Origin of the sequence: Flavobacterium terrigena (assembly GCF_900108955.1) — a bacterium.
In the GTDB taxonomy this organism is placed as follows: Bacteria; Bacteroidota; Bacteroidia; order Flavobacteriales; family Flavobacteriaceae; genus Flavobacterium; species Flavobacterium terrigena.
On record NZ_FNYA01000002.1, the window covers coordinates 576,714 to 634,384 of the forward strand.

Consider the following 57,671-nt stretch of genomic DNA (forward strand, 5'->3'; position numbering starts at 1 on the left):
TTTACGTCAAGTTTACGAACAAATGTCAGAACCTCGTTGGGTTATTGCGGTTGGAGCTTGCGCTTCTTCAGGTGGTATTTTTGATACGTATTCTGTTTTACAAGGAATTGACAAAGTAATTCCTGTAGACGTTTATGTACCAGGTTGCCCACCACGTCCGGAACAAATTGTTGATGGCGTGATGCAATTACAAGAGTTAGTAAAAAGTGAATCTCAAAGAAGAAGACATTCTCCAGAATATAAGGAATTGTTAGCTTCATATAACATAGAATAATAATGGCTTTAGAATCATTAGACATACAAAACAAATTGCAAGAAACTTTTGGTGAGCATGTAAAGTATTTCAGAACTGAATACGACATGTTTGTATTAGAAGCGAATGCAGATGTAGTGTATAACGTAATAAAGTTTTTAAAAGAAGAGCCTTCTTTGAACTTTAATTTTCTTACTGACCTTTGTGGTGTACATTATCCAGATAGCGAAGTAAACGAACAATTTTGTGTGGTGTATCATTTACACAATTGGTACGAAAACAAAAGAATTAGAGTAAAAACATTTTTAAACGGAACAACTCCAGAAATAAAATCTGTAACTTCATTATATAATTGTGCAGATTGGATGGAAAGAGAAACTTTCGATTTCTACGGAATCATTTTCAAAGGGCATCCAAATTTAGTTCGTATTTTAAATATGGACGAAATGGTATCTTTCCCAATGAGAAAAGAATTCCCATTGGAAGATTCAGGAAGAACAGACAAAGACGACCGTTTCTTTGGCAGAACCGTTAATAATTCAGCAATTTAACATGGGAAACGTAGTACTACCTGCAGATCACAGATATTATAAATATATCGAAGAACGTCACAATGAAGACGGAAGTGAATTAGCAATTTTAAACTTAGGACCAACTCACCCTGCCACTCACGGAATTTTTCAAAACATCTTATTAATGGATGGAGAAAGAATTTTAGATGCAGAACCTACAATTGGTTACATTCATAGAGCATTTGAGAAAATCGCGGAAAATCGCCCATTTTATCAAATTACACCGCTTACAGACCGAATGAATTATTGTTCATCGCCAATCAATAACATGGCTTGGTGGATGACTTTAGAAAAATTATTAGATATCGAAGTTCCAAAACGCGCACAATATTTACGTGTTATCGTAATGGAATTAGCTCGTATTACCGACCATTTAATTTGTAACTCTATTTTAGGAGTAGATACTGGTGCATATACAGGTTTCCTTTATGTATTTCAATTCCGTGAAAAGGTTTATGAAATTTACGAAGAAATTTGTGGTGCTCGTTTAACAACAAATATGGGAAGAATTGGTGGTTTCGAAAGAGATTGGACACCAAAAGCATTTGAATTACTAGATGTATTTTTAAAAGATTTCCCAGTTGCTTGGAAAGAATTTGAAGATTTATTTACAAGAAATAGAATTTTTATAGACAGAACAGTTAACGTAGGACCAATTACAGCTGAACAAGCTATGTCTTACGGATTTACAGGCCCGAACTTAAGAGCGGCTGGTGTAGATTATGACGTTCGTGTGGCACAACCATACTCTTCTTACGAAGATTTCGAATTTAATATTCCTGTTGGAAAATCAGGTGATACTTACGACAGATTCTGTGTAAGAAACGCTGAAGTTTGGGAAAGTTTAAGCATTATCCGTCAGGCTTTAGATAAAATGCCAGAAGGAAATGTATATCACGCAGATGTTCCAGATTATTACCTTCCTCCAAAAGAAGATGTATACCATAATATGGAAGCCTTAATTTATCACTTTAAAATTGTAATGGGTGAAGTTCCTGTTCCAGTTGCTGAAGTTTATCATCCTGTTGAAGGTGGTAATGGTGAATTAGGATTCTATTTAATTACAGACGGAAGTAGAACTCCATATAGATTACATTTCAGAAGACCAAGTTTTATATATTATCAAGCATATCCTGAAATGATTAAAGGTTCAATGTTGTCAGATGCCATTGTAATCTTATCAAGTTTAAATGTAATTGCTGGCGAATTAGACGCTTAATAAAATTATAAATGATGAGTTTTAAAATCTTAAAATTCAAAATTTAAAATAAGACAAATGGAAATATCAAATATCAAACAAGAGATAAACATAACTGAAGCGTTAATGACTCGTATTAACGAATTAATCAGTCATTATCCTACAGATAAAAAGAAATCGGCATTAATACCCGTTTTACATGAAGTACAAGATGCTCATGACAATTGGTTAAGTGTAGAACTTCAACAAAAAGTAGCAGAAATTTTAGAAATTCTTCCAATCGAAGTGTATGAAGTAGTAACTTTCTATACAATGTTTAACACAAAACCTGTGGCTAAATATATGTTCGAATTTTGCAGAACATCTTGTTGTGTCACTCGTGGTGTAGAAGATTTAATGGATTACGCTTGTTCTAAATTGGGCGTGAAAGAAGGAGAAATTACTTCAGACGGCATGTTTCAAGTGGTTGGTGTAGAATGTTTAGGTGCTTGTGGATATGCTCCAATGTTACAATTAGGTGATTTTTATCACGAAAAACTTTCTAAGGAATCTTTCGATAATTTAATCGAAGATTGCAAAGCAGAAAAAATAACTTTACACGATAAATAATATCATGGGAAAGAAAATATTATTAGACAAAATAAATATTCCAGGAATAAAAACCTATGAGGTTTACCGTGAAAATGGCGGATATAAATCAGTGGAAAAAGCATTAACTATGCAACCAGACGATATTACTGAAGAAGTAAAAGCTTCAGGACTTCGTGGTCGTGGTGGTGCCGGTTTCCCAGTAGGAATGAAATGGAGTTTTATCGATAAGAAATCTGGAAAACCGCGTCATTTAGTTTGTAATGCAGACGAATCTGAACCGGGTACTTTCAAAGACCGATATTTAATGGAATTTATTCCTCACCTTTTAATTGAAGGAATGATTACTTCAAGTTTCGCACTTGGCGCTAATCTTTCTTACATATATATTAGAGGTGAATATATGTGGGTTTACAAAATTTTAGAAAAAGCCATTAAAGAAGCTTATGCTGCTGGTTGGTTAGGAAAAAATATTAAAGGTTCTGGTTTCGATTTAGATTTATACGTTCATGTTGGTGCAGGAGCTTATATCTGTGGAGAAGAAACTGCTTTAATTGAATCTTTAGAAGGTAAAAGAGGAAATCCTCGTATCAAACCACCGTTTCCTGCAATTTCAGGATTATGGGCTAACCCAACTGTGGTAAATAATGTAGAATCAATTGCTGCTGTGCCTTGGATTGTAATGAATTCTGGTGCCGAATATGCAAAAATTGGTTTAGAAAGATCTACAGGCACCAAATTAATTTCTGCTTCTGGACATATTAAAAATCCAGGTGTGTACGAAATTGAAATGGGAATTACAGTAGAAGAATTTATGACTTCTGACGAATACTGTGGCGGTATGATTGACGACAGACCTTTAAAGGCTTTAGTTCCTGGAGGTTCATCTGTGCCAATTTTACCAGCACATTTAATATACAAAACTGCTGCTGGAACTGATAGATTGATGACTTACGAATCATTATCAGATGGAGGTTTCGCAACAGGTTCGATGTTAGGTTCTGGAGGTTTCATCGTTTATAATGATACATCTTGTATTGTTAGAAACACTTGGAATTTCTCACGTTTCTACCACCATGAAAGTTGCGGACAATGTACTCCATGTCGTGAAGGAACTGGTTGGTTAGAAAAAATCTTATGGAGAATTGAAAACGGTCAAGGTCGTGAAGAAGATATCGACTTATTATGGAACATTCAATCTAAAATTGAAGGAAACACTATTTGCCCGTTAGGTGATGCTGCTTCTTGGCCAGTAGCTGCTGCTATTCGTCACTTCAGAGAAGAATTTGAATACCACGTAAGATTCCCAGAAAAAATTAAAGATAGAAACCATTTTGTTGCTGAACCTTTTTCGAAAGTGCAACACTTAGTAAGCAAACAAACTGTTTAAATAGAAATATTACATAAAAAGATTCCCTAAAGAATCAAACTAAATAAAAAAATGAAAGTAACCATAGACGGACAAAGCGTTGAAGTAGAACCAGGAACAACAATCCTGCAAGCTGCGCGTATGATTGGAGGAGATTTAGTGCCACCAGCCATGTGTTATTATTCTAAATTAAAAGGAAGCGGTGGAAAATGTCGTTGCTGTTTAGTCGAAGTGGCTAAAGGTAGCGAAGCCGATCCAAGACCAATGCCAAAATTAATGGCTTCATGCGTTACAGGATGTATGGATGGTATGGAAGTGAATAGTAAAAATTCTGATAGAGTAACTGAAGCAAGAAAATCAGTAACAGAATTTTTATTAATCAACCACCCTTTAGATTGTCCAGTTTGTGATCAAGCCGGAGAATGTGATTTACAAAATTTAAGTTTCGAACACGGAAAATCAGAAACACGTTTCATTGAAGAAAAAAGAACTTTCGAACCAGAAAATATTGGAGACAAAATTCAATTACATATGAACCGTTGTATTTTATGTCAACGTTGTACTACTTTAGCTGACCAATTAACAGATAAAAGAGTTCACGGAGTTTTAAACCGTGGAGATCATGCGCAAATTTCAACTTGTGTTTCTGCAGCAATTGACAATGAATTTTCTGGAAATATGATTGATGTTTGTCCAGTTGGAGCTTTAACAGACAAAACTTTCCGTTTCAAAAGTAGAGTTTGGTTTAACAAACCTTTCAATGCTCATAGAGAATGTACAACTTGTTGTGGAAAAACTACTGTTTGGATGTTTGGAAACGAAATTCAAAGAGTTACTGGTAGAAAAGATCAATATGGTGAAGTAGAAGAATTCATTTGCAATACCTGTCGTTTCGATAAAAAAGAAGTGTCAGATTGGACAATTGAAGGTCCGAAAAAATTCGATAAAGATTCGGTTATCAACCAAAATAATTACACTCGTACTTTAGAGAAAGTAATTATCGATACAGAGAAAAACATACTTTTAGGTCGTGATGAAGATCGTGTGAAAATTAGTATGTCAGGTGTTCCATTAAAAAATTCTGAAAAATAATGGATAGTGCATTTATCATAGAAAAAAGCGTTGTAATTGTTGCTGTTTTTGCATTAACAATGTTTATGGCCATGTATTCTACTTGGGCTGAACGTAAAGTTGCCGCATTTTTACAAGACCGTGTTGGACCAAACCGTGCAGGTTGGGGTGGATTATTACAACCACTTGCCGATGGAGCCAAATTATTTACAAAAGAAGAATTTTTCCCAAATACACCAAATAGATTTCTATTTATTTTAGGTCCAGCCATTGCCATGAGTACCGCATTAATTACGAGTGCTGTTATTCCGTGGGGAGATAAAATTCACGTTTTCGGAAGAGATGTAGTCCTTCAAGCAACAGATATTGATGTATCAATTTTGTATGTTTTTGGCGTATTATCAATTGGAGTTTACGGAATTATGATTGGTGCTTGGGCATCAAACAACAAATATTCATTAATGTCTGCCGTTCGTGCTTCTTCTCAAATGATTTCTTATGAAGTTGCGATGGGATTAGCAATCATTTCAATCTTAATGATGTCGGGTTCTTTATCTTTAAAAGATATTACAGAAATGCAAACAACTGGTGGTTGGAATGTTTTATATCAACCATTAGCTTTTATAATTTTCTTAATTTGTTCGTTTGCAGAAACAAATAGAACACCCTTCGATTTAGCAGAATGTGAATCAGAATTAATTGGTGGATATCATACTGAATACTCCTCTATGAAAATGGGATTCTATTTATTTGCTGAATATGCGAATATGTTTATATCTGCAACAATCATTTCAGTTATTTTCTTTGGTGGTTACCACTTCCCTTTTATGGCAGAATGTAAAGAAGCAATTGGAATGAATTTAACAGCATTAATTGGTTTCTTAGCTTTATTTGCAAAAATATGTTTCTTCATCTTTTTCTACATGTGGGTAAGATGGACGATTCCACGTTTCAGATATGATCAATTGATGCATTTAGGTTGGAAAATATTAATTCCGTTAGCTGTTATCAATATTATAGTAACAGGAATTGTAATGGTTTTATTTAATTAATAAGAAAATGTCAGTACAACAAATATCATTATCAGGAAGAAAAATTGAAGTTTCCAACAAGGAAATGACATTTTTAGAACGAATTTACGTTTGGACAATTCTGAAAGGTTTATGGACCACTTTAAAACATTTGTTTAGAAGAAAAGTGACCATTAAATACCCTGAAGAAGTACGTGCAATGAGTCCAATAGCTCGTTTACAACATATGTTAATGCGCGACGACCAAGGAAGAGAAAGATGTACCGCTTGCGGATTATGTGCTTTATCTTGCCCAGCCGAAGCTATTACTATGAAAGCTGGCGAAAGAAAACCAGAAGAAAAACACTTATATAGAGAAGAAAAATACGCAGAGATTTATGAAATAAATATGTTGCGTTGTATTTTCTGTGGTTTATGTGAAGAAGCTTGTCCAAAAGAAGCGATTTACTTAACGACTTCTAAAAAAATTGTGAAATCGGGTTATGAAAGAGATGAATTTATCTACGGGAAAGACAAATTGGTTATGCCTTTAGACATGGCAATTAAAAACACCCAATCTAATACAGCAAATTAATTATGTTAGAAATAGTTTTTTATATATTATCAGCCATCACATTAGGAACTGCTTTTTTAACTGTTATTAGCAAAAACGCAATTCATAGTGCTATTTATTTAGTGATTTGCTTTTTCTCATTAGCAGGTCATTACTTAATGTTCAACGCGCAATTTTTAGCTATCGTTCATATTATTGTTTATGCTGGAGCCATTATGGTATTGTTATTATTTACCTTAATGTTAATGAATTTAGACAAGGAAGACGAGACTTCAAAACCACTATTAGCCAAATTTTCTGCAGTTTTTTCAGCTGGAATTTTAGGTTTAGTATTAATTGCCGCTTTACGTAAAGCACAACCAGAAAACATCGAATATGTAAATTCTGGAGTTGATTATCAATCTATCAAAGTATTAGGGAAAGTTTTATTAAACGAATACCAAGTTCCTTTCGAATTTGCGTCGATATTACTTTTAGTTTCTATGATTGGTGCAGTTTTAATTTCTAAAAAAGAAGAAAAAATATAATTATGAATATTTTAGAACACGTTGGTATTGAAAACTACCTTACGCTTTCAGCTTTGCTGTTTTGTATTGGTGCGTTTGGTCTTTTATACAGAAGAAATGCCATAATCATGTTTATGTCTATTGAAATTATGCTAAATGCCGTAAACTTACTTTTAGTTGCTTTTTCTTCTTATCATGAAGATCCATCAGGGCAAGTTTTTGTTTTTTTTACAATGGCAGTTGCCGCTGCAGAAGTTGCAGTAGGTTTAGCCATATTAGTTTCGGTATTTAGAAATATTGGAAATATTGACATCGATAATTTAAAAAATCTAAAAGGATAATTCTGAAATGAATACTACTATATTACTCTTATTATTTGCGCCACTTGTTGGTTTTTTAACTACGCTTTTCTTCGGGAAAACATTAGGAAAAACAGTTTCTGGTGCAATTGGAACAACTACTGTTGTTTTATCATTTTTATGTACACTTTGTTTATTTTCTCAAGTTAACGCTGACGGAAAAGCGATTACTTTTCATTTAGCTGATTGGTTTTCAATTGGAAGTATTAAAGTAAACTTCTCATTCTTATTCGATCAATTATCAGTTTTATGGTTATTGTTCGTAACAGGAATTGGATCTTTAATTCACTTATACTCTATCAGCTATATGCATGAAGACGAAAATATGCACAAATTTTTCTCTTATTTAAATTTGTTCGTATTCTTCATGATTACTTTAGTTGCTGGAAGTAACCTATTAATTATGTTCATTGGTTGGGAAGGCGTTGGATTATGTTCTTACTTATTAATCGGATTTTGGTATAAAAACCAAGACTATAATGATGCAGCGAAAAAAGCTTTCATTATGAACCGTATTGGAGATTTAGGTTTCTTAATTGGAATTTTCATCTTAGGTCATTTATTTGGTACTTTAGATTTCTTAGAAATAAAAGCGTTATTAGGAAAAGATGTGATCTCTCCTAGCCTATTATCAATCGCAGCTTTATGTTTATTCATTGGAGCTTGTGGTAAATCGGCACAATTACCTTTAGCAACTTGGCTACCAGACGCAATGGCTGGACCAACACCTGTTTCTGCATTAATTCACGCAGCAACGATGGTAACAGCTGGTATTTTTATGGTAACAAGAATGAATTTCTTATTCGACTTAACACCAGAAATTCAAAACGTAATTGCTATTGTTGGTGCTATCACTGCAATTGTAGCGGCATCAATTGGTTTAGTTCAAAACGATATTAAAAAAGTATTAGCTTATTCTACAGTTTCGCAATTAGGATTAATGTTTTTAGCATTAGGTTTAGGTGCGTATGAAGTAGCGGTTTTCCACGTAATTACTCACGCTTTCTTTAAAGCATGTTTATTCTTAGGTTCAGGTTCTGTAATTCATGCGTTACATGGAGAACAAGACATGAGAAATATGGGTGGTTTAAGAAAAGTGATGCCAATTACTTTCTGGACGATGATGATTTCTACATTAGCGATTTCAGGAATTTTCCCATTCTCTGGATTCTGGTCTAAAGACGAAATTTTAATGACAGCTTTCCACGGAAATATTCCTTTATGGATTATCGGCTCGATTGCTTCTATTATGACAGCATTTTACATGTTCCGTTTGATGTATTTAACTTTCTTCAACGACTTTAGAGGAACAGAAGAACAAAAACATCATTTACATGAAAGTCCAGCTTTAATCACTATTCCATTAGTAATTTTAGCAACATTAGCTGCAATTGGTGGAGCAATTAGCTTACCAGGAAACAGTTGGTTAAATCATTATTTAGCTCCATTATTTGCTCATAAAGCTCATGGAGAACACCATTTAGACGGTCAAGCCTATATGTTAATGGCAATTGCAACAGTTGGAGCTTTAGTCGGAATTGGTATTGCATATTCAAAGTATCTTAAGAAAAAAGAAATTCCAGTTGCAGATTCAGAAATACAAGGCGTTCACAAAGTTTTATCTAACAAATATTATTTAGATGAAATTTATATGGCAACAATTGTGAAACCAATCTATATGATTTCAAGTTTTGCTAAAAAATATGTGGAGAAATTCATTTCAAAAGCAGTTATTGGTTTAGGTGGTGCAACTTATGCATTATCTATAAAAGGGAAGAAAATTCAAAATGGTAATATTGGTGTGTATTTATTCGCATTCATATTCGGAATGGTTGGGTTTTTAGTTTATGTATTTATAATTCGAGATTTAAAATAATGGACATTAGTATCGTTTTAATTGTATTATTAGTTGGCGCTTTAGTCACCTATTTATCTGGAAACAAGTTCGCTTCTAAAATAGCTTTAGTTTCAAGTATTGCTGCTTTCGGAGCAACAGCATTGGCTTTAAACGCATATCAAGCTGGCGAAAATTTAGATGTAAATTTACCTTGGATTACTCAACTAAACATAAACTTCGCATTACATGTTGATGGTTTATCTTTAGTGATGTTATTATTAACAACAGGATTGTTACCATTAATTATTTTATCTGGATTTATTACAAAATTTGAAAATTCAAAATCGATTTATGCGTTAATGTTGTTCATGGGATTTGCTATGGCAGGAACATTCTTAGCATCTGACGGATTTTTATATTATATCTTCTGGGAAATTGCTTTAATTCCGATTTATTTCATTGCCTTAAATTGGGGTAACGGAGATTTAGAAGAACGTAAAAAAGCGATTTTAAAATTCTTCATTTATACGTTTGCAGGTTCGTTATTTATGCTTTTAGCATTCATTTACTTGTACACGAAAGGTGGAAGTTTTGACATCAACAAATTATATGCTTTACAATTAACAACTACGGAAAAAACATATATTTTCTTCGCGTTCTTTTTAGCGTATGCAATTAAAATTCCATTAATTCCATTCCATACTTGGCAGGCAAACACCTATAGCAAAGCACCAGCAGTTGGTACAATGTTATTATCTGGAATTATGCTAAAAATGGGATTATACAGTGTTTTAAGATGGCAATTACCGTTATCTGATGAAGTGGCTAAAGCTCATATTCCAGTTATCGTGGGATTATCAATTGCTGGAATTATCTATGGTGCGATTGTTACTTTAAAACAAAAAGACATCAAAAAATTCTTAGCGTATTCTTCTTTATCTCACGTTGGATTAATTGCTGCTGGTTTATATTCTTTAACTATTGAAGGATTTCAAGGTGCGGTTTTACAAATGCTTTCACACGGAATTGTAATTGTTGGATTATTTTACATCGTAGAATTAATTTACAGCAGATACAACACGTACGAAATCAAAGAAATGGGTGGAATCAGAATTCAAGACACATATTTCGCATCATTATTTATGATCATTATGTTAGCTTCTGTGGCTTTACCAACTACTTTCAACTTTATTGGTGAATTCAATTTACTATATAGTTTATTCAAAGTAAACATTTGGTATGCTGTAATTGCAGGAACAACTATCATTTTAGGAGCGTTTTATATGTTACGCATGTTCCAAAAAGTTATGTTAGGTTCACAAACAAAAACGTTTCATAAAATATCAAAACAAGAAAGTATTGTTTTAGTAATTGTAGTAGGTTTAACTATTTTCTTCGGATTATTTCCACAACCAATTATCGATTTAATTACGCCAAGTTTACAATCAATTTTAACACAAATTAAATAATAATCATCATAAAATGACTACATTAATTGCTATAATAGGAATCGGAATATTTTGTTTATTAGCAGAAATAATGAATCTAAAAAAGATTATTATTCCTGTGTCAATTGTGTCATTGATGGCATTATTTGGTTTAAACATTACTGGTCAATTACCTGAAATTACAGGATTTGAATCAATGATTGAGGTGAATAAATTCTCAGTTGCTTTTTCAAGTTTATTTATATTATTAACGGCACTTTTAATTTTATTAAGCGCGCCGAGTTACACTAAAAGTTCAAAATTATCCGACTTTATTTCTATAAAAATATTTATGCTTTCTGGAGCTGTTGCTATGGTAAGCTTTAGTAATATGGCGATGTTCTTTTTAGGTATCGAAGTGCTATCTATTGGTTTATACGTTTTAGCAGGAAGCGATAGATTAAACATTAAAAGTAATGAAGCTGGAATGAAATATTTCCTAATGGGTTCATTCGCATCTGGAATTTTATTATTCGGAATTACGATGTTATACGGAGCAACTGGAACTTTTGATGTTGGAACTTTATACGAAGCGTCTATTTCTGCAAGTACAGAATTTTGGTTTTACATTGGTGTTATTTTAGTGACTATTGGAATGTTATTTAAAGTAGCAGCTACTCCAATGCACTTTTGGGCTCCAGATGTTTACGAAGGTGCTCCAACTCAAGTAACGGCTATCATGAGTACGTTAGCAAAGGTTGCTGCAATGGCTTCTTTCTTCAAATTGATTACGATTTTAAACAGTCAAATGTTATATAGTTATACACAAGTAATTGTGGTTGTTGTTATTGCAACGATGTTATTTGGTAACGTAATGGCATTGCGTCAGAAAAAAATCAAACGTGTTATCGCATATTCTGGTATTTCTCACACTGGATTTATGTTAATGACGCTTTTAAATATTAATGCTGCAGAAAACAATTTATTATTTTACGCTACTTCTTATGCAATTGCAGGTTTAGCAGCGTTTTCAGTGATTTTATTTGTAGTTAAAAACGAAGACAACGATTTTATTGATAACTTCAATGGTTTAGGCAAAAAACATCCTTTAATGGCATTCGTAATGACAATAGCATTATTGTCTATGGCAGGTATTCCAATTTTAGCTGGTTTCTTTGCAAAATTCTTCTTATTGAATCAAATTATTTCAGGTGGATTTATTGGTTTAGCGATTGTAGCGATTATCAACTCAATGATTGCCGTATTTTATTACTTCAAAGTTGTGGTGGCGATGTACACAAAAGAACCAACTTACGGTAAAGAATATGCTAACCATTCTGAATATTATATTGTTGGAATTGTAGCAACTGTATTATTAGTACTTATTGGTTTATTTCCAGATGCAATTATGAATTTGTTATAAGAACAAAATAAGATATATTGAAAATCCCAACTTTTAGAAATTAGAAGTTGGGATTTTTTTTTGGTGAATGGTTTTGGGTGAATGGTGAATGGTGACAAACGTTGTGTGTACTAATTTTACCGCAATCTTGTCACCCTGAAAGGGTTTAACGCTAACTATATAAAACCAAAAATCCCAACTTGAAAACAGGTTGGGATTTTTCTTTTAAAGATTGCTTGTTTCGATTTGGAACATGCTTTGTTCGATTTGGAAGACGCTTACTTCGATCGCGCTAAAGCTTTGTTCGATTTGGAACATCCTTTATTCGATTGAGAAGATGCTTACTTCGATCGCGCTAAGGCTTTGCTCGATTTGGAACATCCTTTGTTCGATTGAGAAGATGCTTACTTCGATCGTGCTAAGGCTTTGTTCGATTTGGAACATCCTTTGTCCGATTGAGAAGATGCTTACTTCGATTTAGCCATCAGTTCAACTATTGTTTTTTAAATTTTATTTTTGAAATGGCTTTATATTGTGCTGAATTCGCATCTAAAATAGTATAAAGATAATCTTTCGCTTTATTGGCAAGGTCAACCAAATTATCATCAGAAATATATAAAGTATTATTTCTTGAACTTCGAGCATTATTTAGAGGAATATAAGCATCCAAAACATCTTGCGTTTTTTGAAGCATTGCAGTTTTTTTTGCCAGGTAAGTTTCAATTTTATATTCAGTTTCATTTGGACCGTAATTAGGTGTGTTTTGTAATAATGAAATTAGCACATCCATATTATTAGTACGTTGGTCATAACTCATTTGTGATGTAGAGTGAGATAGTTGTTCCTCTTCTGGATTAGATGATGTTGTTAGTTTAGTTTTTTTAACCCCCTTTAGTTTTCTAACAATAGTCATAAAATCTTCTAACTGTGGTTGCGAAACTCCTTCTGTAGCTTTATAAGCTTTTCTAAGTTTTGTGAGATCTGAATTTAAAGGTTTAAAAATTAGTTCTCTTTCGTCTACAGCGATGGAATAAGGTGCTACTAAATTGTTTACATTTTCTTGTTGTGTAACTGCTGAAGTGTATAAATTTTGCAAATTTGCTAAAGCTAATTTTGGGTTGCTTGGATTGTAAATTGCTCCTAATGCTGCGATGTTCGTGTTTAATACATTAAGATTTGCGATGTTTTTTGCGTGACCTACTTCTGATGTTGATGCCATAGTTTTTTTTTGTTTTTTGTTAAATGTTTATATTTTATAGGTTTTTTACTACTTTTTATAGCAGCGCGCAAAAATATAAGGTTGTGGAGAAGTATTGTACGGATTTACCGTAATTAAAGTTAAAGTTTTGGTTATAGGATGTGCAGCGATGATGTTTTGATGGGCACACAGATTTGAAGGATTTGAAAGGATTGACTTTAATTGGTGATGTGGATTGCTTGAGATGCTTTAACTTCGTTGAATCTTCGATTTCAGCATGACAAAATTGTGGGTAAGTTTGGTTTTAAATTTAATTGAAAACAAACTAAAAAAACACCCCACCCTACGGGCACCCCACTAAAAAAGGGGAATAAAACCAAAATCCCAACCTGTTTTCAAGTTGGGATTTTTTGTTTTATAGCATTAATCTATGATTATTTAATACTTACATTTTGACTAATGTTTCCATTAGTAGTTTCAATTTTCACGATGTAAATTCCTGTTGCATTTGCATTCATTGGAATTTGAATATTGGCTTGAGTTTCATTTCTAACATCCCAAGTATTAATCAATTGTCCAACTAAATTATACAAATACACTTGATTAATTGTGGTGTTTTTATCATCGTTTGTAATTTGTAACACTTGATTTGTATTTTCGTATTTTATATCAATTGTTTCATTGATACTTGCTGCATCAGAATTAGTTTTACTTCCATTGGCAACATTAGAGTTTCTTTTAGTAAAAGTTAAAAAGAATCTATTATTATGAACTCCAACATCTAATTTCACTTTGAAAGCTTGATTTTTAATATTATGATATAAACCAGTACTACTGTCAAAAATGTATATTTTTCTATTGGCATCAAAATTTTCAATGTCATCTAATACAATTTCAACCATACCTATTTGGTTTGTTTTAATACTTATTGGGTACATTTTGTTTTCATTGAAAAAACCAACACCTTGAATAATTAAATTGGTATTTTCACTTCTAAAATACATATCATTTGGCTGGTCATCTAAATGAACCCCATCATAACCAGGATTGTAACCATCAGAAGCAAACTCATTCATAAATCCTAATAATATTTGTCTGTGGAAATTATTAACTGAATTAAACCCTAAACGAATTTTAGCAAATTGATTTAATGTATAAGAATCATTTGCATTTTTTACAGCATTCGGATTTGCAGATGCATTTTGATTACTACTTTTAAAAATTTCAAAAGAAGATGGATCATTTTCTTTTACAAATATTCTTTGAGAATTATTAAATGTAATGTTACCCCCTGAAGCACTTCCGAAAACGAAGAATGCTTGTCCAACTGGAATAAAACGTTGTGCAACTTTAGTATTTCCACCTAAACCAGCAATTCCAGGAGGTGCGATTGGCGGAGTACCACCCACTTTTGTATACGCTGCATAACCACCTTGATAAGCTTGTAAAATATGCGTATTATTTAATACAGATTGTTCCCAGAAATATAATGTTCCGTTAGTTGCACCCGATGGCCCTGCTAAAGAACTTACATTATCATCAATAAATTTATCTGCATCAATTGCTGAAGAATATGGGTTTCCACTTAAATTTAAATTATTTGCAGAAATTGGATTCGTAATCGTTCCGTTATATGGTTTTCCAACGAATGTATAATTTTGTCTTGGAGTTGCTGCTCCGCTACCTTTCATGGTGTATCCTTGAGATGGGCTTAAAGCACTAGTTTCTAATATTTGAGACCAATTTGCATATAATCCTGTAACATTTTGGAATTTCCAAAGCCAATAACGCGCAACGCTAATAGGAACAGTTGGCGCACCATCATATCCAGCAACCCAATTAATAGGAGTTGGACTAGCAGGATTGGTTCCGTCTCTTAATACAGTTGCCAACGTATAATTATTGTTGTTTGTACTTCCATTTATTGGACCAACTGGTGAAGACCAATAGTTGTAGTTATATAAATTAGAAACGCCTTGTTGATCTCTTTCAATCCAACCATCACTAGATGGTTCTAAATCACTTTGTGTAGTTTGTACCAATTGAGAACGTCCAACTAAATCAAGAGCACCATCTAATAATAAATACCAATCGTTTTGTAATTTATTATCGTTAGTCATGTTAATAGTTGCTCCTGTATTTAGAATTAAACCTAAATCTGTAGAATTTGAAGTTTCAGTAATATTATGGCTAACATCTACAATTGACCAATCGTAATCCATAATATCTAATCCTCTAATTTCTTTTGTAGGACTATTTACAGCTGTAGCAAAATCACCATTTCTTTCCGTTAAGAAAGGCATTGGAGCTTGTTGCACATTAATCACTTTATGGTTAAATATTTTTGTACCCACTAAATCAATAGCTGGCGTAGATAGATCATCAATAATATCATCTTTGTATGCATCCATTCTGTAGTATCTTACTAAGTTAGCGAATGGTAATGTTCCCACATCTTTAGGAACTACTTCACCTCTAACTTCAGTGCCATTATTTCTAACTTCTTGGTACACCATTCTTTGTAATTGAGCATCTGTTAATCCGATATTGAATACACGAACCTCATCCATTTTTCCTCTAAAATAATTGGTGTTACTAGTAGGGTTTTTTCCTAAAGTTAATAAAGAAGCATCTGCAGCAATATTACCCGCTAAAGCTTGAGAAGCTACTTGTAATCCGTTTAGATATAATCTTATACTTCCACCTGAATAAATGGCAGCTACATGAAACCATTGATTGGTATTTAATGCCGTATTGAATGTAATTGTAGTTCCATTTACTGTAGCTTGTAATCTTCTAAGACTAGAAACTTTCAATTGGAAATTATTTTGTCCGGCAATGAATCCATCCGCACTATATCCGTTAGCTAAATTTACCCAAGACATTAAAGTTGCTGAAGGTAAACCTCCTAAAATGGCAGTACTTTGTGCGTAATCATTTCTTCCATCAAACTCTAATAATAATTTTCTATTCAAATCTCTTGGAGAACCAAAATAAGCTGTATTGGTATCAAATGCATCTAAAATTCCGTCTTTATCAATATCTGTGTTTCCATCAATAATTCCATCATTATTTCCATCTAAAGAAGCATAAAGTGTATTGGAAATATCAAAAGTAATTCCATTACTCATTACATCTAAATAATTTGGTAATAAATCTAAATCAATGTCTAAAATATAGTCTAAAAATGGTGCGACATTTAAACCTTGATCTAAGTTTCCATAAATATTTAACCCATAATCGTATGCATCTAAGATTCCATCTCCGTAGCCTTCAACAACACCATCACCATTAGTGTCTTTACTTCTAAAAGTTTCAGAATCAATTCCGTCTCCTCTTCCATCACCAGTGATATCTCCATCACCATTAACAAAACCTGGGATCGCATTGATATTTCCTGCACCAGATTCGTCCACATCAAAAACAGCATCATTATCAGAATCTAAATCCATATAGTTTGGAGCACCATCACCATCAAAATCTGGCGCTGATAACAATCCTTCTGCAGCATCATGTAAACCATTACTGTTTAAATCAAGCCAAGCCACATCCATTTTTCCTTTACCATTACTTAAAGCGCCTAAGCCTACTTCAATAATATCTTCTAAACCATCGTTATCAGAATCTAAATCGAAAACATCGGCAACACCATCACGATCTAAATCGCATAAAGCTTGAGTAATTAAAATATCATCTAAAGCTAAGTCGTTTCCTAAACCACCTGTTTCGTTATTGATAAAAATAACATTGAAAGCATCCACATTTAAGTTTAAACTTGCTGTAAACTGCACCCAATCTCCAGCTAAATTCCCAGCAGTTGTTGGTGCAATATTACCTGTACTAATTGCAGTTAAAAGATTATTACTTGTATCTCTGAACTCCACTCTTACATTTGGACGTAATCTGGTTGCAATACCTGGAGCATCTGTTCTATCAATATTTAACACCCAAAAACTATACGTAATTGGAATATTTGGTAAAGCACCAGTTATAGAAGCGGTATAGAAAATTCCAGGAGTATAAGAAGCATTAAAAATAGCCATTCTTCCATTTGGATCACCAGTATGATCACCACCCATGTGCCAATAAGCCGCTGCCCAAGAAGCAATTTGCGGTGTTGAATATACAGCATATTCTCCGTCATTTAAATCCACAGAACTTAAAGTTGGACAAGCAGCAGTATTAGGAGCACCTACTCCATTTTCATAACAGTAAGTAGTAATTGCATTATAAGTTGTATTAATAGTGGTTCTTGGTCCTGCTCCAAAACTTTCATTTAAAAATTTATAATTTACTTTAGGACCGTTGGCATTATTACAGTTTGTCTCTTCTATAACATCACGAATCCCATCATTATCATCATCAATATCCACATTATCATAAACTCCATCTCCATCACTATCAAAAAATGTTTGAATACAAGCACCTATTAAATTATAATTGTATGGATTTTCATTGGAGTCATCATTTGCAATTGAAATTGTAGCAGTTTTTGTACCAATTGCTGTTGGATTAAATGTTACCACAAAAGAAGTGCTTCCGCCTGGCAAAACTATTGCAACTGGCGGAGTAGTAACAGAAAAATCTGCAGCATTTGCTCCAGAAAACGTAATCAGACCTAAATTTAAATTCACATTACCCGTGTTATATACAAAATAAGTTCTAGTTACGCCTATTCCAACAGATGTAGTCCCGAAATCTGTAAAATCTATGATTGATGGCGTAATATCTCCATCAACTATAGAATTTCCACTTCCTTGAACATCCATTTCTGGTTGCGAAACTGCATTACCTCTAATCGCGTATACATACGTTAAAGTTCCCGCATTATTTGTATATCTAACTGTGATTGTTGCATTTTTAATTCCAACTAAGCCCGTTGGAGTAAATCGGATTACTAAATTTGGAGAAAAAACGGTTCCTCCACCATTTAACATATCTCCAGGGTTTGGTCCTGAAACAATAGAAAATTGAGCGGCACCCGTTCCTGTTATTGTCACTGAAGGATTTGAAAAAGTAATTCTTCGCGAACTATTTGAGCCTCCAGTACCTGTATTTGTTAATACAAATGTATTATCTTGTGTGGAACCAATATTTACATTTCCGAAATCTGTAAAATCAGGTAAACTTGGTGTAATGTCTCCATTTGCAATTGTTGTCCCGTTACCAGAGATAACTAAATTTGCATTTTGAGAGAAACTTGCCGTAGCAAATAATAAGAAAACTAAGGTTGGGGTAAGTAATCTTTTAAATAGAGTAATTTTTTTATCCATATCCATGAGGAGTTAAAGGTTAAACTTAAGTCAAGCATTTTGGAGTTGTTTTAATATTAATAAATTGGTTATTTTTTGTTAAATTTAGTTTAAATATATCTAATTATTATGTTAAAAGTATAAATTATATTCTAACAAAAAAAGCTAATTATGTTAAATAATCAACATTTGAGTGTATTTATTATATATTTAACAATTGACGTTGTTTTTGTTATTTTTTTCGCAAATAAAAACTTACGATTAAAATTTATCGATTATTTGTTAGACAAAATCGACATAAAACACTTAACAATTTGATAAAATTAAAAGAAAGAGGTTTTTGTAAGAAATAGATTCTTAACGTAGAAAAGTTTAAAAAAAGAAAAATTTAAAGCGTATAAAAACTACAATTCAACTAAAATACTAACTGCATTTCCGCCAAATCCGACTGCATTTACAAGTATTTTTTTAAGATTTTTAGAATTGGTATTTTTGTAAAATGGAGACGCCACAAAATGTTGTTTTTGTAACATTAAAATCGCAAATTCAATGCTTAACAAACCAGAAGTTGCAAAAGTATGTCCTACTTTCCATTTGTTAGAAGTTAACATCGGTAAATTATTCCCAAAAATGACTTTTATCGCTTCAAATTCGGTGCTATCACCTTGAATTGTACCAGGCGCATGCATAACAATCGCATCAATATCTTCTAAACTATTAGAACCAATAGCCATTTTCATAGATTTTTGAAAACATTTCGCATCTGAAGAAATAGAAGTACTGCTTGATAACACTTCCGTAGCATAACCAATACCAGTAATTTTAGCAATGGCATTTTCAGAAGAAAGTGATAATGACAAACAAGAAGCCGCTTCACCTAAAACCATAGAGTTTAGTGTTTTTTCAAAATCTAAACATCTGTTCGGATACATTTCCTCAGGTTCATTTTCATTAGGTGATTTCGCATACACCTTTAAAGCAGATAATTGACTTAATGTAAATGGTGTTAATGGTGCTTCACTTGCACCCACTAAAAATTGATTGGACATTCCAGATTGTAACCAAGCAATTCCGTTTAGTAAAGCATGTAAACCTGTTGAACATGTTATAGAATGCGAAATTTCTGGACCATCTGTTTGTAAATCGTGAGAAACCCAACTCGAAATGTTTCCTAAAGTTGTAGATGGCGAAGTAAATGTAGAAACAAAACCATCACTGATAAAGTCTGAATGGTGTTTTTCAAATAAAGTTGTAGCACCACGAGATGAACCAAAATTAATTCCAATGTTTTTATCAGAAAAATGACTGTTCTCAAAACATTTTCGGGCAACTAAAATGGCCATAACTACCGACTTATCTAAATGTTTGTATTTGGAGTCGGAAGTCATTATATCTTGTAAAAATTGCTCAGATTCCTCTGAAAATTTAGAAACCCAATAGTGTTTCTGATTTGCATCTACCTTTTGAAATAACGAATTTTCATGTAAATAATTAGTCCAAATTTCAGCCATAGAAGTCCCTAAAGCAGAAATAGAAGCAATTGAATTTATAAAAACTGGTTGTTTTAACATGGAATTTCGTTTAAAGCTTGTTCAATTACCGAATAAACTTGTTTCAAACTTTCTTCGGAAATAATATAAGAAGGTAAAATATAAATGATATTACCAACTGGGCGCAAAATTACACCTTTATCTATAAAATAATTGTAAAACTGATTACGTAAATTACTATAATAGCCTTGTTTTTCTGAAACTTCAACTTCTAAAGCGAAAATAACTCCTAAAACTCTTGTGGTTTTTACTTTTGGATGATTCGAAATATGTTTTTCAAATTGAAGATGCGAAGCATTAATCTTACCTATATTTTCGAAAATTTCCGGATTTTTCAATAACGAAATACTAGCCAAAGCCGCCGCACAACCTGTTGGATTTGCAGTAAATGTATGCCCGTGAAACAACGCATGATTGACATTATCACTCACAAAACCATCAAAAATTTCTTGTGTAAAAGTCGTAATCGCCATTGGAATAGTTCCGCCAGTTAGCGCTTTAGACAAACACATCATATCAGGTTGATTTTTCAAATAATCACAAGCGAATAGTTTACCTGTTTTTCCGAAACCTGTCATCACTTCATCAGCAATGGTAAAAACATCATTTTGTTTACAAATGGAAATGAGTTCGTCTAATTCTGAAGCATCATACATGACCATTCCGGCTGCGCCTAATACCAAAGGTTCAAAAATAAAAGCTGCGACTTTATTTTCAGAAATGGCTTTTTCTAAAGCTAATTTTGATTTTTCTTCGTTACCTTTTGTGGGAACTGGAATTCGGATTACATTAATCAAGGCATCTTGGAAAGCTTCAGTAAATAGTCCAATTCCACTAACTGCCATCGCTCCGAAAGTATCGCCGTGAAAGGCATCTTCAAAAGCAATAATGGTATTTTTTTTTACTTCTTTATTATAATGATATTGAAAAGAAGCTTTAATTGCCACTTCTACCGCAGTAGAACCATTATCAGAATAGAAAAACTTTCTTTGATTGGATGGTAAAATCTCAACTAATTTCTCAGCCAATTCCACCACAACATTATGCGTGAAACCGCCAAATAAAACATGCTCTAAAGTGGTAAGTTGTTTGTAAATCGCATCGGCAATAAACGTGTTACTATGTCCGAATGGATTCACCCACCAAGACGCAATACCATCAATATATTTTTTACCGTTTTCATCCCATAAAAATTCGTCTTTACCTTTTACGATGGCTGGAAAATGCGAATATATTTTATGTTGAGTATAAGGATGCCAGTTGTATAAACTATCTTTTTCTGAAATTGTCATTATAATTACGACTAATAATTAGGTTTAGTCAACACTGCAAAGGTATTAAAGTCTAATGTCTTTTTTTAATTTCTAACAATTTATAACATCAAAAGATTTTCTCGAAACAAATCAGCGTAATATCGAATTATATTTTGATCGAAATAGGGTTCGTTGTCAATTCTTCCAATCATTTTAACGCCAGTTTTTTCCAAAATAATGCTTTCTGAAACTTTATTTTCATTGCCAGAAAAAATAATTCCAGCTACATTTAAATTTCTCGATTTTAAAATCTCAATCGTCATTAAAGTATGATTGATACTTCCTAAATAGTGACGAGAAACTACAACAACTTTATAATCCGGTTGAATTAAATCGATAACACAATCTGAATTATTTAAAGGAACAAAAATTCCTCCAGCACCTTCAACGACTAAATGATTCTTTGTTTTAGGTTCGATGATTTTATGGATATCGATAGTAATTCCATCTATTTCGGCTGCTAAATGTGGACTTGCAGGAGTTTGCAACGCGAAGGCATTTTTATGAAATTTTGAAGTGGTATTCGATACATATTTCTCTACTTTATTCGTATCCGAATTCTCTAAATCGCCTGCTTGAATAGGTTTCCAATAATCGGCTTCTAAGGCTTCTACAATAATTGACGAGGCGATTGTTTTACCAACATCAGTTCCAATTCCTGTTATAAATAGTTTCATATTTTAAAATTCAAATTTACAGCTTTCGCAACGGTATTTATATTTCGTATAGAAAGGAAAAATACTTAGCAAAATTCCGAAAATAAAATTAACTAATGACACGAAATCTTTAATTGTAGTAAGAAATTCTATTTTTTGTGCGCCACAATTCGGGCAAGATAATAATTCGCCATTATCATCAACTGAATAATCTGGAATAGAATCTAAAATTTGTTTCGCTTTCATCACGTCTTCCGACTTCACAAATAACTTTACACCACCAACAGCATTACTCAATAACGGATCAGTGTTAATGGTGTTTTCATTTTGAAGAAAAACTTCTACACCTTCTGATTCTAATTTTCCTTTGAATAAATACGCTTCAGAAGTATATTGATAATTGGCAATTTTGCGAAACTTAGAATTTTCCATAAGTAATTATTTATTAGAATACCAATTTACTCAATTCTATCAACACATCATGCATTTCTTTTTCGGTATTGTACGAATGCAAACAAAAACGCAGTCTTTCTTGTCCTTCTGGAACAGTTGGTGAAAGAATGGCTTTTACTTCAAAACCTTTTTCTTGTAATTGAGATGCGATGTGTTTTACTTTTTCATTACCTGGAATAATAGCAGAATGAATAGCCGATTTACTATATACAAATAAAGGCTTTATGCCAAATAATTGTTTTTGCTGATTGAAAAAATTGATATTATCTTTTAATTTTTGAAGTTCTTCCGCTTGATTTAATGTTTGATACGCTACTAAAATTGTCGCTACCGAATGTGGTGAAAGTCCAGTTGTGTAAATGAAACTTCGAGCGAAATTGACTAAAAACTCTTTTAAATCTGCACTTCCTAAAATAGCTGCGCCGTGACAACCTAATCCTTTTCCGAAAGTGATAATTCTGGCAAAAACTTTATCAGTTAAATTTTGAAACTGCACTAACGCTTCTCCTTTATCTCCAAAAACTCCTAAAGCATGTGCTTCGTCAACTACCAAAAGTGCTTTATATTTTTCTGAAAGTTGCGTTAAAGTTTCCATGTTTGGAGCATCGCCATCCATTGAAAAAACGGATTCGGTAACGATATAAACTTCGACAGGTTCAGTCTGACATCTTTCCAACAACTTCTCTAAGTCTTCGTAATCGTTGTGTTGGAATTTATATGCTTTGGCATGACTCATTTGAATGCCGTCACGAATGGAAGCATGACATAATTCATCATATAAAATAATATCGTTTCGTTGTGGAACAGCACTAAAAAATCCCACATTTGCATCGTAACCCGAATTAAAAATTAAAGCAGCTTCCGATTGATGAAAATTCGCAATATAATCTTCAGTAATAGCATACAAATTATGGTTTCCCGATATTAATCGAGAACCCGTTGCGCCGTTTACTTTAATATTATTATCAACTAAATATTGATGTGTTTCTTTAAAGATTTGTTCGTTTTTAGCAAAACCCAAATAATCATTGGATGAAAAATCGATTCCATTTGAAGCAATAGGTAATTTTCGTAAAGCATTTGCTTCAATACGAAGATTTAATTTTTGTTGAAGTGAATTTGGGATTCTCATAGATCTTGATTTGCAGTCCAAATAGGATTATTATCGTCAATTTTATCTAATAAATCAGTATTAAGTCCTTTTGCTACAGCTTTAGCGTAATTATATACTTTCTCTTTTTTATAAAACGCTACAAGTTCCATTCTTCTATTTCCTTCGTACCACAAAGTAACTTTATAACCAAAATTTGATTTATTAATTGCTATATAATCAAAAAATTCTGCTTCAATAATTTTATTTTTTTCATATAAAAAAATCTTAATCGTGTGATAAATCTTGTTTTCAGAAATATTGACTCTAATAATATTGACTTCAGAAATAATAATTGCAGGATTTAGAAAAATAAAAGCCAAAGATAAAAAACTTGGTGAAGCTTTAAACATTTCATAACTGAAACCAGAATCAAACAGGAGATAAAAATAACTTAAAAGCGCAACTAATGAAATAGTGTAAAATAATGATGAGAAAAAAATTTCAAAGTAATTTAATTTATCGTTGTACAATTCTACTATTTCTGTTTTCGTTTTATTCATTTTGTAAAAATACAAAAATGAGAACCATAAAACAATCTCAATTAAAAAATTAGATTCGTTACAAGCTATTCCAATTATGTGCTTTTTTCAAAAAAAGAAACAAAAAAATCCCGATAAGAAAATTCTTATCGGGATTACTATTTTAATAAAAAACTGAATTAGTCTGCTAAAACAATTACTTTATTGTTATTCATTTCTATAGTACCAGAGTTAATTGCTAACCAATATGTTTGCTCATTTACTTTTGTAAATTTTGCTAAGTTGGCTTTATCAATATTAAAACTTGGCGCAGTAATTTTAACGTTTCCTTTTTGTAAAACAGAAACAATTGCTGCGTGATTGTTTAACATTTGAAACTCGCCATTTATTCCTGGAACAGATACTGATGTAACTTCTCCTGAAAATAAGGTTGCTTCTGGTGATACTATTTCTAAAATCATAATTTTATTAGTTTTCAGTCTCAGTTTTTAGTCTCAGTTTTCTGATAACTGATACTGTTTACTGAACACTTATTATTACGCTTCTGCTAACATTTTTTCTCCAGCTTCAATAGCTTCTTGAATACTTCCTTTAAGGTTGAAAGCTGATTCTGGTAAACGGTCTAATTCACCATCCATAATCATATTAAATCCTTTGATAGTATCTTTAATATCTACTAAAACACCTGGAATTCCTGTAAACTGTTCCGCTACGTGGAAAGGTTGAGATAAGAAACGTTGTACTTTACGAGCACGAGATACGACTAATTTATCTTCTTCAGATAATTCTTCCATACCTAAAATCGCGATAATATCTTGTAATTGTTTGTAACGTTGTAAAATTTCTTTTACTCTTTGTGCACAATCGTAGTGCTCATCACCTAAAACATCTGGAGTTAAGATACGAGAAGTAGAATCTAATGGATCTACCGCTGGATAAATACCTAACTCAGCAATTTTACGAGATAATACTGTTGTAGCATCTAAGTGAGCAAACGTTGTTGCTGGAGCAGGGTCAGTTAAGTCATCCGCAGGTACGTAAACCGCTTGTACAGATGTAATAGATCCTGTTTTTGTAGAAGTAATACGCTCTTGCATTACCCCCATCTCTGTTGCCAAAGTTGGTTGGTAACCTACTGCAGAAGGCATACGTCCTAAAAGTGCAGATACTTCAGAACCCGCTTGTGTAAAACGGAAAATGTTATCTACGAAGAAAAGTACGTCTTTTCCTTGTCCAGTTCCAGCTCCATCACGGAAATATTCCGCAATAGATAATCCTGATAATGCTACACGAGCACGAGCACCAGGAGGCTCATTCATTTGTCCGAAAACGAAAGTAGCTTTAGACTCTCTCATTCCTGGCATATCTACTTTAGATAAATCCCATCCTCCATTTTCCATAGAGTGCATGAATTCATCACCGTATTTAATAATACCTGACTCTAACATCTCACGAAGTAAGTCATTTCCTTCACGTGTTCTTTCTCCTACTCCTGCGAATACTGAAAGTCCACCGTGACCTTTTGCGATATTGTTAATTAATTCTTGAATTAATACAGTTTTACCTACTCCAGCACCACCGAATAAACCAATTTTACCTCCTTTTGCGTAAGGCTCAATTAAGTCAATTACTTTAATACCTGTAAATAAAACTTCTGAAGAAGTAGCTAAATCTTCAAATCTTGGTGCAGCACGGTGAATTGACATTCCGTTATCTCCGTCTTTAGGTAATTCACCTAAACCATCGATAGCATCACCAATAACGTTGAATAAACGACCATAAACATCTGGTCCAATTGGCATTTTGATTGGATTTCCTGTTCCAACCACTTCAGTACCTCTTGATAAACCATCAGAAGAGTCCATTGAGATCGTACGAACTGTATTTTCTCCAATGTGAGATTGTACTTCTAATACTAATTTAGTACCGTCTTTTTTAGTAATTTCTAATGAATCATAAATTTTTGGAAGTTCACCGTTAGTAGTGTCAAACACTACATCTACAACTGGTCCAATAATTTGTGCAACTTTTCCTGTAACTTTAGACATTGCTTATGTATTTATTTAATAGCTATTTATTATTGAAAAAAAACATACTTTTTTCAGAGTGCAAAGATAGTTTTTTTAGATGCAATTATGCAATATATTTTTTGAATTTTTTTCAATAAAAAAGCGAAATATTAATTATTTCGCTTTTTTATACTATTCTACGGTCACTGATTTTGCCAAATTCCTAGGCTGATCGACATTACAACCTCTTAAAACTGCAATATGATATGACAACAATTGCAATGGAATTGTGGTTAATAATGGTGTAAGTGCCTCAGAAGTTTCTGGAATTTCAATTACATGGTCTGCTAAAGCTTTCACTTGAGTGTCACCTTTAGTAACTACAGCAATAATTTTTCCACTTCTTGATTTTATTTCCTGAATATTACTCACTACTTTATCGTAATGACCTTTATTAGGCGCAATTACAATAACTGGCATTTGTTCATCAATTAAAGCAATCGGTCCGTGTTTCATTTCAGCAGCTGGATAACCTTCTGCGTGAATATATGATATTTCTTTTAATTTTAATGCGCCTTCTAAGGCAACTGGGAAGTTAAATCCTCTACCTAAATACAAAGCATTTGGTACATCTTTATAAATCTCAGCAATTGTTTTAGCTACGTCATTCGTTTGTAAAGCTTCTTGAACTTTTTCTGGAATCATTTCTAATTCTAACAAATATCTTTGATAATCAGAATGATTCATTGTTCCTTTTGCTTTCGCTAAACGTAAAGCTATAAGTGTAAGAATTGTAATTTGAGTAGTAAATGCTTTTGTTGAAGCTACACCAATTTCTGGTCCGGCATGTGTATAAGCACCTGCATCCGTTTCTCTAGAAATAGAAGAACCTACAACATTACAAACTCCAAAAACAAACGCTCCGTTTTCTTTCGCTAATTTAATTGCTGCTAATGTATCAGCAGTTTCACCAGATTGTGAAATAGCAATTACAACATCATCTTTATTTATAATCGGATTTCTGTATCGGAATTCTGAAGCATATTCAACTTCAACAGGGATTCTTGCAAATTCTTCAATAACATATTCGGCAACTAAACCAGCATGCCAAGAAGTTCCACAAGCGATAATTAGAATTCGTTTTGCATTCGTGAATTTTTCTAAATTATCTTCTACTCCAGACATTTGAATAATGCCTTTATTTGCTAATAATCTTCCTCTATATGTATCTTTAATTACGTTTGGTTGTTCGTAAATTTCTTTTAACATGAAATGTTCGTAACCACCTTTTTCAATTTGTTCTAAATTCATTTGCAATTCTTGAACGTAAGGATCAACTAAAGAATCATCTTTAATTTTACGAACTTTCATTGGTTTATTCAAACGAATAATTGCCATTTCTTCATCTTCTAAATAAATAGCATTTGAAGTAAATTCAATAAATGGAGAAGCATCTGAAGCCACGAAATATTCGTCTTCACCAATACCAATTGCTAATGGCGACCCTAAACGGGCACAAACTAATTCGTCTGGCTTATTTACATCAAACACCACAATCGCGTAAGCTCCAACCACTTGGTTTAGCGCCACCTGAACTGCTTTTCCTAATTTTAAATTATCTGTTTTCTGAACATCTTCAATTAAGTTAATTAAAACTTCAGTATCTGTATCAGAATGAAAAACATATCCTCTTTTGATTAATTCTTTTTTTAACGGCTCATAATTTTCAATAATTCCATTATGAACAATGGCCAATTTTCCAGAATTTGAAAAATGTGGATGTGAATTTACATCATTAGGCACACCATGAGTTGCCCAACGTGTATGACCAAAACCAATATGCCCTTCTGTAGATATTTCTTTCGCTACTTTCTCTTCTAAATCGGAAACTTTCCCTTTAGTTTTACAAAGTTTTAAATCTTTACCATCATATAAAACAAGACCAGCACTATCGTAACCACGATATTCTAATCTTTTTAATCCTTTTATAATAATTGGATATGCATCTCTATGACCAATATAACCTACGATTCCACACATATATATAAGAGTTTAGTTTGGTTTTGTAAAATGAATTGTTAATTTTAATTTTTTTGATTTCAGAACTCCATCACTATCTAAAAACGTTTCTGTACTATGAGTTCCATGTAAAACAGTACCTTGTTGTGCTATAATAGATGAAACTGGAAAATACTCAATATCGTCATCTGTTCTAGAAGCATCAAAAGTCAATTTATCTTTATAATAATAATTACCAGTTAATGCAATATTTTCTGTTACTGAAAGTCCTAATTTAACATTTTTATTTAATTTTTCATTATCACTATTAATAAGATTATTAATATGTTGTGTAACTCTAATTTTATATTTAACTCCTTTTTCATCAGTATCATCTCTTTTAATAATACCTCCGTAAACAAGCTTATTTCTCTTTGCATTTGAACTTATACTTGTATCATAAGAATAATCAATTATTGGTTTTTGATTTGTAGCATCAAATAAATATAATCTTTCAGCTTCTTGATATTTAGAATTATTAGACATTGCAGATTTATCAACATAAAACTCTAAATAAGCATCATTAATTAACCAACCTTTCAATCTTAATTCATCAAGTTCATCAGAAACACCATTTGTACCAGAAACCAATTGTCCGTTAACTATTTTCAACACATCAGTATCTCCAAAGACATCAATATAAACCACAGAACCTTTTCCTCCCTTAACATATAATCTTTCATTTTGTCCGAAAGTAGGACTTCCAAAAGTATTAGCAGGGCTTGACAAACCTGTATTGTAATTACCGAAAGATGTATCTGTATAAGCGAAATCTTGTAATGAAACCGTATTTCCACCTACACCAGAACCTACATTAATTACAAATGCTTTAGAAGTAGCGGCCGTACCTGCTGGCGCACCATCATTTACTGAAGTATAATTTACATTTAATTTAGCATTGTTAAAATTTATCATTGCCATTGCACCTTCTTGACCTGCAACTTGTTCCATTTTAAAGTATAATCCTTTAAAATATTCTCTGAATTTATTGTTATTAAACAAATCACTTGCTGAAGCACCAAATATTTTTTTCTCGAAAAAATCTCTGTTTAGAGTTAAATAAATACCAGGTGACAAACGTTCTTTTACTACCCATTTAGTAGGATCAGTTTGATCTGCACCTTGTAATACAGCACCATTAGCATCTACATATTCTAACTCACCAGTTACTGTATTAAGTTTTCTCTTATAAACAATAATTTCTTCTTTATTAAAAAAGAATTGATCGTTTTCAGCAGGATCAGAACTATCATTTAAACGAACTCCATTTGGTATTGAAGTACCATCAACGTTGTTATGACCTCTTTTCTGAGCATCAATAGCACCATCCATATTAGAATAATATCTTGAAGCGGTTTGATCATCATCCCCAGTTGCTCCTCCAAAAGATTTTAAAGCAAACCCATTTTCATAAACACTTAGCTTCATTTTACTAACTTTACTTGCTTCGTCTTTCGAATAAATTGAATCTAAAGTATATTCTTTCGAACCATCAGAATTTGTAGCATCTACAGAACAAAAATAAGGTACATATAAAGTAACATTTTCAATTTGCACATTTGTTCCAAATTTTGGCTGTGCAGTTGTAAGCGCTACTTGCGTTACAAAATTTGCTTTTGTTTCTCCGAAAAAAGGATTATTATAAAACCCTAGCGGATTTATTGGCAAATTATTAGTTTGCACCTCACCAGTTTTAAGAGAATATGCTTTTAGATTTACTTCATGAGTATCAAAATCAAAATGTTCATCACCAACTAAATCTGCTCCAATAGTATTAAAATCTTGATCACAAGAGATAAAAACCATTGAAAATATTAAAAATGCTACTGCTAGATTCTTTTTCATTATAATTATTGTACTTTATTTTTAATAAACTCTAAATACGCTTCTTTGAAAATTTCTTTCGGGGTGAAAGGTAAAAAAGGTTTTTTCGAAGTTTCTATATATTTTGTTAAATCTGCTGACAAGTCATTTGACGCAATAATAATTCCATCAGAATGATCAATTGTAGCCTTCATTAAATTATTGAAAATTGGGTCTTTATAAATTGAAATAGCATCAGCTGGCAAATTATCGAAAGCCAATTTATTCATCATTTCAGTATCTAAAGTTCCTTCAAAGTCGTTATTGTAAACAGAAGTGATAATTTTTGTATCTTCAAAAATACCTTCATCTTTATAGTAATGTTTCAAATAAACAGGCAATAAAGACGCCATCCAACCATGAACGTGGATAATATCTGGTACCCAATTTAATTTTTTTACGGTTTCTACAACACCTTTTGCAAAGAAAATCGCTCTTTCGTCGTTATCTGGATACAATACACCTTCTTCATCAGAAAAAGTAGCTTTTCTTTTAAAATATTCGTCATTATCAATAAAATAAACCTGAATTCTTTCTTTAGGTATAGATGCCACCTTAATAATTAAAGGCATATCCATGTCATTCACTACCAAATTCATCCCAGAAAGTCTAATTACTTCATGTAATTGATGTCTGCGCTCATTGATATTTCCATATCTTGGCATAAAAATTCTTATCTGCCCTCCTACTTCATTTATCATTTTTGGCAGTTCATAAGAATGTAATGACACTTCATTTTCAGCTAAATAAGGCACTACTTCAGATGATACATATAATATCCTCTTGTCATTCATATAATAAATGTTATATTTTTGTTTAATATGCAAAATTATAAAAATTTATGGACTTATCTACTAAAATAGTAAGTTTGCATTTTATAATATTATACCATGCACGTTTTTCAAACACAAAAAGAGCTTCAAATTGAATTAAATAAAACAGAAAATCAATCTAAAAAAATTGGTTTTGTGCCTACTATGGGCGCGTTACACGAAGGACACTTGTCGTTGTTGGAGCAATCTTTAGCAGAAAACGAAATTACAGTTTTAAGTATTTTTGTAAATCCAACTCAGTTTAATAATGCGGACGATTTAAAGAAATACCCAAGAACTTTAGAAAAAGATGTAAAACTTGTTGAAAAACTAAACAAAAAAATACTGGTTTACGCTCCAAGCGTATCGGATATTTATGAAGGAAATACCATTTCTACTTCTTTCGATTATGACGGATTAGAAAATCAAATGGAAGGTAAACATCGCCCTGGGCATTTTGATGGTGTGGGAACAATTGTGAAAAAATTGTTCGAAATTGTAAAACCAACCAACGCTTATTTTGGAGAAAAAGATTTTCAGCAATTGCAAATTGTTAGAAAGTTAGTTGCGAAACACAAAATACAAGTGAATATTATTGGTTGCGAAATTTTTAGAGAAGAAAGCGGCTTAGCAATGAGTAGTAGAAATGAAAGACTTTCTGAAAGCGCGAGAGCAGAATCTAAATTAATTTATCAAATACTTTCTCAAGCAAAAGAAAAATTTGTTTCAAAATCAGCAAATGATGTGGTTTTATTTGTGGAGAAAGAATTCAAAAAACATCCAAATTTCACACTAGAATATTTCGAAATTGCAGCAGAAGACACACTTTTAACTTGCAAAAGAAAAGTCAAAAATAAAAAATACAGAGGCTTTATAGCCGTTTTTATTGAAAACATCAGATTAATTGATAATATTTCGTTAAAATAAATTATAAAATTTATTCGAATTAATTAACTTTGCAAAATGCAAATACAAGTAGTAAAATCTAAAATACACAGAGTTTCTGTTACTGGAGCCGATTTAAATTATATTGGAAGTATTACAATTGACGAAGCTTTGCTTGAAGCTGCCAATATTGTGGAAGGTGAAAAAGTTGCCATTGTTAACATTAACAACGGAGAACGTTTAGAAACTTATGCCATAAAAGGACCAAGAAACACTGGTGAAATCACGTTAAATGGTCCAGCTGCCAGAAAAGTACACCGTGGCGATATTATTATCATTATTGCCTATGGAATCATTGACTTTGAAGAAGCTAAAACCTTTAAACCTTGCTTAGTTTTCCCTAACGAAAAAGATAATTCTTTAACTTAGTTTTGAAAGCGAAATTAGGTAAAATTGCATCTTTATTTGTTCCGTTACTCTTAGGTTTCGGACTGATTTATTATCAATACACTACATTATCAGTTGAAGAATTAAATAAAATTGAATCGTGTTTTAAACAAGCCGATTATTTTTACATTTTTCTATCATTATTTATTGCCTTATTTGGCTATTGGGCAAGAGCATATCGTTGGAAATATTCCTTACAACATTTAGGCTACAAAACAGATTTTAAAAACGATTTAATGTCGGTTTGTGTTTCCTATTTTATGAATTTAACCATTCCTAGGTCTGGTGAAATTACTCGTGCTGCCTTATTAAAAAGATACGAAAATGTTCCTTTCGACAAAGGTTTTGGAACAATCGTAGCCGAAAGAATTGTAGACTTAGTTATCTTTTTCTTATTCGTAGGATTAGCATTTGTACTGCAATTTGAAAAATTATATAATTTCATCAAAGGAAAAATCGCTTTCGAAAAAATAGTTTTATTCGGAATTACTGGATTAATTTTAGGAGTTGTTTTTCTTCTAATTTGGATTTATGCCGAATGGAGCATCATCAAAAAATTAAAAAATAAATTATCAGGCTTAATTGAAGGAATGCTAAGTATTCTAAAAATGAAAGACAAATGGAAATATATTTTCTTTTCTTTCTTTATTTGGTTTACCTATTTACTAATGTTTTACGTAACTATTTTCGCTTTACCCGAAACTTCAGATATTAGTTTTGACATTGTAATTATGGGCTTCATCTTCGGAAGTTTAGCCGTTGGTTTTACAAATGGTGGCTTAGGAGCTTATCCATTAGCAATAGCAATGATATTTTCTTTGTATGGCATTTCAAACGATATTGGAACAGCTTTCGGTTGGTTAGTTTGGACCTCACAAACTATTTTAACCATTTTACTTGGTTTATTATCTTACGCTTTTTTACCGCTCTACAATAAAAAATAATTAGTATATTGCTACATTATTTATTAAACTAATTTATCATGAAGATTAAATCTGTCCTACTATTTTTAATGGTTTCAATCTCTGTTTTTTCTCAAAAAATTGAAGAAAAAATTCAGTCAAAAAAACTAAATGACGAAAGAACTTTTTCGGTAATTACTCCTGCATCATACGAAAGTAATCCAACAAAAAAATACCCAGTTTTAGTTTTATTAGATGGCGAATATTTAGCAGATCCTTTTTCAGGAATTTTAAAATATGGAAACTATTGGGACGATTTACCAGAAATGATAATTGTAGCCGTAAATCAAAATTATGGTGAAACACGTTTTAACGATAGTAACTATGGAGAAGATGGTCTACCAGCAGATTCTGGTGCGAAATTTTTTGAATTTATTGGTTTCGAATTGTTACCATATGTACAACAAAAATACAGAACTTTACCTTTCAGAATGATTGCTGGACACGACACTACAGCAGGATTTTTAAATTTCTATTTATACAAAGACGACCCAATTTTCAATGCATTTATCTCATTAGCTCCAGAAATGGCAACAGCTATGGAAGACAGAATTGCAGACCGTTTAGCTAAAATTCAAAAACCAATTTTTTACTATCACGCTACTTCAACAGGTGATTTAGAAGAAATTCAAGAAAAAACAAAAAAATTGGATGATGTTGCTAAAGACATCAAAAATCCAAACATGATTTACAGATATGATGTTTTCAAAAACACATCTCATTATTCTTTAGTTGCTGAAGCGATTCCAAGTGCGATGTATTTTATTTTCAACGGATACCAACCTATTTCAAAATTAGAATTCAACGAAAAAATTCTAAAATTAGACAAAGGTTATGCACAATATTTAATTGACAAATACGATTATATCGAAAAGAAAATCGGCATAAAAATGCAACCAAGAATGTCTGATTTCAAAGCAATTGAAGCAGCGATTCTAAAAAACAAAGCGTACGACGAATTTCAATTATTAGCGGAATATTCAGATAAACAATATCCTAAAACAATGTTGGGAACATACCAACGTGGAATGTATTTTGAAAAAACTGGCGACAGCAAAAGAGCTGCAAAAGAATACATGAGAGCTTATACTCAGGAACCAATTGGCGATTTAACTAAAGATTATTTATTGGATAGAGCAGAAGCTTTAAAAGGTAAAAAAGATGAACCGAAAGTGGAAGAAGTTCCAACGGATACTCCAGCTGAACCAGTTCCAACTGAAGAACCAAAAAAAGACGAATAATACCGAAAATAAATCCAGCATAAATAAATGGCTAAACTAAAAACTTCTTTCTTTTGTCAAAGTTGTGGAACTAACTATGCAAAATGGTTAGGACAATGTACTTCATGTAAACAATGGAACACAATCGTAGAAGAAATTATTCAGAAAGAAGAAAAACAAGCTTGGCGAAGCCCTTCATCAGAAGCTAAAAAAATTGCCAAACCTTTAAAAATAAATGAAATTTCGACTTCAGAAGAAGTACGAATGAACACCACTGACGGCGAATTAAATCGTGTTTTAGGTGGCGGATTAGTTCCTGGCTCACTAACGCTTTTGGGTGGTGAACCTGGAATTGGAAAAAGTACGCTTTTACTTCAAATTTCATTGAAATTACCATACAAAACGTTATATGTTTCGGGTGAAGAAAGTCAGAAACAAATAAAAATGCGTGCGGAAAGAATTACGGGTCAAACCGATAATTGTTTCATTTTAACCGAAACTAAAACGCAAAATATTTTTCGTCAAATCGAAGAAATTGAACCAGAAGTGGTGATTATCGATTCGATTCAGACCTTACATACAGAATATATTGAATCATCGGCTGGAAGTATTTCTCAAATTAGAGAATGTACGGCCGAGCTGATTAAATTCGCCAAAGAAACTAACGTACCTGTGATTTTAATTGGTCATATTACCAAAGACGGAACTATCGCTGGTCCGAAAATTTTGGAACATATGGTCGATACGGTTTTACAATTTGAAGGCGACCGAAATCACGTGTACAGAATTCTTCGTGCGTTAAAAAACCGTTTTGGTTCTACAGCCGAATTAGGAATTTATGAAATGTTAGGCAACGGTTTACGAGAAGTTTCTAACCCTTCAGAAATTCTAATTTCTAACAAAGACAATTACTTATCTGGAACTGCAATCGCTACCACTATTGAAGGAATGCGCCCGTTAATGATTGAAATTCAAGCCTTAGTTTCAACTGCTGTTTACGGAACACCTCAACGAAGCACAACGGGTTATAATCTGAAAAGATTAAACATGATTTTGGCGGTTTTAGAAAAACGTGCCGGTTTTCGCTTAGGCGCGAAAGACGTATTTTTAAATATTACTGGCGGAATTAACGTAGACGATCCTGCGATTGATTTAGCAGTTGTTGCAGCCATTTTATCTTCAAACGAAGACATTACCATCGATAAAGATTTTTGTTTTGCTGGCGAAGTCGGTTTAACTGGCGAAATTCGTCCAGTAAATAAAGTCGAACAACGTATTCATGAAGCAGAAAAATTAGGTTTTTCAACCATTTTCGTATCGAAACACAATAAAATCAACCCAAAAGATTTTAAAATTGATGTTCGAATGGTGAGCAAAATTGAAGATTTAGTAGAACAATTGTTTGGGTAAAACATCTTTACATGAAATCTAAATCAGAAATAGTTCAAATTCTACAATCCTATCACGAATTAGGACAAACGGAAGCTGCAGCCTTGTTTCTATTAGAAGAATTCGATATCAAACATTCAAACTTTAAAGGCATCGAATTTAGAGAAAAAGCCGAACCAAGTTTTATTCTTTTTACAGCTGAAGGCGAAATTGGTGATTCACAAATTATACGAATTCCAGAAAATGCTTTCGAATTTCCTTTTGAATTAGTAATCAATCTTTTGGCTCACGAAATGATTCATGTGATTCAGAAATCTCCCGATTATAAAATTCAAGACAAAAACGAACGCGAATGGCAAGCCTATTGCGAAATGTGTTTCCACGAAATCTTTCCAAAAGTTCCAAACGCTTCAAAAAAACAAAGATTATTTTTCGCCAATAAAGCTTTAGAATATTTTAATCGAATGGAAAAAAACGGCGAATTACAAAAAAAATATTTCAATCAAAAACTTGAAATTGAGCAGTTTATAAAAAATTTAGAAAAATAATTTATTCCTTTCCCAACCTTTTTATAATAATTGTAATCTATATAAATAGAACTTCTGTTTTGAGGTTTTAATTTAAAATTACAAATGTTATGAAAAAGCAATTTTCCCTAAAAATAGAAAATCCGTGCGACGCGAAATTCAGCGAAATGACTCCCAATGCAAATGGCTCATTTTGTAGTTCTTGTGCGAAAACCGTAATCGACTTAAGTCGAAAAACAAATTCTGAAGTCGCTAAAATTTTAGCCAATTCAAAAGACTCTAATATTTGTGCGCGTTTAAAAACTTCACAATTAGATCAAGTTTTCGAACATAACGAAGCTTCAAAATTAAATACTTTCAAATACGCGACAGCTATTGCTGCTTCAGTTTTATTGACATCAAATGTGATAGCTCAAGAAAAAGAACCTGCAAAAATTGAAGTAGATGGTAGTAAGCCTCAACGTATTATGGGGAAAATTGCTTACAAAGAACCTGTAAACACCATTAAGCATCAACCATTTAGAACTTATAAAGTGGTTTCATTCTCAATTCAAGGAAAATTGTTAGACAGTAAAACGAATAAACCGATTTCAGAAAAGTTATATCCTAACTTATCAATTTATATCAATGGCGCTCAAAAAAACTTAAAAATTGATGCGAAAACAGGCAAATTCGAAGTTCCAGTTGTATTAAGTGAAAACGCAACAGAAATTAGCGTCCACATTAGCAATGATGATAAAAATTACAACAATACGTTTCAAATTGATTTAAAAATGATCAAAAACAACAAATTGAATTTAAATATTTATATCAATCCTGAAGAAGAATTACAAAAATATATGATTATGGGCGGTTTAGGCATCAACAATCATACTTCAAAAAACTACAATTCATAATCTTAAAAAATATTTATCATGAAAAAAATACTTTTAACCATCAGTCTTTTGTTGGCTTCATTCAGTGCAATGAGTTGCAATAATATTACAGCAAATTCATCTCAAAATTTAGCTATTAAACCTGAAGAAAACACAAAAATTCAAGTCGCTATTTTATTAGATACTTCTGGAAGTATGGACGGCTTAATTGAACAAGCCAAATCGCGTTTGTGGAATATTGTAAACACCTTAACCACTTTAAAATATTCGGGAAAAATACCAACCATTGAAATTGCTTTGTACGAATATGGTAACGACGGAATTGCCGCTGAGAAAAATTACATCCGACAAGTAACACCTTTAACAACGGATTTAGATTTAATTTCTGAAAAATTATTCTCGCTACGAACAAATGGCGGTTCAGAATATTGCGGTGCTGTAATTGGTGATGCGACAAAAGAATTAAAATGGGACGATGGAAAAAACAACATGAAATTGGTTTATATCTGTGGGAATGAAGGTTTCGATCAAGGTCCGATTAACTACAAAGAAGCTATAAGTGATGCTTTAAAAAAAGGCATTTACATCAATACCATTTTCTGTGGCAATCAAGATGAAGGCATAAGATTGTTTTGGAAAAATGGCGCTGATGTAGCTCAAGGGAAATTTTTCAACATCAACAGTAACGAAACCATTCACTATATCGCAACGCCTTATGATGTAAGAATTAACGAATTAAATATCAAAATCAACATGACTTATATCGGATATGGCACGCAAGGCGAAGCAAAAAAAATGAACCAAACCATACAAGACAAAAACGCAGAAAGTATTTCGGCAGCTAATTTTACAGAAAGAGCAGTGAGTAAATCTAAAGCCGTTTACACAAATACGAATTGGGATTTAGTAGATCGAGTTAAAGATGATAAAGATGCACTTTCGAAAATAAAAACAGAAGAATTACCTGCTGAATTGAAAGGCAAATCAGAAAAAGAAATTAAAGTTATTGTTGCAGAAAAAACCAAAGAAAGAGAAGCTATTCAAAAAGAAATTGCAGAATTAGCAAAAAAACGTCAAGACTATATTGATGCAGAAGCAAAAAAACAAAATACAAAAGATGATCTAGGAAATGCCATCAGCAACTCAATCATCGAGCTAGCAAAAACAAAAAAATACACTGTAGATTTAAAATAAAACCCATGAAAAAAATACTTTTATCCATAACCTTATTGGCCACTGCAATTTCATTTGCACAAAAACCAATTTTCACTTCTGCCAAAACAAAAGCGGTAACGGTTTATTTTTCTGGAGCCGAATTATCTCAAACTACATCAGTAAATTTACCAGTTGGAACTAGCGAAATCGTGATTAAAAACGTAGCTGATTATTTAAACGAAAGTACGGTACAAATTGGCGCACCAAATAGTTTAACAGTTTTATCGGTTCAGTTTACGCAAAATTATATTTCTGAATATGAAATTGATGAAAGCAATCCAGCAATTAAACGCGTTCGAGATAGTATTACTTACGTTCAAAAAGAAATTAAGAAAATACAAATCGATAAATATTCGCATCAGCAAACTATTGAAATGTTAGACCAAAACAAAGCGGTTGGTGGCGCAAATACGGGTTTGAATGTAAGCGAATTGATGAAATTAGTAGAGTATTACAAAGCTAAAAGAACAGAATTAGATAATGCCATTGTGACTTTATCTGAAAGAGAAACAAAATGGAACAAAACACTTACGGATTTGAACAACAAATTGGTCATTAACACCCAAAAAGAAGACAAATCGTCTAAAGGAAAACTGATTTTACAAGTCATGAATGAAATTGCCGGAAATGTAAATTTAGATGTGACTTATATTACGAATTCGGCATCATGGCAACCTTTTTACGATTTACGTGCGGAAAGTATTAACTCGCCAATTAACTTAATGTACAAAGCGAAAGTAATGCAAAGCACAGGAATCGATTGGAAAAAAGTAAAACTAACGCTTTCTAGCGGTAATCCAAATCAAAATAATACAGCACCATTATTACAAGCTTGGTTCTTGAGATATGGTTATTTACAAAAACAAATTGAATTAAATCAAAACGTTAGTCCAAATGCAATACAAGCCTTATCAGGAAAAGTTGCTGGACTTCAAATCAGTGAAGCGGAAGGTATAAAAAATCATAAAATTATTTTAAGAGGAGGTAGAAGCATTACAGGAGAAAATAATGCTTTAGTTGTAATAGATAATTTAATCTCATCATCAGAAATATTAGCTCAACTGCCAACTGAAACCATTAAGAGTGTTAATGTGATTAAAGGTGCTCAAGGTGCTGCATTATATGGTTCGCAAGGAGTAAATGGAGTAATTGTCGTAACGACAAAAAACATGGATGATTACACAACTATTGAAGAACAAGAACTCAACGTTTCTTTCGATATTGATATTCCTTACGATATTTTATCTAACGGAAAAGCACACAGTGTAGCTTTGAAAGATTTAAAATTACCAGCGACTTACAAATATTACGCCGTTCCAAAAGTGGAAAAAGAAGCGTTCCTATTAGCGGAATTGAACGATTATTCGAAATATAATTTATTACCTGGTGAAGCGAATATCATTTTCGAAGGCATGTATGTCGGTAAAACACAAATTAATCCAAATCAAACGCAAGACACGTTAAATTTAAGCATGGGAAGAGATAAAAAAATCTCAATTAAACGTGAAAAAGTAGTGGATAAATCGGGAACGAAATTTTTATCTTCATACAAAGAACAAACGTTTACATATGATATTATTGTTCGAAACAACAAAAAAGAAGAAATCAATATGTTGCTAAAAGACCAACATCCGTTAAGCACAGATAAAGAAATGACGGTAGAACTTTTAGAAAAAGATGGCGCGAAAGTGAATGAAGAAACAGGTGTGATGACTTGGGAAATTAAACTAAAACCCAACGAAACCAAAAAATACAGAATCAGTTACAAAATCAAATATCCGAAAGATAAAGTGATTGGAAATCTTTAGTTAAGTTAATTGTTAAGCATGTTTCTACAAACCCAATAAGTTTCATTACTTGTTGGGTTTTTTATTACTTTTGAGAAAATTAAATTCATGAACCAACCTTTTATCATTCCAACCATTACCACAAACGAAAACGGAATTTCCATTTTTTCAACCATTGATTTTTCTGTAGAACAACGTGGTGGCTTATTTCTAACGGAACAAATTGGTTCAAAAAATTTCAGAATACGAAAAAGTGATGTGGGTTACACAACAGATTTTCATTTAGCTGGCGATGCGACTTTTATCATCATCCAAAAAGGAAGTCTAAAAATAGAATTACAAAACGGCGATTTTAAAATTTTTAATCCTGGAGATTGTTTCATTGCTAAAGACAACTTACCCGAAGATATTCCGTTTGATAAAGCAATACACGGACATAAAGCTAGTGTTATAGGAAATGAATCGCTTCAAGCTATTCATATTAAATTGAATTTATAAATTTTTAAAACATGTGATAAGTATATGATTTTAAAATAATTATATAATAAGCTGTAAGAATTTTTCTGTATTTTTACGTAACCTAAATATTTAAAATCATGAAAACTACTACTTCAATTATTCTACTTTGTATTTTTAATTTCGCTTGGTCTCAATCTTTAAATTTACAATCTTTTGGTACAGGATTTACTTCACCTGTAGAAATTGCTCATGCTGGAGATTCACGTTTATTCGTTGTGGAACAAACAGGTCGAATTAAAATTCTAAACACAAATGGTTCGGTAAACGCCACACCATTTCTTAATATTTCAACCATAATTAGTTCAGGTGGCGAACGTGGTTTACTTGGACTGGCTTTTCATCCCAATTACACCTCAAATGGCTATTTCTTTGTAAATTATACGAATACTGCAGGAAACACAGTAATTGCAAGATATTCCGTTTCAGGAAATCCAGATATTGCCGACACAACCGGACAAATTTTAATGACTATTACCCAACCTTATAGCAATCACAACGGCGGATGTATAAAATTTGGTCCAGATGGCTTTTTATACATAGCAATGGGTGACGGTGGAAGTGCTGGCGACCCAGAAAATAGAGCACAAAACATCAATGAAAATTTAGGTAAAATGTTGCGAATAGATGTAAATTCAACTGTTGCGCCGTTTTACATCAATCCGCCTACAAATCCGTATGTTGGAATTGCAGGAAATGATGAAATTTGGGCGATTGGACTTAGAAATCCATGGAAATTTTCTTTCGATAAATCTACTGGCGATTTATGGATTGCAGATGTTGGACAAGGTGTTTGGGAAGAAGTGAATAAAGTGAGTCCAACTTTAGCGAATGTAAATTATGGTTGGAAATGTTTCGAAGGAAATGCTGTTTACAACAGTACTGGAAATTGCGCGTCTATTACTGGAACAACTGCTCCGTTAGCTGTGGCGAATCACAATACTGGTGCTTGTTCTATAACTGGTGGTTATGTTTACCGAGGTACGACGTATCCAAACTTAGTGGGTAAATATTTATTTTCTGATTATTGTTTAGGAAAAATTGGAATTACAACTTCAACTGGAGCGACCACATTTAGCACTACTTTTTCAGGAAATTTTGTAAGTTTTGGAGAAGATGTTACTGGCGAATTATACATTTCAGATATTGGCAGTGGAACTATTTATAAAATTGTGGACACTTCATTAAGTAATGAAAGTTTCGAAAAAAACCTATTTACTTTATATCCAAATCCAGCGAAAAACATACTTTTTATAGATAAATCGCAATCGAATTATCCAACAGAAATTCAAATTTATGATGTCAACGGAAAATTAGTTTTACAACAAGAAACTGGAAAAATAAGTCAAAATAAAATTGATATTAGTCCACTTACAAAAGGTTTTTATTTCGTTACCATAAAAAATGATAATGACGAAAATTCACAATATAAATTGGTTGTGGAATAACAAAAAAAACACCCTTCGAGGGTTTAAAACCCTCGAAGGGTGAATAATTTACGGCGCTGGATTAGGAATCAGTTCCGTAATTTTATCGATTTCTTTTAAAACCGAATCGGTCAACATCACATCAAACGCATTAATATTTTCTTCCAATTGGTCAATAGTTGTTGCACCAATTATGGTTGAAGTAACAAACTCTTGGTGATTGACAAAAGCAATTGCCATTTCGGTTAAGGTTAAACCTAAACTATTTGCTATATCTTGGTATAATTTTGTTGCTTTAAAACAGTTTTCATTGGTATATCGTACAAAATTTGGAAACAATTTCATTCGAGAATTTTCTGGAGTTCCGTTTAAATATTTTCCAGTTAAGAATCCAAAACCTAATGGTGAATAGGCTAACAAACCTACATTTTCACGCATTCCAATTTCAGACAAGCCCACTTCGTACAAACGATTTAATAAAGAAAACGGATTTTGAATCGTAGCAATTTTTGGTAAATTGTGTTTTTCACTTTCCATTAAAAACTTCATCACGCCCCACGGATTTTCGTTGGAAACACCAATGTGCTTTATTTTTCCTTCTTTGATTAATCCATCAAAAATGGTTAAAACTTCGAAAATATTTTCTTGCCAATGCGTGTCGATTTTTTCCAAACCTCTTTTCTGAAACATATTCATCACACGTTCTGGCCAATGTGTTTGGTACAAATCGATATAATCTGTTTGGAGATTTTTTAAACTTAATTCAACAGCTTCAATGATACTTTTCTTAGAAAAATCAAGTGGTTGACGAATGTAAGTCATTCCTCTATTCGGTCCAGCAATTTTTGTCGCCACAACCAAATCATCTCGTTTGTGTTTGTTTTTCGCTAACCAAGTTCCGATGTAACGTTCTGTACTTCCAAAAATATGTTCGTTTCCACCAATTGGATACATTTCAGCGGTATCAATAAAATTAATACCACGTTCCACAGCATAATCCAATTGAAAATGTGCTTCTGCTTCGGAGTTTTGATTTCCGAATGTCATGGTTCCTAAACAGGCTTTACTTACTTTTAAATTGGTATTAGGAAGGGTTGTGAGTTTCATTATGGTAAACTATTTTTTGAATGGCGAAGTTACGAAGTTTGGTAAAAAGAAGGAATGAAGTTGTATAGATTTTATTTATTTTAAAATATCTTCAATAATTTTCAAATGATGCTTGGTATGAATCGCTAAGAATTTTTCCGTTTGTTTGGCATTCAAATCACTTAGAAAAGGATGTTTAAAAAAACTATTTTTTGGCAAATTATTTAGTTTTGAAACCTTATTTTTAGCAATTTCAATATTTGATTTTAATTCTTCAACTGTAGCAATACTTATTGGTGTAACCACTTTTGGCGCTCTAATTTTTCCTCTAGGAATTTTTCCAGTTGTAAAAACAATAAGCTTATTCAAATTAAATTTCGATTTGAATTCTGCTGGATTTGAAATTTCTAATTGACTCATCACTCCATTTATCACCAACAAACAATGATCAATTTGCCAACCAATGGTGCTACTTGAAATTTTTGAATTTGTTTTTTCTAAATTAGGAATATGATTTTCTAATTGAAGAAGTATATTATGAAGTTTGGACATAATTTTTAGATTTAAAAAAACCTAACAACTAGAAAATTGTTAGGTTTTAAATGTTTTATTTGAAAATTAAATTTCGTTTAACAACTTAGACAATTCGTCTAATTTTGGTTCTAAAATAATTTCAATTCTACGATTTTTGGCTTTCCCTTCTGCAGAATCATTGCTTAATAATGGCGCAAATTCACTTCTACCTGCAGCGGTTAAATTCGCTTTATTCACTTTAGGATTCGCAATTAAAATATTTACAATTGAAGTTGCACGTTTTGTAGATAAATCCCAGTTATTTTCGATACCACCAGCTAAAGTTCCTGTAATTTTATCATTATCCGTATGTCCTTCAATTAAAACAGATAAATCCTGATTATCACCTAAAACTTTACCAACTAAATCAACAACTTTTTTACCTTCAGTTCCAACTGTCCAACTTCCAGATTCGAAAAGTAATTTATTTTCCATAGAAACATAAACTTTACCATCTTTTTCCGTAACAGTTAATCCTTTTCCTTCAAACGCTTTTAACGATTTAGATAAAGTTTCTTTTAATTTTTTCATAGCTGCTTCTTTATCAGCCATAATTTTTTCTAATTCTGCCAAACGTGTTGAAGATTTTAATAAATCGGCTTTCAATTTGTTTAACTTGTCTTGCTCAGCAGCCATCGCTTTTTGCTTCGCTTCTAACTCCGCTAATAATTCACGATTTTTCTTAATATTCGCATCTAAAGCTTCGTTGCTATCTTTTTCAAGTGCCGCATAAGACGATTTTAAGTTATCTAAACTTTTTTTAGTTGCTGCATAATCAGCGGCTAATTTATCACGTTCAGCTCTTAATTTTTCTGATTCCGATTTGTACTTATCTAAATCTGTTTGTAAAGCAGTATTATTGGTTTTTAAACCTTCATTTTCATCTGCTAAAGAGTTACGTTCTTTTTTAAGTTCGGCGAACTTATTTTCTAAATCTTGATAGATTTTTTTAGAAACACATGAAGTTGTCATGGCTAATACTACTATGGCTAATCCTACTCTTCTTATCATTATATCAGTTTTGTTTTATAATTAGACGTTTGTTTTTTGTATTTGGTTGTATGCTAATTTATTTATTCAATTTCCACCAAAATCGGACAATGATCTGAATGTTTGGCTTCTGGTAAAATTAAGGCTCTTTTTATATTATCTATTAATTGTTCCGTTACTAAGCAATAATCAATTCTCCAACCTTTATTATTATTTCTAGCATTCGCTCTATAACTCCACCAAGTGTAATGATGCGGATCCTTGTTTAAATGACGGAAGGTATCAACCATTCCTGTTTTCATAAATCCATCTAGCCAAGAACGTTCTTCTGGTAAAAATCCAGACGTTTTTTCGTTGCCTTTCGGATTATGAATATCAATCGCTTCGTGGCAAATATTATAATCACCACAGATTACTAAATGCGGAATTTCTTGTCGCAGATTTACAATATATTGTTGAATATCGTCCATGTATTTAAACTTATAACCCAATCTGTCATTATTCGTTCCAGATGGTAAATACATGCTCATCACTGACAAATTATCGTAATCAACACGTAAATTTCTACCTTCAAAATCCATCGATTCTAATCCGGTTCCGAAAACCACATTATTAGGTTCGGTTTTACATAAAATAGCAACACCGCTATATCCTTTTTTTTGTGCAGAAAAATAATATTGATACGGATAACCAGCTGCTGCAATTTCTTCCCTAGGAATTTGATCTTCAGTAGCCTTAATTTCTTGCAAGCAAATTACATCCGGATTAGCACTTTTTAACCATTCGATAAATCCTTTAGTTATCGCAGCTCTGATGCCATTTACATTATATGAGATAATCTTCATTTTTGTTTTTTCTAATTCTCAAAAATAGAAAAACTTTTCAATAAATTCTCTTATTGAGCAAGTATTTTATAAAATTTTTAATAAACTAAGTTCATTATTAAATTGTTTGTAATTGTGTCTTTTTGATACCTAAAAATTCAATAGAATTGTTATCTTTGTTACTTGCTCAAAATAAAAATAAATGGGATTAGTTACTGCAAAAGAAGTAGCCAAAGCAATAAATACGGACAAATATGGTTTTTTAGGAACTTTTTCTGGGTGGTTACTCATGAAAGTGCTTAAAATTTCCACACTTAATAAAATCTATAATCGAAACAAGCATTTAAGTGATTTAGAATTTTTAAATGCCATTTTAGATGAGTTTCAAATTAAATTTGAAATTCCTGAAGAAGATTTGAAACGTTTACCAAAAGACGGCGCTTATATTACCATATCCAATCATCCTTTAGGTGGAATTGATGGTATTTTATTATTGAAATTAATGCTAGAACGCGAGCCAAATTTCAAAATAATTGCCAACTTCTTATTGCACCGAATTGAACCGATGAAGCCGTATATTATGCCGGTAAATCCGTTTGAAGATCATAAAGATGCGAAATCTAGCGTTGTTGGAATTAAAGAAACTTTACGTCATTTAAGCGATGGAAAACCATTAGGAATATTCCCTGCTGGTGAAGTTTCAACATATAAAGATGGAAAATTAATTGTAGATAAACCTTGGGAAGAAGGTGCCTTAAAAATTATTAAAAAAGCAAAAGTTCCTGTTGTTCCTATTTATTTTCACGCACAAAACAGTAAATTATTTTATAGTTTATCAAAACTAAACGACACCTTACGTACGGCAAAATTACCAAGTGAATTATTAACTCAGAAGAACCGAGTGATTAAAGTTCGTATTGGTAAACCGATTCCTGTAAACGAATTAAGTGAATACGAAACGATTCCAGAATTTGGAGAATTTTTAAGAAAGAAAACTTATATGCTTTCTAAATCTTTTGAAGAAAAAGAAGAAGAAAACTTCAGATTAACTTTTCCAAAATTTACTAGTAGCCCAAAAGCTGCGAAACAAATTGTAAAACCTGCCAATCACGAACAAATTATTGAAGAAATTAATTTCTTAAAAGAAGGCGATTATCAATTATTACAAAGTAAAAATTACAGAGTTTTTTTAGTTACAGCTGAAAAAATCCCTAACATTTTGCACGAAATTGGTCGTTTACGTGAAATTACTTTTAGAGAAGTTGGAGAAGGAACAAACGAAGCCATCGACTTAGACAAATACGATCAATATTATCACCATATGTTTTTATGGGATGAAGATGCTCAAATGATTGCTGGAGCCTACAGAATGGGGTTTGGTTCAAAGATATTTCCAAAATACGGTTTAGCAGGCTTCTACTTAAATGAACTTTTTAAATTTGAACCGGAATTAAATGATATGATGGCTCAATCTATTGAAATGGGTCGTGCTTTTATTATTTCGGAATACCAACAAAAACCAATGCCTTTATTCTTATTATGGAAAGGAATTGTACATACCACTTTACATTATCCGGAACATAAATTCTTAATTGGTGGTGTAAGTATTAGTAATCAGTTTTCAGAATTCTCTAAATCGTTGATGATTGAATTTATGAAATCTAATTATTACGATCCGTATGTAGCGCAATATATTAAGCCAAAACAAGAATTTAAGGTTAAACTAAAAGACGCTGATAAAGATTTCGTATTTAATGAAGCGGAAGCCGATTTAAATAAGTTCGATAAAATCATTGACGAAATTGAACCAGGTTCTTTACGATTACCGGTTTTAATTAAGAAATACATCAAGCAAAATGCGAGAGTTGTTGCATTTAACGTAGATCCAATGTTCAATAACGCGATTGACGGATTGATGTATATTAAAATTTCTGATATTCCTGAAAGCACAGTAAAACCAGTTATGGAAGAATTTCAAGCAGAATTAGAAAGAAAACATAAAGGGTAATTACCTCCAAATAGACTCCTTTAAAATAGCATCAAAAGAATTATCTTTAATAAAAAATATAATTCTAGTAGTATGATAAACAATCAAAAGTGCGACGAAAATATACGTCCACTTTTTTTTGTTGAACGTATTTGCAAAAAATGGTTTTTTGTAATATAATTCTAAACTTAGTTTGATTAAGAAGTAAAACGCTAAGACCAAAACTACTGGCCCAAATAAGTGAAAAGCGATACTTTTAAGTAAATCTCCTTCGTATAAATACACCAAAGATTTTGTAATTCCACAACCCGGACAAGGAAATCCTGTTAGCATTTTGAAAGGACAAAAAGATTGTTCGCTCTCTAAATTTCCACTGTTGGTTAGGAGTATAAAAAAAGGAATAATTAGCACGAGTAACACACTAATTATTCCTATAATTCTATATTGAATAAATTTTTTAATTGTATAATTTATTTAATTCCGATTGAACAATCATGGCAGCAATCATAGGAAAGAAAAATCCTAAAACTAACAATAAAACTGAATCGTCTTTTTGTGGCTGACCTGTTAATTGATACACTTTTGGTAAACCATCTCTACCAACTAACCAATAGAAAAATAAGTTTAATCCACAGCATCCAGTAATTAAAGCAATTGTTGGAGATACTACTTCTTTTTCGTTGGCTGCATTAATTACTTCTGCCGCTTTCACGTTCCAGTAAATTAAATACAATCCACAAGTTAAAATTCCGAAAATAAGAACCATTACTGGATCTACTTTGAAAAAAGGAATATTTGGTTTTGATTTATTCCAATCTTCTTGATGAGTAACTTCATTCATAATTTTTATAGTTTTAGTTTCTAGTTATAAAGTTAGTAGTGGATTATTAACATTTGTTACACATAGATACTAATAATTTTATTTACAATTACTTGAGCTAATTTTTCTTTACTCTCAAATGTCCAACCTGCAATATGTGGCGTTAATAAAACATTATTAGCTTGCAATAAATATTCGAAAGCTTCAGGTTTATCACCTTCAAACAATGTTTCAAAAGATAATTTCTCATATTCTAAAACATCTAAACCTGCTCCTAAAATTTTTCCAGATTGCAACGCTGCAACTAAATCTGCTGTAACAACGCTTTTTCCTCTAGCGGTATTGATTAACCAAAACGGTTTCGTAAATTGATTGATAAATTCCGAATTGACCATTTTATCTGTTTCTGGTGTCCAAGGAATATGCAAACTTAACACATCTGTTTTTTGTTGTAATTCTTGTAAAGAAACTTGTTTAGCGTTTTCATCACCAACGTTTGGTAAAATATCGTAACATAAAACTTCCACATCAAAACCTCTCAATTTCTTAGCAAAAGATTTTCCCATATTTCCGTAACCGATAATCCCAACTGTTTTTCCATCCAATTCGAATCCACGATTACTTTCACGGTTCCAATGTCCAGATTTGACTTCTTTATCGGCGTTATTTAGTTTATTAAAAAGCGACAAAATCATACCTAAAGCATGTTCACCAACGGCATTACAATTCCCTTCTGGTGCGGCAATAAGATGGATTTTTTTACTTTCTGCATAATCGCAATCGATACTTTCTAAACCAGCACCAACACGAGCAATAAATTGTAAATTTTTGGCTTTATCGATAAAGGTTTTATCAATTTTAAATCGGCTTCTGATGACAATTCCGTGGTAGTTTTCAATTTTATTTTCTACTTCTTCTTTTGTAGAAATGAAATCCGCTTCGTTAGTGAAACCAGCATTTTCTAATTGTTCCCAAAGTAAGGGATGATTGGAATCAATATGAAGAATTTTAATTTTTGATAAATTTGACATTGCGCTGTGTTTTAAAACGGAAAGTTAGGGTTTTACACAGAGATTCGCAAAATAAAATTTTTCTTCCCAACCTTTTTATAGAAAACTACATCTATATAAAATAATACATTATTTTTGGGTTAATTGATTTATATGAAACAAAACTTCACTTTTTTATTCCTTTTATTTCTTACGACTGTTTTTGGACAAAAAACGGTTAATGATTCTTTAATTTCTATAACTGAAAAGGAATATATTTATCAAATTCAAGGCATTTTAAAACTAAAAAACTTAAATAAAACAGATGAGAATTTTTACTTCAGAGTAAATAATTATAATATTTCAATCGAATTAATTCAAGATAAAAATGGAATTTTAAACTTAGAATCCATTCAATATTATATTCAAGGTAAAAACAACAAAGACACTGACACTATAATAAATCGAATAAAACACAATCAAGAAACTGCACTTTGGTTATTTGAAAACATTAAAAAAGGGAATATTGAAAACATCATTCCTGCAAAGAAAAAAGATTCCGGAAAAGCTGGAATTTTAATGACTGATGATTATTATTTAGAATTTTCAAATAAGGAAAATTACACAATAAAAGCATTTCATTATTCAAACCTAGATACTATTTCAAAAAATTATACTCTAAAAAACCTAATAGATGATTTATATAAAAAAATTGATACTGAGAATATAGAAAAAACCTTTAAGAATAATTTACCAAGCGACTTTACTTACAGAAGGTTTCATTATGGCTTTTATAAAATAGCAAATTCATCTTTACAATTTGGGTATTACAGTAATGTTAGGCTCCCAATGGGTTTTTCTTTTTATTATAATTTACGAAAAGCTAAAAAGAAATATTTAAATATTGGTTCAGGGATTATTTTACAAAATAATTTCAAAGACAATATTCATTTTGAAGCTGATTTAACAAAAAGAGGAATATTTAAAGACAGAAAAAACTATACAGATTCTTTTAGAATAACATACGAATTCAATAAACTTAATTATATTAAAACCATTTCAAATTTTGAGAATTATAAAATAATTTATGCAGGAACAATTGACAAATATTTCAGTTTTGATTTAGGCTATAATCAATTAAAAAATGAAAAAACATCTGATGGTTTTAGTATAGGAATAAGTAAAAATTATGAATCAATTCATTTAGAACCTTTTTATAAATTAGATTGTTTTCAAAACAAAATAACTAATTATAAAATTGGATTTTATAAATCTTTTCCAATAAAAACTGATAAAAAATCTTTTAGAATATATACAAGTCTATTTTACGAAAAAACTTTTGATTTTAGAAGTTTGAATTTCTCTTTATATGTACCAATAAAATATTGGACAATTAATTAAATATATAGTTTGCGTGAGATCCTTTCAGGATGACAAGTTTGTGGATAATTGAAAAAATAGATGCTGAAACAAGTTCAGCATGACAAAAATTGACTTATTGACTTATTGCCCAATTGACGCATTGTCATAATTCGCGTACACTTCTCTAATTTGATTGAATACATCAAATAATTCATTGTGTCCGTCAGTAGTTACTAAACGTTGTTTGTATTGTTTAAAATCTTGAATACCTTTGAAGTAGTTGGTATAATGACGACGCATTTCTACGATTCCAACGCGTTCACCTTTCCATTCCATAGACCAAATTAAGTGGTTTTGAGCCGCTTCTACTCGATCTGCAACAGTTGGTGGCGCTAATTTTTCGCCCGTTTTGAAAAAATGTTTGATTTCGTTGAAAATCCATGGATAACCAATCGCAGCACGACCGATCATCATTCCATCTAAACCAAATTTATTTTTATATTCTAAGGCTTTTTCTGGAGAATCGATATCACCATTTCCGAAAATTGGCATAGTAATTCGTGGATTGTTTTTGATGCGTTCAATGTGCGTCCAATCGGAATGCCCTTTATACATTTGCGCACGCGTTCTGGCATGAACGGTTAAAGCTTGCACACCAATATCTTGTAAACGTTCGGCAACTTCATCAATATTGATGGAAGCTTCGTCCCAACCCAAACGGGTTTTTACCGTAACTGGAAGACTTGTTCCTTTGATAACCGCTTTCGTTAAACGAACCATTAAATCAACATCTTTTAAAACTCCAGCGCCAGCGCCTTTACAAACCACTTTTTTTACTGGGCAACCAAAATTAATATCTACTAAATCAGGTTGAACAGTGTCTACAATTTTAGCAGACATTTCCATAGCTTCTTCGTCACCACCAAAAATTTGAATTCCAACTGGACGTTCGTAATCGAAAATATCCAATTTCATTCGACTTTTCATGGCATCACGAATTAAGCCTTCCGAAGAAATAAATTCAGAATACATCAAATCGGCTCCGTGCATTTTGCACAAACGGCGAAATGGCGGATCACTCACATCTTCCATTGGAGCAAGAAGCAAGGGATAATCGGGTAAAATGATGTTTCCTATTTTTGGCATGTTGTAATTTTGTGCAAAGATAATGAAAGTTTTTGAATGTAATAGGTACGCAGATAAAACTGATTTTACAGCTTTTTATAAATGTCTTCTGAAATGGATTGTTGAATTATAGCCCCGATAGGAGCGGTATCTTTTTTAAATTTGTTCCTTTCATTTAAAGGAACAAATTTAAAAAAATATAGCGGATAGCGGGACGTTTTGTGTTTTGAAAACTAGCGTTCTGCTTCAAAAAAATTATCGAGGTTTTAACCAGCTTTTCGGATTAAGAACAGTAGTATTTTGATTGATTACAAATTTTAATACCGAATTTCCTTTCGCATTGGTTTTAATTTTACCTAAAGTTTGTTTCGCAGAAACTTTATTTCCAACTGAAACTGAAACGTTACTTAAATTACTATAAGCCGTGAAGAAATCTCCGTGACGTACTAGCACAGTATAGGTATTTGTAGTTTGAGACACTTGCACACCAGAAACTTCACCCGCAAAAACGGCTCTTGCAGAAGAACCAGAATCGGTTGTTATGTCGATTCCACTGTTGTGAATGACGATATTTTTATAATCTGGATGTGGTTGATCTCCATATCCAGTTGAAATATATCCTTTTTCAGTTGGCCAAGGCAATTCTCCTTTATTGGCTTTGAAACTATCAGAAGTTAATTTTCCTTCTGGTGTTAGTTCAATTTTTGTTGATGAAACTGGCGTTGTTTTCACTGGAACTGTTGAACCTGATTTTTTAGCTGCTGCCAATTGTTCTGCTTTTCTTTTCTTGTTTTCTGCAGCAATCGCATCGTTAATCATTTTTTTGATTTTCTTATCGATAGCTCTACGCTCTTTATCCATTTTAGCAATTTCTGCTGCAATTTTTTTCTTGTCTTTTTGGATCAGTTTAGCGGTTTTTTCTTTCTCTTGTTTTAGTTTTTCATGTTCCGCTTTGATTTTTGTTTTTTCAACAATCACCACTTCTTTTTCTTTCTTATTAGTTTGCAAACTAGCAACTGCAACGCCTAATCGGGTTTGTTTGATTTTAATTTCTTCCGCTTGACGTTTTCTGTAACCTGCGTATTGCTTCATGTATTGCACACGTTTGTAGGCTTGTAAAAAACTATTTGAAGACAAGACAAACATAATACGACTTTGCTCTGAACGGCTCTTATAAGACTTTACAATCATTTTTGCATAATCTTCTTTCATGATTTTCAAATCTCTATTTAACTTATTAATTTCTAATTGTGTTAAATAAATATTGTCATCTAAAATTCGAGCTTGCTTGGCAATGGTAGAAATGATTTTTTCAGAAATTTTAATTTGCTCTTCTTGTCCAGCAATTTCTTTTAAAACTGATTTTTCCTTTTTCTTTTCGTTTTGAAGTTTGGATTTGGCTTCAGACAATTGTCTCTGTAATTGTTCTTTTCTTTGTTCTAGCCTTTCTTTCTCATCAATTTGCGCAGAAACGGATAAGGTAAAAAATACAACGAATAGGGTTAAAAGAAATTTGTTCATGCTAGAATTTTTTTTTGCGAAATTAATCTATTTTTATTTGAGAATAACCATCTGGGATAGAATAAGGATACGATAATGACTCATTAAACGTAATTTTTTTATATTCTATGTCAATTTTCACTTGATCTTGCTGATTGGCTAAAATAGAAACGCCAGTTGGCAAGAACATGTTTTCTTGATTGAAAAAAGATGGATAATTTACCATTACGTTTCTGTTTTTAGAAATTTGATTGATAAATTGTTTCTTTAATAAATAATTTGCGGTTTCAAAACTGAATAATTTTTCGACATCTGTTTTCCTTTTTGATTTCAATTGAAATAAATTATCGGCAACTTCTGCAATAAAATCTTCTTTAGTTAAATTGTCAATTGGTCTTCCTAATAATAAATTTTGCACTTTCTGAAAATCTAAATCGGTTCCCAACATTTTAGTTAAAATAGAATAATCTCCGTCAAAATAAGTGTTGTTTGTTTTTTCATAATAACTCACACGAGTTGGCGTAATTAGAGCTTTTGCCATCGGGATTCCGAGAAACTTAAGGTTAATCCAAATGATTTCATCTTTTTTAATTCTAATATCAGCGCCAATAGAAAGAGATTGTTTTTTGTCTGAGTAGTCCGCAGAAGAACGAATAGAAGCAGTATTAAAATTCAAACCATTTAGATAATGTTTTTGAATGACTTCTTTGGCTTTATTATCTACAACAGCTTCTTGAGAAACTGTTTGTTCCGCAACTGTTTTTTTAGTTTTACACGAAACGATTACGAATAAAATTAAAGTATATGTGATGTATTTTTTCATATTATTTTTTAGATATTCCATCTAATCTTTTTTGATAGGTTTGTTTCATTTTTGCGTCCGATAATCCGTCGGCACAAATTATAAATTGTTTGCAAAATCCGGATTCTAATTTGGGATCGTCAATTACGTACTCGATTCCCATTTCTAAAAAGTCTTTTGCTTTTTTAAAGTTTTTTAAATTATTATTTCCTTTTCCTGCATAATAATACAAATTGGCTTTGGTTGGAAATAAGTCGATAAATTCTTCTGATTTTTTGGCCATTTTTTCAAATTGCTTATTGAAATCGTAAATATTTAGTTGTAAATCGACCACATCTACATCGTTTGCATTTGATTTTTCGATATATTTTTGTGCTAATTCGAAATTGTTTTGATTATAAAAAAACTTTCCTAATTCTTTATTGACATCCATTCCTGCATTGTTATCAAAATAGGTTAAGGTATTGTCTATTTCTGTCATTAATTGCGGATTTTTGGTAGCAAAAATCAAATATTCGTTTAAAACTCGATGTTTGATTTTAAAGTCGATTTTACTGCTCTTGACAACTCTTTTATATGATTCTGTCGCTTTAGGAATATCGTTAGCGTTGATGTAAAATTTCACTAAACTCACGTGAGCTAAATCGGAATTTGGAATTTCTTTTTCTAACAACAAAGCCGTTTCAAATGCTTTTTCTTCTTGATTAGCTGTGGAATAAACATAAATCAAATCGATATAATTTTGTTCCGATTTGGGATTGTTTTTTATCGCAGCTTCTAAATCGGCAACCTTTGGTTTTACACCATTTTGCATACTTTGAATTTGCATTCGGTACGTTTCCATGGCTTTGGTTAATGTTCCTTTGCTTTCAATATCGTCAATTACTGTTTTCGCTTTATCAAATTGTTGCGTGGTCATATATAACGAAACTAAATCTTCTTTCATATTCGCATCGAAAGTCACTAATTTCTCCACAATTGGAATTGATTTATTAAAATCTTTGGTTTGATAATATACGTCATATAAACCGTTCCAATACCAACGTTGTTTTGGTTCTAAATCCACTGCTTTTTGAAACGCACTTTCAGCATCTGCATAACTTTTTAAAGCCAGGTAATTGACGCCCATTTGAAAATGAACTTCTGGATTATTCGGTTCTTTTTGCAAGCATTTTTCCAATGAAACAATAGCTTTGTCATAATTTTCAATGGCTTTTTGTTTTAAAGCTTCATAAAAATTATTCTCAAATTCATTGCTCGCAGTTTCTACTTCTTCTGGATTTACTTGTCCGAAAGAAAGTTGAAAAAGGAAAAGAAAAGCTATTATTTTTTTCATTTGTTATTTGTGTTATTGGCACGCAGATTTAACTGATGCTTCGCAACGCTGATTTATTGGATTTTATTTTTTATTTTGATTATGCTATTGCTTGCGTCAGTTCGCTACGTTCATGTGCTCGTTCCTCGCAATGACAAGTATCAAAAATTATTCCATTGTTGAATAGTCACCTAAACTTACGCTAGTGAAATCGCCATTATAGTTCACGTGATTTCCAATCATGGCGTTATCTAAATTGGCATTTTTAATATGTGCGTGTGTTTGAATCAAACTATTTTTGATTGTACTATCTACAATATGACAACCTTTTCCTAGAGAAACATTTGGACCAACTGTTGCATTGATCAAAACTACATCTTCTCCAATGTAACAAGGTGGAATAATCGTAGAATTTTCTAGTTTCACATCATAATCAACTAAATGTTCCCCATCATTATGTAAAAATCCTAACATTCTGTTGTTGGTATCAACGGTTACATCTTTGTTTCCGCAATCCATCCATTCATCTACTTTTCCTGGAACGAATTTCATTCCTTTAGCCATCATTTGCTTGATACCATCGTTAATTTGGTATTCGCCACCGTGAATGATGTTGTTATCTAAAACGGCTTGTAATTCATCTTTTAAAACTGCAATATCTTTGAAATAGTAAATTCCGATTACGGCTAAATCAGATACAAACTCTTTTGGTTTTTCAACTAATTCTACAATTTCGTTAGCTTCATTTAAGTTGATAACCCCAAAAGCTTCTGGCTGATCTACTTGTTTTACCCAAATTACAGAATCGGCAGTCGCATCTAATTCAAAATCGGCACGAATTAACGTATCGGCATAAGCAATAACTGCTGGTCCGCTTAAAGAATTTTTCGCACACATAATCGCGTGACCCGTTCCTAAAGCTTCGTTTTGATAATAAATAGTTCCTTTTGCGCCAATTTTATTCGCAATTGCAATTAAATCTTTTTCTACTGTTTCACCAAAACTTTCGTGAATGATAAAAGCCACTTCATCAATAGGTTGATTGATAACTTTGGCAATATCTTCTACCAAACGGTGTACGATTGGTTTTCCCGCAATTGGAATTAATGGTTTTGGAATAGTTAAAGTATGTGGGCGAAGACGTGAACCACGACCAGCCATTGGTACGATTATTTTCATGTTTTTTATTTCTAAATTCGTTAATCATAATTGAATATTCAATATTTTTAACTTGGAATATTCAACTTGGTATTTTGAATGTTGAAGTTTTGAAACTTACTAAATATCAACATTCATTTTTATTTGTTTTTACTTCTTGATGTTTCTATACTTTTAACAAAAATTGATATCAATTCATCATTTTCTTTTATTACTGAATTCATTTCAACCTCTTTTCCTAAATATAATTTTGCTCTAAATATTATTTTTAAGTTAGAATATGTTTCTCTTAATTCTTTCAGAACAATTGACATTTTATGAATAAAATCATTTCTAGATTCTGCGCTTTGTGCTTCACTGTAATTTAATGACGGTGCTGTTCCAGATCGAACTAGTTGTCCTGATAAATGATTGCCTGCTTTTGATGTTTTTACATTATCAGTTATGTTAATTATTTCTACTGCAAAATCAATTAGTCTTTCATGTAAATCAAATTTTTTCATGGCTTATATATAATTATGGTTTTGTCCCTTTACAATATTTCAAAATTCGTTAATCATAATTGAATATTCAATATTTTTTCAACTTGGAATATCCAACTTGAAATTTTGAATATTGAAGTTTTACTTAACGCCAGTACTACCAAATCCGCCTTCACCACGAGAAGTTTCAGTTAATTCGATAGTTTCTTGCCATTCTGCACGTTCGTGTTTGGCGATGATTAGTTGGGCAATTCTTTCTCCGTTTTCAATTACGAAATCTTCATTGGATAAATTCACTAAAATCACACCAATTTCGCCACGATAATCGGCATCAACCGTTCCTGGAGAATTTAAAACAGTGATCCCTTTTTTGAATGCCAAACCACTTCTTGGACGAACTTGTGCTTCGAATCCAATAGGTAATTCAATAAAAAGTCCAGTTTTCA

At 32.0% G+C, this 57,671-nt stretch carries 53 protein-coding genes (2 of these 53 cut by a window edge); 26 read left to right on the forward strand and 27 right to left on the reverse strand.

Going from position 1 to position 57,671, the window contains the following annotated elements; all coding sequences use genetic code 11:
- The 13 genes in view from BMX42_RS05945 to BMX42_RS06005 are tightly spaced (at most 57 nt apart) and all read left to right on the forward strand, a layout consistent with a single transcriptional unit that may run on beyond the window.
- Window positions 1–274: the end of an NADH-quinone oxidoreductase subunit B gene (locus BMX42_RS05945; protein ID WP_091310376.1), read on the forward strand. 275 nt of this gene lie to the left of the window's left edge; only the last 274 of its 549 coding nucleotides appear in the window; its start codon lies beyond the left edge, outside the window; its stop codon occupies window positions 272–274.
- 2 nt (window positions 275–276) lie between these two features.
- Window positions 277–804, forward strand: a complete 528-nt coding sequence (locus BMX42_RS05950; RefSeq protein ID WP_091310379.1) for an NADH-quinone oxidoreductase subunit C — start codon at window positions 277–279, stop codon at window positions 802–804.
- A gap of 1 nt (window position 805) precedes the next feature.
- The gene (locus tag BMX42_RS05955; RefSeq protein WP_091310382.1) at window positions 806–2,044 is read left to right on the forward strand and encodes an NADH-quinone oxidoreductase subunit D; all 1,239 of its coding nucleotides are present in this window, start codon (window positions 806–808) and stop codon (window positions 2,042–2,044) included.
- A 57-nt stretch (window positions 2,045–2,101) separates the two neighbouring features.
- Window positions 2,102–2,632, forward strand: a complete 531-nt coding sequence (locus tag BMX42_RS05960) for a complex I 24 kDa subunit family protein (protein ID WP_091310385.1) — start codon at window positions 2,102–2,104, stop codon at window positions 2,630–2,632.
- A 4-nt stretch (window positions 2,633–2,636) separates the two neighbouring features.
- A complete protein-coding gene (nuoF, locus tag BMX42_RS05965; protein WP_091310388.1) occupies window positions 2,637–4,001 on the forward strand; it encodes an NADH-quinone oxidoreductase subunit NuoF in 1,365 nt (454 codons plus the stop codon).
- A gap of 51 nt (window positions 4,002–4,052) precedes the next feature.
- Entirely contained in the window at window positions 4,053–5,072 is a 1,020-nt protein-coding gene (locus BMX42_RS05970) for an NADH-quinone oxidoreductase subunit G (protein ID WP_091310390.1), read from the forward strand.
- Window positions 5,072–6,103: an NADH-quinone oxidoreductase subunit NuoH gene (gene nuoH / locus BMX42_RS05975; RefSeq protein WP_091310393.1), complete on the forward strand. Its 1,032-nt coding sequence runs from the start codon at window positions 5,072–5,074 to the stop codon at window positions 6,101–6,103. Before BMX42_RS05970 ends, nuoH begins: the two co-directional genes overlap by 1 nt.
- A gap of 7 nt (window positions 6,104–6,110) precedes the next feature.
- Entirely contained in the window at window positions 6,111–6,656 is a 546-nt protein-coding gene (locus BMX42_RS05980; RefSeq protein WP_091310396.1) for a NuoI/complex I 23 kDa subunit family protein, read from the forward strand.
- Window positions 6,657–6,658: 2 nt separating this feature from the next.
- On the forward strand, window positions 6,659–7,162 hold the full coding sequence (locus BMX42_RS05985; RefSeq protein ID WP_091310399.1) for an NADH-quinone oxidoreductase subunit J family protein: 504 nt from the start codon (window positions 6,659–6,661) through the stop codon (window positions 7,160–7,162).
- Window positions 7,162–7,482, forward strand: a complete 321-nt coding sequence (gene nuoK / locus BMX42_RS05990) for an NADH-quinone oxidoreductase subunit NuoK (protein ID WP_091310402.1) — start codon at window positions 7,162–7,164, stop codon at window positions 7,480–7,482. Before BMX42_RS05985 ends, nuoK begins: the two co-directional genes overlap by 1 nt.
- A gap of 7 nt (window positions 7,483–7,489) precedes the next feature.
- A complete protein-coding gene (gene nuoL, locus BMX42_RS05995; protein ID WP_091310405.1) occupies window positions 7,490–9,376 on the forward strand; it encodes an NADH-quinone oxidoreductase subunit L in 1,887 nt (628 codons plus the stop codon).
- A complete protein-coding gene (locus tag BMX42_RS06000) occupies window positions 9,376–10,806 on the forward strand; it encodes a complex I subunit 4 family protein (RefSeq protein WP_091310409.1) in 1,431 nt (476 codons plus the stop codon). Before nuoL ends, BMX42_RS06000 begins: the two co-directional genes overlap by 1 nt.
- A gap of 13 nt (window positions 10,807–10,819) precedes the next feature.
- A complete protein-coding gene (locus BMX42_RS06005) occupies window positions 10,820–12,187 on the forward strand; it encodes an NADH-quinone oxidoreductase subunit N (RefSeq protein WP_091310412.1) in 1,368 nt (455 codons plus the stop codon).
- A gap of 472 nt (window positions 12,188–12,659) precedes the next feature.
- Here BMX42_RS06005 and BMX42_RS06010 read toward each other — a convergent pair whose 3' ends face one another.
- From BMX42_RS06010 to BMX42_RS06070, 13 genes are all read right to left on the reverse strand, one after another.
- Window positions 12,660–13,385 carry a hypothetical protein gene (locus tag BMX42_RS06010; protein ID WP_091310416.1) on the reverse strand — a complete coding sequence of 242 codons (726 nt, stop codon included), beginning with the start codon at window positions 13,383–13,385 and terminating at the stop codon, window positions 12,660–12,662.
- Window positions 13,386–13,798: 413 nt separating this feature from the next.
- Window positions 13,799–18,637, reverse strand: a complete 4,839-nt coding sequence (locus tag BMX42_RS06015; protein ID WP_177169129.1) for a choice-of-anchor D domain-containing protein — start codon at window positions 18,635–18,637, stop codon at window positions 13,799–13,801.
- A 383-nt stretch (window positions 18,638–19,020) separates the two neighbouring features.
- On the reverse strand, window positions 19,021–20,187 hold the full coding sequence (locus tag BMX42_RS06020; protein ID WP_091310423.1) for a beta-ketoacyl synthase N-terminal-like domain-containing protein: 1,167 nt from the start codon (window positions 20,185–20,187) through the stop codon (window positions 19,021–19,023).
- Window positions 20,181–21,458 (reverse strand): adenosylmethionine--8-amino-7-oxononanoate transaminase, encoded by a 1,278-nt coding sequence (bioA, locus tag BMX42_RS06025; RefSeq protein WP_091310427.1) that lies wholly within the window; start codon window positions 21,456–21,458, stop codon window positions 20,181–20,183. Before bioA ends, BMX42_RS06020 begins: the two co-directional genes overlap by 7 nt.
- Before the next feature lie 80 nt (window positions 21,459–21,538).
- On the reverse strand, window positions 21,539–22,156 hold the full coding sequence (bioD, locus tag BMX42_RS06030) for a dethiobiotin synthase (RefSeq protein ID WP_091310430.1): 618 nt from the start codon (window positions 22,154–22,156) through the stop codon (window positions 21,539–21,541).
- A gap of 3 nt (window positions 22,157–22,159) precedes the next feature.
- Complete coding sequence (locus BMX42_RS06035; protein WP_091310434.1) at window positions 22,160–22,567, reverse strand: putative signal transducing protein; 408 nt, start codon at window positions 22,565–22,567, stop codon at window positions 22,160–22,162.
- A gap of 13 nt (window positions 22,568–22,580) precedes the next feature.
- Window positions 22,581–23,720 carry an aminotransferase class I/II-fold pyridoxal phosphate-dependent enzyme gene (locus BMX42_RS06040; protein ID WP_091310441.1) on the reverse strand — a complete coding sequence of 380 codons (1,140 nt, stop codon included), beginning with the start codon at window positions 23,718–23,720 and terminating at the stop codon, window positions 22,581–22,583.
- Window positions 23,717–24,241 (reverse strand): hypothetical protein, encoded by a 525-nt coding sequence (locus tag BMX42_RS06045; protein WP_091310444.1) that lies wholly within the window; start codon window positions 24,239–24,241, stop codon window positions 23,717–23,719. The genes BMX42_RS06040 and BMX42_RS06045 overlap by 4 nt, the downstream gene beginning before the upstream one ends.
- Window positions 24,242–24,399: 158 nt before the next feature.
- Entirely contained in the window at window positions 24,400–24,681 is a 282-nt protein-coding gene (locus tag BMX42_RS06050; protein ID WP_091310448.1) for a F0F1 ATP synthase subunit delta/epsilon, read from the reverse strand.
- Window positions 24,682–24,756: 75 nt separating this feature from the next.
- Window positions 24,757–26,268, reverse strand: a complete 1,512-nt coding sequence (atpD, locus tag BMX42_RS06055; RefSeq protein ID WP_091310452.1) for a F0F1 ATP synthase subunit beta — start codon at window positions 26,266–26,268, stop codon at window positions 24,757–24,759.
- A 153-nt stretch (window positions 26,269–26,421) separates the two neighbouring features.
- Complete coding sequence (gene glmS, locus BMX42_RS06060) at window positions 26,422–28,269, reverse strand: glutamine--fructose-6-phosphate transaminase (isomerizing) (protein WP_091310457.1); 1,848 nt, start codon at window positions 28,267–28,269, stop codon at window positions 26,422–26,424.
- A gap of 12 nt (window positions 28,270–28,281) precedes the next feature.
- On the reverse strand, window positions 28,282–30,132 hold the full coding sequence (locus BMX42_RS06065) for a BamH family beta-barrel-assembly machinery protein (protein WP_091310461.1): 1,851 nt from the start codon (window positions 30,130–30,132) through the stop codon (window positions 28,282–28,284).
- Window positions 30,133–30,137: 5 nt separating this feature from the next.
- A complete protein-coding gene (locus BMX42_RS06070; RefSeq protein ID WP_091310465.1) occupies window positions 30,138–30,944 on the reverse strand; it encodes a glycogen/starch synthase in 807 nt (268 codons plus the stop codon).
- A gap of 96 nt (window positions 30,945–31,040) precedes the next feature.
- On the opposite strand from BMX42_RS06070, the gene panC reads away from it, so the two are divergent.
- The 11 genes from panC to BMX42_RS06125 all read left to right on the forward strand — a co-directional run bounded on the left by panC (window position 31,041) and on the right by BMX42_RS06125 (window position 42,233).
- A complete protein-coding gene (gene panC, locus BMX42_RS06075) occupies window positions 31,041–31,889 on the forward strand; it encodes a pantoate--beta-alanine ligase (protein WP_091310468.1) in 849 nt (282 codons plus the stop codon).
- A 36-nt stretch (window positions 31,890–31,925) separates the two neighbouring features.
- The gene (gene panD / locus BMX42_RS06080) at window positions 31,926–32,276 is read left to right on the forward strand and encodes an aspartate 1-decarboxylase (protein ID WP_091310472.1); all 351 of its coding nucleotides are present in this window, start codon (window positions 31,926–31,928) and stop codon (window positions 32,274–32,276) included.
- A gap of 2 nt (window positions 32,277–32,278) precedes the next feature.
- On the forward strand, window positions 32,279–33,238 hold the full coding sequence (locus BMX42_RS06085) for a lysylphosphatidylglycerol synthase transmembrane domain-containing protein (protein ID WP_091310475.1): 960 nt from the start codon (window positions 32,279–32,281) through the stop codon (window positions 33,236–33,238).
- Between the two features lie 38 nt (window positions 33,239–33,276).
- A complete protein-coding gene (locus tag BMX42_RS06090; RefSeq protein WP_091310478.1) occupies window positions 33,277–34,497 on the forward strand; it encodes an alpha/beta hydrolase in 1,221 nt (406 codons plus the stop codon).
- A 27-nt stretch (window positions 34,498–34,524) separates the two neighbouring features.
- A complete protein-coding gene (gene radA / locus BMX42_RS06095; RefSeq protein ID WP_091310481.1) occupies window positions 34,525–35,886 on the forward strand; it encodes a DNA repair protein RadA in 1,362 nt (453 codons plus the stop codon).
- 11 nt (window positions 35,887–35,897) lie between these two features.
- Entirely contained in the window at window positions 35,898–36,413 is a 516-nt protein-coding gene (locus BMX42_RS06100; RefSeq protein ID WP_091310485.1) for a hypothetical protein, read from the forward strand.
- 89 nt (window positions 36,414–36,502) lie between these two features.
- On the forward strand, window positions 36,503–37,288 hold the full coding sequence (locus tag BMX42_RS06105; RefSeq protein WP_091310488.1) for a hypothetical protein: 786 nt from the start codon (window positions 36,503–36,505) through the stop codon (window positions 37,286–37,288).
- Between the two features lie 18 nt (window positions 37,289–37,306).
- Entirely contained in the window at window positions 37,307–38,461 is a 1,155-nt protein-coding gene (locus BMX42_RS06110; protein ID WP_091310491.1) for a vWA domain-containing protein, read from the forward strand.
- A gap of 5 nt (window positions 38,462–38,466) precedes the next feature.
- On the forward strand, window positions 38,467–40,290 hold the full coding sequence (locus tag BMX42_RS06115; protein WP_091310494.1) for a DUF4139 domain-containing protein: 1,824 nt from the start codon (window positions 38,467–38,469) through the stop codon (window positions 40,288–40,290).
- 87 nt (window positions 40,291–40,377) lie between these two features.
- Window positions 40,378–40,767 carry a cupin domain-containing protein gene (locus BMX42_RS06120; RefSeq protein WP_091310497.1) on the forward strand — a complete coding sequence of 130 codons (390 nt, stop codon included), beginning with the start codon at window positions 40,378–40,380 and terminating at the stop codon, window positions 40,765–40,767.
- Between the two features lie 98 nt (window positions 40,768–40,865).
- Complete coding sequence (locus BMX42_RS06125; protein ID WP_091310500.1) at window positions 40,866–42,233, forward strand: PQQ-dependent sugar dehydrogenase; 1,368 nt, start codon at window positions 40,866–40,868, stop codon at window positions 42,231–42,233.
- Between the two features lie 48 nt (window positions 42,234–42,281).
- Here the strand turns inward: BMX42_RS06125 and BMX42_RS06130 are convergent, their stop codons facing one another.
- The 4 genes from BMX42_RS06130 to BMX42_RS06145 all read right to left on the reverse strand — a co-directional run bounded on the left by BMX42_RS06130 (window position 42,282) and on the right by BMX42_RS06145 (window position 45,706).
- On the reverse strand, window positions 42,282–43,319 hold the full coding sequence (locus tag BMX42_RS06130; RefSeq protein WP_091310503.1) for an aldo/keto reductase: 1,038 nt from the start codon (window positions 43,317–43,319) through the stop codon (window positions 42,282–42,284).
- A 75-nt stretch (window positions 43,320–43,394) separates the two neighbouring features.
- Window positions 43,395–43,850: a DUF1569 domain-containing protein gene (locus BMX42_RS06135; protein WP_091310506.1), complete on the reverse strand. Its 456-nt coding sequence runs from the start codon at window positions 43,848–43,850 to the stop codon at window positions 43,395–43,397.
- Window positions 43,851–43,916: 66 nt separating this feature from the next.
- Window positions 43,917–44,882, reverse strand: a complete 966-nt coding sequence (locus BMX42_RS06140) for an OmpA family protein (RefSeq protein ID WP_091310510.1) — start codon at window positions 44,880–44,882, stop codon at window positions 43,917–43,919.
- A 62-nt stretch (window positions 44,883–44,944) separates the two neighbouring features.
- Window positions 44,945–45,706 (reverse strand): exodeoxyribonuclease III, encoded by a 762-nt coding sequence (locus BMX42_RS06145; protein ID WP_091310512.1) that lies wholly within the window; start codon window positions 45,704–45,706, stop codon window positions 44,945–44,947.
- A gap of 181 nt (window positions 45,707–45,887) precedes the next feature.
- Here BMX42_RS06145 and BMX42_RS06150 point away from each other — a divergent pair, with 181 nt between their 5' ends.
- Entirely contained in the window at window positions 45,888–47,693 is a 1,806-nt protein-coding gene (locus BMX42_RS06150; protein ID WP_091310516.1) for a GNAT family N-acyltransferase, read from the forward strand.
- Here the strand turns inward: BMX42_RS06150 and BMX42_RS06155 are convergent, their stop codons facing one another.
- From BMX42_RS06155 to BMX42_RS06165, 3 genes are all read right to left on the reverse strand, one after another.
- A complete protein-coding gene (locus tag BMX42_RS06155) occupies window positions 47,694–48,005 on the reverse strand; it encodes a DUF2752 domain-containing protein (RefSeq protein ID WP_245748256.1) in 312 nt (103 codons plus the stop codon).
- A 124-nt stretch (window positions 48,006–48,129) separates the two neighbouring features.
- Window positions 48,130–48,513, reverse strand: a complete 384-nt coding sequence (locus BMX42_RS06160) for a DUF4234 domain-containing protein (protein WP_091310522.1) — start codon at window positions 48,511–48,513, stop codon at window positions 48,130–48,132.
- A 56-nt stretch (window positions 48,514–48,569) separates the two neighbouring features.
- The gene (locus BMX42_RS06165) at window positions 48,570–49,523 is read right to left on the reverse strand and encodes a 2-hydroxyacid dehydrogenase (RefSeq protein WP_091310526.1); all 954 of its coding nucleotides are present in this window, start codon (window positions 49,521–49,523) and stop codon (window positions 48,570–48,572) included.
- Window positions 49,524–49,655: 132 nt separating this feature from the next.
- Between BMX42_RS06165 and BMX42_RS06170 the strand changes: the two genes are divergently transcribed.
- On the forward strand, window positions 49,656–50,882 hold the full coding sequence (locus tag BMX42_RS06170; RefSeq protein ID WP_091310529.1) for a hypothetical protein: 1,227 nt from the start codon (window positions 49,656–49,658) through the stop codon (window positions 50,880–50,882).
- 102 nt (window positions 50,883–50,984) lie between these two features.
- Here BMX42_RS06170 and dusB read toward each other — a convergent pair whose 3' ends face one another.
- The 7 genes from dusB to dut all read right to left on the reverse strand — a co-directional run.
- A complete protein-coding gene (gene dusB / locus BMX42_RS06175; RefSeq protein ID WP_091310533.1) occupies window positions 50,985–51,989 on the reverse strand; it encodes a tRNA dihydrouridine synthase DusB in 1,005 nt (334 codons plus the stop codon).
- A 234-nt stretch (window positions 51,990–52,223) separates the two neighbouring features.
- The gene (locus BMX42_RS06180; protein ID WP_091310536.1) at window positions 52,224–53,489 is read right to left on the reverse strand and encodes a murein hydrolase activator EnvC family protein; all 1,266 of its coding nucleotides are present in this window, start codon (window positions 53,487–53,489) and stop codon (window positions 52,224–52,226) included.
- A 22-nt stretch (window positions 53,490–53,511) separates the two neighbouring features.
- Entirely contained in the window at window positions 53,512–54,291 is a 780-nt protein-coding gene (locus tag BMX42_RS06185; RefSeq protein WP_177169130.1) for a lipoprotein insertase outer membrane protein LolB1, read from the reverse strand.
- A gap of 1 nt (window position 54,292) precedes the next feature.
- Window positions 54,293–55,606, reverse strand: a complete 1,314-nt coding sequence (locus tag BMX42_RS06190) for a tetratricopeptide repeat protein (protein WP_091310546.1) — start codon at window positions 55,604–55,606, stop codon at window positions 54,293–54,295.
- A 147-nt stretch (window positions 55,607–55,753) separates the two neighbouring features.
- On the reverse strand, window positions 55,754–56,764 hold the full coding sequence (locus BMX42_RS06195; protein WP_091310550.1) for a sugar phosphate nucleotidyltransferase: 1,011 nt from the start codon (window positions 56,762–56,764) through the stop codon (window positions 55,754–55,756).
- Window positions 56,765–56,883: 119 nt separating this feature from the next.
- Window positions 56,884–57,246, reverse strand: coding sequence for a four helix bundle protein (locus BMX42_RS06200; protein WP_091310554.1), 363 nt, complete (start codon window positions 57,244–57,246; stop codon window positions 56,884–56,886).
- A 120-nt stretch (window positions 57,247–57,366) separates the two neighbouring features.
- Window positions 57,367–57,671, reverse strand: partial view of a dUTP diphosphatase gene (gene dut / locus BMX42_RS06205; protein ID WP_091310557.1) — the 3' portion only. The gene runs 130 nt beyond the window's last position; the window shows 305 of its 435 coding nt (coding positions 131–435); its start codon lies beyond the right edge, outside the window — the gene reads right to left on this strand; the stop codon is at window positions 57,367–57,369.

Coding starts and splice junctions, on each gene's coding strand:
- BMX42_RS05950 (WP_091310379.1), top strand. CDS start 277: ATGGCTTTAGAATCATTAGACATACAAAACAAATTGCAAGAAACTTTT.
- BMX42_RS05955 (WP_091310382.1), top strand. CDS start 806: ATGGGAAACGTAGTACTACCTGCAGATCACAGATATTATAAATATATC.
- BMX42_RS05960 (WP_091310385.1), top strand. CDS start 2,102: ATGGAAATATCAAATATCAAACAAGAGATAAACATAACTGAAGCGTTA.
- nuoF (WP_091310388.1), top strand. CDS start 2,637: ATGGGAAAGAAAATATTATTAGACAAAATAAATATTCCAGGAATAAAA.
- BMX42_RS05970 (WP_091310390.1), top strand. CDS start 4,053: ATGAAAGTAACCATAGACGGACAAAGCGTTGAAGTAGAACCAGGAACA.
- nuoH (WP_091310393.1), top strand. CDS start 5,072: ATGGATAGTGCATTTATCATAGAAAAAAGCGTTGTAATTGTTGCTGTT.
- BMX42_RS05980 (WP_091310396.1), top strand. CDS start 6,111: ATGTCAGTACAACAAATATCATTATCAGGAAGAAAAATTGAAGTTTCC.
- BMX42_RS05985 (WP_091310399.1), top strand. CDS start 6,659: ATGTTAGAAATAGTTTTTTATATATTATCAGCCATCACATTAGGAACT.
- nuoL (WP_091310405.1), top strand. CDS start 7,490: ATGAATACTACTATATTACTCTTATTATTTGCGCCACTTGTTGGTTTT.
- BMX42_RS06000 (WP_091310409.1), top strand. CDS start 9,376: ATGGACATTAGTATCGTTTTAATTGTATTATTAGTTGGCGCTTTAGTC.
- BMX42_RS06005 (WP_091310412.1), top strand. CDS start 10,820: ATGACTACATTAATTGCTATAATAGGAATCGGAATATTTTGTTTATTA.
- BMX42_RS06010 (WP_091310416.1), bottom strand. CDS start 13,385: ATGGCATCAACATCAGAAGTAGGTCACGCAAAAAACATCGCAAATCTT.
- BMX42_RS06015 (WP_177169129.1), bottom strand. CDS start 18,637: ATGGATAAAAAAATTACTCTATTTAAAAGATTACTTACCCCAACCTTA.
- BMX42_RS06020 (WP_091310423.1), bottom strand. CDS start 20,187: ATGTTAAAACAACCAGTTTTTATAAATTCAATTGCTTCTATTTCTGCT.
- bioA (WP_091310427.1), bottom strand. CDS start 21,458: ATGACAATTTCAGAAAAAGATAGTTTATACAACTGGCATCCTTATACT.
- bioD (WP_091310430.1), bottom strand. CDS start 22,156: ATGAAACTATTTATAACAGGAATTGGAACTGATGTTGGTAAAACAATC.
- BMX42_RS06035 (WP_091310434.1), bottom strand. CDS start 22,567: ATGGAAAATTCTAAGTTTCGCAAAATTGCCAATTATCAATATACTTCT.
- BMX42_RS06040 (WP_091310441.1), bottom strand. CDS start 23,720: ATGAGAATCCCAAATTCACTTCAACAAAAATTAAATCTTCGTATTGAA.
- BMX42_RS06045 (WP_091310444.1), bottom strand. CDS start 24,241: ATGAATAAAACGAAAACAGAAATAGTAGAATTGTACAACGATAAATTA.
- BMX42_RS06050 (WP_091310448.1), bottom strand. CDS start 24,681: ATGATTTTAGAAATAGTATCACCAGAAGCAACCTTATTTTCAGGAGAA.
- atpD (WP_091310452.1), bottom strand. CDS start 26,268: ATGTCTAAAGTTACAGGAAAAGTTGCACAAATTATTGGACCAGTTGTA.
- glmS (WP_091310457.1), bottom strand. CDS start 28,269: ATGTGTGGAATCGTAGGTTATATTGGTCATAGAGATGCATATCCAATT.
- BMX42_RS06065 (WP_091310461.1), bottom strand. CDS start 30,132: ATGAAAAAGAATCTAGCAGTAGCATTTTTAATATTTTCAATGGTTTTT.
- BMX42_RS06070 (WP_091310465.1), bottom strand. CDS start 30,944: ATGAATGACAAGAGGATATTATATGTATCATCTGAAGTAGTGCCTTAT.
- panC (WP_091310468.1), top strand. CDS start 31,041: ATGCACGTTTTTCAAACACAAAAAGAGCTTCAAATTGAATTAAATAAA.
- panD (WP_091310472.1), top strand. CDS start 31,926: ATGCAAATACAAGTAGTAAAATCTAAAATACACAGAGTTTCTGTTACT.
- BMX42_RS06090 (WP_091310478.1), top strand. CDS start 33,277: ATGAAGATTAAATCTGTCCTACTATTTTTAATGGTTTCAATCTCTGTT.
- radA (WP_091310481.1), top strand. CDS start 34,525: ATGGCTAAACTAAAAACTTCTTTCTTTTGTCAAAGTTGTGGAACTAAC.
- BMX42_RS06100 (WP_091310485.1), top strand. CDS start 35,898: ATGAAATCTAAATCAGAAATAGTTCAAATTCTACAATCCTATCACGAA.
- BMX42_RS06105 (WP_091310488.1), top strand. CDS start 36,503: ATGAAAAAGCAATTTTCCCTAAAAATAGAAAATCCGTGCGACGCGAAA.
- BMX42_RS06110 (WP_091310491.1), top strand. CDS start 37,307: ATGAAAAAAATACTTTTAACCATCAGTCTTTTGTTGGCTTCATTCAGT.
- BMX42_RS06115 (WP_091310494.1), top strand. CDS start 38,467: ATGAAAAAAATACTTTTATCCATAACCTTATTGGCCACTGCAATTTCA.
- BMX42_RS06120 (WP_091310497.1), top strand. CDS start 40,378: ATGAACCAACCTTTTATCATTCCAACCATTACCACAAACGAAAACGGA.
- BMX42_RS06125 (WP_091310500.1), top strand. CDS start 40,866: ATGAAAACTACTACTTCAATTATTCTACTTTGTATTTTTAATTTCGCT.
- BMX42_RS06130 (WP_091310503.1), bottom strand. CDS start 43,319: ATGAAACTCACAACCCTTCCTAATACCAATTTAAAAGTAAGTAAAGCC.
- BMX42_RS06135 (WP_091310506.1), bottom strand. CDS start 43,850: ATGTCCAAACTTCATAATATACTTCTTCAATTAGAAAATCATATTCCT.
- BMX42_RS06140 (WP_091310510.1), bottom strand. CDS start 44,882: ATGATAAGAAGAGTAGGATTAGCCATAGTAGTATTAGCCATGACAACT.
- BMX42_RS06145 (WP_091310512.1), bottom strand. CDS start 45,706: ATGAAGATTATCTCATATAATGTAAATGGCATCAGAGCTGCGATAACT.
- BMX42_RS06150 (WP_091310516.1), top strand. CDS start 45,888: ATGGGATTAGTTACTGCAAAAGAAGTAGCCAAAGCAATAAATACGGAC.
- BMX42_RS06155 (WP_245748256.1), bottom strand. CDS start 48,005: ATGCTAACAGGATTTCCTTGTCCGGGTTGTGGAATTACAAAATCTTTG.
- BMX42_RS06160 (WP_091310522.1), bottom strand. CDS start 48,513: ATGAATGAAGTTACTCATCAAGAAGATTGGAATAAATCAAAACCAAAT.
- BMX42_RS06165 (WP_091310526.1), bottom strand. CDS start 49,523: ATGTCAAATTTATCAAAAATTAAAATTCTTCATATTGATTCCAATCAT.
- BMX42_RS06170 (WP_091310529.1), top strand. CDS start 49,656: ATGAAACAAAACTTCACTTTTTTATTCCTTTTATTTCTTACGACTGTT.
- dusB (WP_091310533.1), bottom strand. CDS start 51,989: ATGCCAAAAATAGGAAACATCATTTTACCCGATTATCCCTTGCTTCTT.
- BMX42_RS06180 (WP_091310536.1), bottom strand. CDS start 53,489: ATGAACAAATTTCTTTTAACCCTATTCGTTGTATTTTTTACCTTATCC.
- BMX42_RS06185 (WP_177169130.1), bottom strand. CDS start 54,291: ATGAAAAAATACATCACATATACTTTAATTTTATTCGTAATCGTTTCG.
- BMX42_RS06190 (WP_091310546.1), bottom strand. CDS start 55,606: ATGAAAAAAATAATAGCTTTTCTTTTCCTTTTTCAACTTTCTTTCGGA.
- BMX42_RS06195 (WP_091310550.1), bottom strand. CDS start 56,764: ATGAAAATAATCGTACCAATGGCTGGTCGTGGTTCACGTCTTCGCCCA.
- BMX42_RS06200 (WP_091310554.1), bottom strand. CDS start 57,246: ATGAAAAAATTTGATTTACATGAAAGACTAATTGATTTTGCAGTAGAA.